The organism is Phycisphaerales bacterium (assembly GCA_016716475.1).
Classification (GTDB): Bacteria; Planctomycetota; Phycisphaerae; order UBA1845; family Fen-1342; genus JADJWG01.
The window spans coordinates 865071-922741 of sequence record JADJWG010000004.1 but is presented as its reverse complement, the minus strand read 5'-3'; the positions used below and the strand labels follow the sequence as shown (position 1 = coordinate 922741).

Sequence of the window (57671 nt, the reverse complement as noted above, 5' to 3'; positions counted from 1 at the left end):
AGCCAGAGACGCACGGCTCTTACCGGCGGCTCCGCGGGCAGTGGCGTGATCGCCGCCACATAGTTTCCGCCCGCTTCGAAGTCGTAGGCCAGCACCAGCGCTCCACCGCGCGTCCGCCCGCGCTCCGCGGACCATGTCAGCGCCCCGCGCGCCCCGGGCCACTCCCGTCCGTCGCTGAATTCCCACGACGAGCGCACCTTGTCCGATTCAAAGTACTGCACTTCGCCGAGCGCCGGTCGGCCGTCGGCCGCGGGGGCGGTTGCGGTTGCGGTCGGCATCTCAGAGATCTGCGACAATGCCGGGGCGAACCCCGCACACAAGGCGCCAATGATCATGCCGAAGTGGATGGGCGTGGTTCGCATCGACAGGTCCCTTTCGTCTTGCCGGAAGATAGGTGCTGCGATTGTACGGCCACACCGTGCGGGCGGGTATGCGCCGGACAGTGCCCAGCCGCCCGCCGCTTGCCCCGGCCCCGGCCGCGGGTACATTGGAAATCGTGGACGCCGCGCGGTCGCGCAAGTTGCGTGTCTCGCAAGCACCGTGCGGTGCCACGTTCGAGATCGTTATGCGCAACCGTCAACTCCTGGACGGCCTCTGGCAGTTTCTGCCCCTGGCCGAACCACTTCCGGCACCACCCGCTACACCTCCCCCGACACAGGGCTTCGCTGCCACACCGATCCGCGTGCCGGGTTACTGGAACACCTTTCCACCCGCAGTCGGCGGCGATTGGGACGCATACCACCACTACCACTACCCCACCGCGTGGCAGGCGGCTCCGGCCGCCTGGCTGGGCACAACCTTCCAACCCGCCGAGTGCCCAGAACCTGACAAGGCCCGCACGTGGCTGCGCTTTGATGCGGTCGCCGGCCACGCCTTCATCTGGGTCAATGGGCAGTGGCTCGGTGATAACCGCGACAGCTTCCTGCCATTCGAGTTCGACGTCAGCACCTTGTTACGGCCGGGTAACAACACGCTCGCGGTCTATGTCGCCCCACCGCCTCAGCGTGAAGGGTTGTGGCTCCAGCCGTGCGGATCATGGGTCGGCTGGTACATGCGCGGCATCTGGCAGTCGGTCGCACTGGTCCGGGTACCCAGGCCAGCGGTATGCGACGTCTTCGTGCAACCCTCCGTCCGCCAGGGGACGCTCATAGTCTCGGTCACCGCGAACTGTGACGCCCACCCCACCGCGGTACACGTGCGCATCCGCGACGGGGAGAAGTCTGTTCTCACACTGGGGCCGGCCAACCTCCCGGCGGGCACAGAGCCCGCAACGCTCACCCTGTCTACGCCGTGGCCGAATGCGCGTTACTGGTGCCCGGACGATCCCCATCTTTACCACGCCGACGCCGAGCTGCGCCGCGGCAACGAGGTCATCGATACGCATACTGTACGTTTCGGATTCCGCGAGTTCTGGATCGACGGCACCGAGTTCCGGCTGAATGGCGAACGGCTGCGGCTGTTTGGTGATTCATGGCATTACATGGGCGTCGCCCAGCAGAACCCGGCTTATGCCCGCACCTGGTTCCGGTTCTGCAAGGAGATCGGGGCGAACGCCATCCGGACACATGCCATGCCCTACCCGCCGTGCTACTACGACACAGCCGATGAGCTTGGGATGCTGATCATCGACGAGACCGCGGTGTACGGCTCGGCAGGGACGCTGGCTTTCGGCGAGGCGGACTTCTGGGAGCAGAGCCGTGCGCACCTGCGGCGGCTCGTGCTGCGTGATCGTAATCACCCCGCAGTCATCTTCTGGAGCGCTTGTAACGAAACCGTTTGGAAGGGTGGCGCGGCGATCTTCCCCGGCCTGCTCTCACTCGCCGAAACCGCCCGGGCCCTGGACCCGACACGGCTTGTCAGCTTCGACGAAAATGACTGTGACGTCGGTGGTGCCGCCGTGCTGCACGCCGGTCATTACGGCACACCCCAGCACTGGGAGCGCGTCTGGCGGCGCGACCGGCCGCTCGTGCTGCACGAGTTTTCCGCGCTTCTACCACGGCGGGCCCGAAGCCGCCTGTCCATACGGAAACGAGACCGTCTACGCCGACTACGACGCACGCCTGCGAGCCACCGGCGAAGACGCGGCCGAGATGTTTCTACAACTGCGCCGCCTGGGCGCGGCCAGCATCACGCCGTGGAACCTCAACTGGTATGGCCTGCGCCCCGGTCCCGCGGAACCGGTCGAGGAACTCGCCCCCGAGTTGCTGGCCGGCGGTCCGCAATTCGAGCGGATCGGTTCCTACGCCCTCACATTGAATTACGGCTACCGTCCAGGCGCCCCGGCCTGGGAACCCAACGCAGCGCTCGCGGCCCTTGCACGCTGCTATCGCCGTCAGCGCTGCTACGTGCAGCACCTGCCACGGCAGGCCTTCGCGGGCGCAGGGGTGCGACTTGAGGCCTGGGTCTGGAACGACACGCCCGGCACCCTGCGGGCGGATTTGCGCCTGCGCCCGGCTGATGCGGAGCATGCGACCCCGCTTGCCGTGGTGCCGGTCGAGCTCGCACCCCACGGTCATGCGGAGGTGACGCTGCGCTGGAACGCCGCCAGTGTGCCTGCCCCCACAACAGAGCGCGTGGTGCTGGAGTTGTACTCCACCAGCAGCGGCACAGTTCTCGATGCAGAGACCTGGGAATTCGCGGTCCATCCACGCCGGCCACCCACAGCGCTACGCAGCGTGCATGAGCTGATGCTGAAGGGACAACGGCCCACGCTAACGGACTGGGCGGAGTTCACGCACGACCCCGACGCGACGATCGTGCTGACGGAACTGCTGAATGGCACAACCCTGCTCGAACTGCTGGCGCAGCCCCCAATCGACACCTGGCTGCGCACCGGAGGTCGGTTGCTCGCACTGCCGATGGCCCTGGCGGACGACCCCGCCTCGATCCTGTCACCCGTCCGGCGCAGCTATAACAGGGCGTTCATCCGCGCTGCGGCCGGCGATCCATTACTGGCTGGTCTCACCGATATGCACTTCCGCGACTGGGGTCCGCACGGCGAGGTCGCCGCCCTTGTGTTTGAACGGCCGACGACGGGACCCGCGCTCACGCCGCTGGATGTGGGCGACGCAGCGGCCGGGCTCGCCTATACCCCTCTCGTCATCGTGCCGCATGGTTCCGGCCACGTGATCGTGACGGGGTTGCCTTTGAACGTCCGGCGCCACGATACCCCCGCAGCGGCACTGCTCTGGGAGCGGCTCTGCCATGGCCCGCTCCCCGCGCTGCCACGTCGAAAGGTGGTCGTCGGGCGCGCCGCGGCACACCGCTGCCGGTCGCATTTCAAGCACATCGGAGTGGAGGCGCGCGCGGCTGCCAGAGGGGTCGATGTGGCTCCCGAAGTACGGTTCTGCGACGGGACGACACCGATAGACCTGGAGGATCCGGCGATGGCCCCGGCGGCATTGGCGGAATTCTTCGAGCGGGGTGGAACGCTCTTCCTGACCACTCTGACGCCCGAGACTGCCGCCGACTGGGCCGACCGGCTCGCACTACCCCTGGTGCTTGAGGAGGAGGAGTGCTGCAACGTCGCACGCGCGGCACCGGACGATGCGCTGCTGGCGGGTTTGAATAACTTCGACTTCTGCTGGGTCGATCGCGACGAGCAGCAGGCGATTGTCCGCCACACCCTCCCCATGGACCTAGGAACCACGCTGATCCAGACCGTCGCCACCCGCTGGGAGGGCTACCAATCTGCGCATGAGCAGCACAAGGTCGCGTTGATGCTGCGGCGCATGACGCAATTCCGCGGACCGCGGGCGGTTGTCGTCCGTGTGCCACGCGGTCACGGCACGCTGATACTGAGCCAGTTGCTGCTGCACGAGGCCCGCGGGCGCTTTCTGCCACGCGCGCAGCGCATCCTCTCGCGCTGGCTCGACACCAGCGGCGCAGCGCGCTATCTGGCAGCCAGCCCGCTGGCCCCACGCCCGGCGACAGCGCTACGCGGGGACGGATACGTCGCGGCCTGGCTGGTGCTGGGACCCTTTGCGGATGCGGATGGACACCCCCTCGATCATGTCTTTGTGGATGAGACCGCGCTCGCGCCACGCGCGGGCACCAAGGTCGCACAGCGCGCCTGGCAGCGGATCGCCACCGCGTTGCCGTATGTCGATCTGGGCTCGGTTTTCGCGACACTGCCGCCGCGCGATCGTGTGGCGTACGCGGCGGTCTATGTGCATGCCGCACAGGATCGCACCGTGCTGTTGGACGCCCCTGACCTGCTCGGCCTACTGCTCGGTGCCGATGGCGGTATCAAGGTTTGGCTCAATGACGCGCTGGTCGGCCGCTTTGACTTCGTCCGTGAACTGGTCCTCGACAACGACCACATCGCGCACCTGCCGCTGCGTCAGGGTTGGAATACACTCGTCCTCAAGTTGCACAACCCGGCCGGCGCCTGGCGCTTTGCGGCCCGTTTTGTAACGGCTGCCGGCGAACCCGCCAGCGACCTGACCTGCCAGACCGAATCACCGGTGTAACCCCCGCGGAACGACCGATATGCACTGAAAGGAGTGTGGATGGCCACCGAACATCTTTCACTCGACGGCCGCTGGTCCCTCGCGGGCTTCGATGGTTACGGCATGTTTCTCGACCAGCATGAGTTGCCGGCCGTGCTGCCCAACCTTTGCTGGCTGTCGGCCACGGTACCGGGGTCCGTGTACACGGATCTGCTGCGGGCCGGCTGGCTCGCGGAGCTCTACACGGGCTGCAATACGCTGGCCGCACAATGGGTCGAGCAGCAGTACTGGTTCTACCGGCGTCGCTTCGAAGCACCACCTCCGCGCACCGGTCAACGCTGCGACCTCGTGCTCGACGGGCTCGACCTCGACGCGGTGGTCTATCTCAACGGTCGACCTGTCGCCACGCACCACAACGCGTTTCGACCCATCCGCGTGACACTCGATCCTTATCTTCAGCCCGGTGAGAACGAGCTCATCGTTCGGCTCAGCAGCGGGCTGCTGGAGCACCTGGACCAGCGCGGCGGCGATTATCACCTTGAACTCACCGCGGCCGCGACCCGGCGCGCCTTTCTGCGGAAACCCCATTTCGCCTGCCGCTGGGACTGGGCCCCACGCCTGATGAACGTCGGGATCGGCGGCGGTGTGTGGCTTGAGTTGTGCGATGAGCTGCGTCTGGGTGACGTGCGGCTCGGAACGTACGTGGCAGCGGATCACAGCGCAGCGACCCTATCCGTGCGGGCGGTCGTGGAGAATCTGGCGACCCATCCACGGGAGGTCATGCTGTCGGTCCGCCTGGCGGGCACGGATGTGCGGGGCGCCACCGTGGCCGAGCTGCCCCCCGGCACGCAAGACTTCGTGTGCGAACTGCCCATCGCCGCACCGCGGCTGTGGTGGCCGCGCGGGTACGGTGCGGCGGAGCTGTACGATGTGGAAGTCACGCTCATTGCAGACAGTCAGACACACGCAACGCGGCACCTCCGGACGGGGCTGCGCAGTGTCGAACTCGCGCAGCCGCCCGCGGAGGACGGGGGCCGGCTCCTGCACCTCCGGGTCAACGGCGAACCGATCTTCTGCAAGGGAGCGAACTGGGTGCCGGCCGACCTGCTACCGGCGCGCGTGACGGCACTGGACTACCGCGCGCTGGTGGGGCTCGCGGTCGAATGCCACTGCAACCTCTTGCGCATCTGGGGCGGCGGCGTCTATGCCGATCCTGAGCTGCTCGCCGCCTGTGACGAGGCCGGCATTCTCGTGTGGCATGATCTCATGTTCGCCTGTTCCACTTTTCCGGGCGACGACCCCGCTTTTGTGCAGGAGGTGGTCGCCGAGGTCCGGCACCAGGTGCGTCGTCTCTCGTCCCACCCTTCGCTCGCGGTGTGGTGTGGCAATAACGAGGTGGATGTCGGCGTCACCGACGGCTGGCTGCACGGTCACCGCGGGGGGCAGCCCTGTCACACGCTTTTTCACAAAACACTGGCACAGGTCGTGGCGGAAGAGGACCCGTCGCGGCCGTGGTGGCCCAGTTCGCCCTCGTCACCCGATGGTGCGCACCCGAACGCACCGCACATCGGCGACCAGCATCCATGGGACGTTGCGCTCGGCGCGCCGAAGGGGGACTATTGGCATTACCGCCACGATGCGAGTCGCTTCCCGAACGAGGGCGGCATGCTCGGCCCCAGCACACCACCGACGATCGAGTCCATCCTGCCGTCGGAGGAGCGTTTCCTGGGCAGTCGCACCTGGAACCACCACGACAACTCGCAGAATACCTGGAAGGGCGAGCCCCTGCTCGATCACCTTTTGCGCGTCAACCTGTGTCCGGCTCCACGGCGGCTTCCGTTCGAGGACTACTTGCGCTACGCCGCACTGCTCCACGGCGAAGCGCTCGAGACTGCGATCGACAACTGGCGCCGCCGGAAGTTCGACACGTCCGCAGCCATCTTCTGGATGTTCAATGATACCTGGCCGATGGTTACAAGTTGGACGCCAATCGACTACTACCGGCGCCGCAAGCCGGCCTTCTGGTACGTCAAGCGGGCGTTTGCCCCGTTGCGCGCCATCTGCACGTGCAGGGCTGAGCGCTGGTGCGTCATCGTGGTCAATGATACGCGCGTACCGCAGCGCCTTACCTTACGTACCGGCCTCTTTGCGCTGGCTGGCGGTCGGCGGCATGAGATCGAACAGACCGTCAACTGCCCTGCCAATGGCGCCGTGGTCGCATTCGAGCAGCCACTCCGGGAGTGGGATGTGCTTGGCATCACGACCCATGGCGCTTTCGCGACCTGGCGCACCGAAGATGGCACGATCGGCCAGCAGCGGCTCTTCCGTGCCCGGTTCGCGGAGTTGGCCTGGACTCCTGCCGAAGTGACCGTGTCGCGCCACGGCGCTGCGCTCACGCTCACCGCGGAGCGCTTCTCGTGGGCCGTCTGCCTCGACCCAACCGGTGAAACCCCGCTCGCCGACAATTACATGGACCTCCTGCCAGGAATTCCCTGCACGGTGCCGTGGCCCGCCGGGATGGCCATTCCACGCCCCACCGTCGCGAACCCTCCCGCGGCTGTGCTTACGCCCTGAACCGCAGTTTCGCCGTCGGGGCAAGCTGTCCCGCACAGTTGCCGTCCGGCGATCATCTCCATACGATCCACGGTGGGAGTGCCTCCGGAGAACCGCCTCATGAAGCTGCCCAGCGTAACCGGGCCTGAGCACTATGCCGGCCTGTACGCCTTTGATTTCGGTGACTGGACCTCGGTCGGATATACGGCCGAAGAGATTGCCCTACTGTACGAGCGCGAGCAGTACCAGCATGGCAAGGTGTTCAAGATCGTGCGGGCCGGGCCGGACGGCGCGCTGGAACTCCAAGGCGTAGCGCGGGAGCGATTCCTCCTGGAAAGCGGGTTGTTTTTTCACCGTCTTGCACAGACCGCGGCGCTGGCCGACTGCGCTGCGCTACGCCACCTCGCGGAAATCACCCCGCCGCCCTGCCGGGCGAAGCTCCAATGCGCCGATTATGGCGCGCCAGCGGAACGTGACCGGTACGTGGTGGCCCTGATCTACCCGGCCGAATACGAGGCCGCGGTCTCCCAGTGGCTGCTTGCCGGCCGGTATACGGGCGGAGACCTGGTCGAAGGCGGTCCGAGCCACGTGACGAACTATTACGAAACAGAAAAGACCCTCCTCGAGCGACACCAGCTATGGAGCGCCGGATCACACGAGACGCGCACCGCGGACGAGGTTTACGCCTCCGTTCGGCGGACCGTGCAACGCTAGGACCGGTGCGCGCCGGGCGCTGGCTGGGCTGGGTGTGGGCAGTATGCACCTGGGTGGCAGCGCGTCGACGCCTCCGCGCACGGCCGGAAGACTTCGCCCGCCTGGATTTCCCCACGCAGACCCGTCACCGGGGCTGGCGGATGACAGAGTGGACTCGCGATCGTCTGCGGCCGCTGTGGCTCCGTCTGCGGCGCGGAGCCGAATGATCCTGCGCGGAGCGTCCCCATGCTGCCCACCCTGCTGATTGCCGGTGCCTATCTGCTGGGCGCGATCCCTTTCGGTCTGCTCATCGGTATGACGCGCGGCGTCGATATCCGCACGCTCGGCAGCCGCAACATTGGCGCCACCAATGCGGGCCGCGTGCTGGGGCGAAAGTGGGGCTATGTTTGTCTCGTTCTCGACATTCTCAAGGGCTTCGCACCCACACTGCTCGCATCCCTCTGGCTGACGCACGCGGCAGGACCACAACGACAACTCTTGTTGTTGGGGGTCGCGGCCGCGGCCGTACTCGGTCACGTCTTTCCGGTCTATCTCCGCTTTCGCGGCGGCAAGGGTGTGGCGACCACGGTGGGTGTGGCCCTGGGATTATGGCCGGTGTACACCCTTGCGATGTTTGCGGCGCTGATCGGGTACGGGATAGCGCGCTTCCTGACGAGTACTGTGTCGGTGGGTTCGCTGACGCTCGCGGTCGTGTTTCCCGCCGCGTGTGTGGGTTACATTGTCCTCACAAGCGAAACGTTGGCGGCGAATTGGCCACTGGTGCTGGTGAGCGTGTTGCTGGGGGCGCTGATCATCGTGCGCCACCTGGAAAACATCCGACGCCTGCTGCACAGAGAAGAGCACACCTTGCAGAGGCGCTCCGAGGAAACTCCGTAGGCGGAGCGCAAAGCATCCCCGCGCCAGGCCTCACCCGTGCATCTGCACCCACGGTTAATTGCTCGTTGTCGAACGCGTCCGCAGCAGGCGCAATTCTTCGGCCCCTGCGCGCATCAACTGTGCCACCTCCTCGCCGGACCAGGGTGCATCGCCCTCCCGCTCCACGGTGCGATGTACTAGTGTCGCTCCATTTCCTGCGGGTGAAAGCGTGAACAGCAAGAGGTGTGTGGGATTCACCGGTGTGCGACCTACGAGCAGTTCGGGTTCCAGCGCGGTGAGAACTTCCGCCCCCGCCATCAGCGTGTGCAGCGTCAGCCAAACCTCGGACGCCCGCGCCGGGATGACCAACTCAAACTCGATCCGCACCGGGTCGGCCATGGGTCGCATGAGGACGCCGTCGTCATGGCGCCAGGTATCAAGTGGCGCAGACCCAGCACCCTCCAACGCCTGGGCGCAAACCGTCCGACATTTCTCCAGCACCACCGGCCACACCCGCGAGAAATACTCGTAGCAACGCTCCCACTCATCGCCCATGCCCCACCCGTGCTGCACCAGGCGGACGTGCGTCCATGCCGCCCCCACCGCTTCAAACGTAAGGAGCACATGCGTTCGCTCCTTCCGGACATTCGGCAAGGAGGGCGGCGCGTTCCACTCGAACGCCAGGAAACGCCCCGGCTCAAACGCGAGCACGTGGCAACCCTCCGACCCCCGGCTCCCTTCGTCTGCATCCGGAAGAAAATACAATTCATAGACCCCGCCCGGGCGCAGTTCAATGCGGGCTGCCGGTGCGAAGAAGCTAGTCACACCCTCTTGCGTGGCCCAGCGCTGCCAGACCTGCTCCGGCGAACCCGCGATCAGTGCCTCTGCCGTCACGCGCCGGTCGGCCGCGTGCTTGCGCAAGTCACACTCCCGGTGAAAGATGCTGCGAAAGGCGGACCTCCAGCCCTCCCCGGTCGCCGCGAAGACCTCCCACTCGTAGGTGTCTGGGTCCACGAAGCGCAGCGTCTGCCGCCACTTGCGTGCGGTTCCCGGACCGTAGTCGGTCCAGTGGAACTCAAGCGTATCCGCGTCCAGTTCCCCCACGGTACCGTCATAGAGCACACCGCCGGCCGAGACACTGCGAAAAACGATCTTTTCTTCCCCCGGGTGGTAGTACATCGATGTTTCGTACACCAGGCGCGCTACGCCGGCATCCACGGTGTACGAGTAGCCCTTCAGTAGTTTGCCTTGCAGAGCGCGCTCGTACTCCACGCGAAGACCCCCGCGCGTCGGGTCCTCCCACAGGCCCTGGGCCAGCCACGTCCCGACCAGGCGTTCCAGGATCGCCAGGGGCTCGGCCGGTTTCGTCGCAGTGGGCTCGACATTCTGTGCCGTTGCACCGCGAGCGGCACCGCAGACCAGCAGGATGACACCAATCCCCCCAATCCACGCCCGTTCACCTGGCCCGACTAGCGTACGATTTCCAGCGTTCATCGGCCGCTCCCTGTCAATGGTACACCCACAATCCCGGCGGCCGACGATACCGCTGTGCCGGGATGTGTCAAACAGAACTTCGTCGGGCGCCCTCCCGGCCAGCGGCGCACAATGGAACCGCGAGAGCCCCCGGTGCCGGTCCTCTTCAATCCCGCGCGGGGCCGTGTTTTCTCTTCGCGGAAACGAAGGCCATGATGTCCGCCGCCGGCCGGGTGTTCAGGACATCACCGCGCTCCAGCCCGGCGCGTCGGGCGGTGGTCACTCCGTAGCGCATCTGGTCGTACTGGCCGACTTCGTGGGCGTCCGTGTTGATCGCGATGGTGACACCCAACTCGTGCGCCCGCCGCGCGTGCTGGTCCTTGAGGTCAAGCCGCAGGTAGCTGGCGTTGATCTCCAGCGCCGTGCCCGTCGCAGCCGCCGCCCGGCAGATTGCTTCCACATCGAGTGGCATCGCCTCCCGTTCATGTATCAACCGACCCGTGAGGTGGCCGATACAATGGACGTATGGATTGTGGATGGCGCCGAGGACACGCCGGGTGTTCGCCGCGGCATCCTGACCCATGCCGGCATGCACCGAGGCCACGACGAAATCCAGCTCGGCCAGCAGTTCATCCGGGTAATCCAGCTTGCCGTCCGCGAGAATGTCGACCTCGCTCCCGATCCAGACCCGGATACCTTGCGCGGTCCGCGCCGCGGCCCGCACGTCGGCGATGTGCGCCCGCAGGCGTTCCTCCGACAGGCCGTTGGCGATCACGCTGCTGCGCGAGTGGTCCGTGATGCAGAGGTACTCGTAGCCGCGCGTCTGCGCCGCCGCAATCATCTCGGTGATGGTGTTGCGACCATCACTCGCCGTGGTGTGCAGGTGCAAGTCCCCGCGGATGTCCTCCACCCGCAACAAGTGCGCCGGCACTCCCTCCGCCGCCAGTTCGCCACGGTCCTCACGTAACTCGGGTGGAATCCAGGGCAGATCGAGCGCCGCATAGATCTCCTCCTCCGTTTCCGAGGCGATGACCCGCTCGCCCTCCGTCAAGCCGTACTCATTGAGACTCCACCCGCGCCGTACCGCGAGCTCGCGCAGGCGGACATTGTGTTCCTTGCTGCCGGTGAAGTACTGCCAGGCCGCACCAAACGAACGCGCCGAGACTACGCGCAGATCCACCTGCACCTGTCCGCCACGCAGCTCGAAGCGCGCTGAACCTTTGGTGTCACCGGCTGCCAGGGTTTCCACAGCGCCGGGCAGTTGGACGAACGCCGCAACGACTGCGGCGCCGTCTTCCGCGACACAGAGCAGATCGAGGTCGCCCACCGTTTCGCGCCCACGCCGCAACGAACCGGCCCATTCGACCCGATCCACTCCCGGCAGGTGCGCCACTTCCGCCCGCAGGCGCTCCGCGAGCCCCCAGGCATCGCCGAGGCGGACGCGACCGGCGCTGCTTTCGAGAAACTCGATCCCGTGTGCAATCTGTGCGATCGACTTGTCGCCGAAACCCTTGAGTCCCGCGAGCGCGCCGGCGGCGAGCGCCGCCTTCAATTCCGTCAGCTTCGTAATGCCGCGCTCTTTCCACAGCAGCGCCACCTTCTTGGGCCCCACCGTGGGGATCCGTAGCAACTCGAGCAGCGTGGGCGGCACTTCGGCGGCCAGTTCCTCGCGCAGCGAAAGTCGGCCCGTGTGGAGCAGTTCGGCGATCTTCTCCGCCGAGGATTTTCCGATCCCCGGGAGCTGCGCCAAGCCACCTTCCGCAGCGATTTCATGCAGATCACGAGTCAGTTCGCTGACCGTACGTGCGATGCGGCGATAGGAGTTGACGCGGAAACCGTCCGCCCCCTGGATCTCGAGCAGGTTCGCGACCTCCTCGAATACTCGGGCGACATCCGCCTGGGTAAGCGGCGGGGACTTGACCATGCCAACCTCCGCCGTGTTTATAGGCGCGGTTGTCGTGCGCTACAACCGCGGCGCCGCAGTCGGCTATAATCGCCGCGGTACCGCGCGCACGTCAGGTGCTGCGGGCTTCGAACCAGACCACCCCCGCGTATGACAAGGCAGAATTTCCATGGCGGAACCGATCCACGGCACTCGACCCATCGGCGTCGACGAAACTCCGGGCAAGAAGGCCTACTGTACCTGCGGCCATTCACAGAAGCTGCCCTACTGCGACGGTTCGCACAACCGGATGGATACCGGGTGCAAGCCCTTCGTGTGCGAACTCACCGAGCCAGGCAAAAAGTGGATCTGCCAGTGCCACCAGACCGGCACCCCGCCTTGGTGCGACGGCAGCCACAAGCAACTTGCGCCGACGCAATCTCCGGCATAGGGTTTACGGTGCCTGCACCAGCCGCGCCCAGTACCCCCCGTCACGCCACAGCGCACGCGCCGGACCCCACGTCGGCAGCGTGACCTGTTCCGCCACCACGTGCCACGCCGGGTGCGCCGCTACAAATGCGGCCACCACCTCCTCGTTCTCCGCCGGCTCGATGCTGCACGTGCTGTAGACCAGTCGCCCACCCGGCCGTATGCAGCGCGCGGCACGGGTCAGCAACTCCGCCTGCACGGCTACCAGCGCGGCGAGCTTCGACGACCGGAATCCGAGGCGCGCCTCCGGGCGCCGTGCCAATACCCCCGTATTTGAGCACGGTACATCCACCAGGGCCGCGTCGAATTGACCGGCTTCAGCCAGGAGCTCGCGTCCGTCCGCACTCACAACCCCGACCTCGATCGAAGTAAGCTTCAACCGCTCCACGTTCTCGCGAATCCGTCGCAACCGGTCAGGCGCGATGTCGGTGGCGAGAATCCGTGCACCGTCTTGCGCGGCGCACGCGAGCGCAATGGTTTTGCCTCCGGGGGCCGCGCACAGATCGAGAATGCGCTCCCCCGGTTGCGGTTCCAGCGCGAGCGCGGCCGCATGGGCGGTGGTGTCCTGCACGTATCCAAGGCCATCCTCGAAAGCCGGCACGGTCGCAATCGGCACCGTGGGGGCGAAGTACGCCGCGTCGTCCGCAAACTCCACCAGCTCGCCGTAGTTCGCACCGCAGGTGGCACGAAATTGGTCCTCTGACGCGCGCAGCTTATGCCGCTGGAGCACGATGGGCGGCACGGCCTGCGATGCCCAGGCAGCCGCCTCGGCCGGGGCTGCGCCGTACCGCGTGACCCAACCCGCGTAGTGACTTGCCCTGAGCCCGGTCGCGGCCGCCGTGTGTGCCAGGAAGCCATCCCGCGCGTCCGCGGTTGGCAGGACCGCCAGGACCAGGCGCCGTGCCAGGTTCCAGCCCATGCGAATCAAGGTGGGATCGTGTCGTACCCATGGGACCAGGTCGGTTTCGGGGCAAGTGGCAGCCAGCCGACGTAACACCGCATTCACCATGCCCGGCGCCCGCCCGCGCACCACGCGCCGCGCGAGATTCACCGCTTCATTCACAGCCGCGTAGTGCGGGGTGCCCGAGCGCCAGAGCAGCTCGAACGCGGCAGTGCTGAGAATCGCCCGCACCGCCGGCGGAGTGCGGGTCGGGTCAAAGCGCGCTACCTGGGCGAGAATCCGCTCAATCGTCAAGAGGTGGCGCACCGTGCCGTAGGCAATGTCCATCGCCCGCCCCAGCGCCGGACCGTGCAGTTGCCCAGCGGTGCTGAGCGCGGCAAGTGTTTCCCCCGCAAACCGCACCCCGGCGAGGACCTCCGTCACGGCGTGCGCGGCCGCGCGGCGCCCATCAAGACCTTCGACGATTGTCATATGTCCGCTTCGGGTGCATCGAGCCGGTCTGGCGGTGCAATCGCCCGACCGTTCGCGAACGCCGCGAAGGGCATCAGGGACTTGCCGGCCGGCTTCACCTCGAGCAATCGTACCCGGCCGATGCCTGCCTGTATCGTACGATCGGGGTGAAACGCGCCGGGTCGCCACTGCTGGGACACAGGTGTGACGCCGTCCGCAACTTCCGCGCGCGCCAGCAGGAGTCGTTCGCGCCGCTGGTCACGGCCCACATAGGCACATGCCACCGCCGGCCACGACCACAGGCCGTGGATCCGGCGGACGACCTCGGCGGCCGTCGCAGACCAGTCCACGTATCCGTCGGACTTGCGCAGCTTAGGTGCGCGGGTGGCTTGCTGCGCATCCTGAGTTTGCGGCTCGAGCCGGCCCGCGGCGATTGCCGGCAGCACGTCCACAATTGCCGCCGCGCCCAGTAACGCGAGGCGGTCATGCAACTCGTCCGCCGTCTCGCGCGGGTCGATCGGGGTCTCGCGACTTGCCCAAACCGACCCGGCGTCCCAGCGCTCGTTGAGTTGGAAGATCGTAACCCCCGTCACTGTTTCACCGGAGAGGATGGCCCATTGATACGGCGCTGCCCCGCGATACTTGGGCAACAGGGATCCGTGAATGTTCACAAAACCGCGCGGCACCGCCCCGAGCAGTGCCGGCCCCAGTTTTTGTCCGAATGCGGCCACCACGCCGATATCCGCCCCGCTGAGCAGATCGGCGGGCGGCAGCCCATTGATGTCCGCGGTTGGCACGTGGCGCAGGCCAAGCTCGAGCGCCGCTGCACGCACCGGCGTCGGTTGCACGGCGCGGCCCCGGCCCGCCGCACGATCGGGCTGGCTGATCACCACGACAAGCGTGTGTCCGGCGGCGTGCAGGCGCCGTAAGGCCGGCACGGCGAAGTCACCCGTTCCGAGAAAAGCAATCCGCATGCTCGCGCCATCTGCGGCCGGCTGCGCCGGGGCAGCGGCCGCGGGGTTCAGCGCCGGCCTACCGGCAAGCGCCCGTAACGCTCCCGCCACGCATCCTCGAGCGCGCGGACCACTTTGCGATTCGCGATCTCGTCCGTCGGCCCCTGCTTGTCAAGAATGAGCACGCCTTCGAGATGGTCCGTTTCATGCTGGCAGATGCGCGCGACGAGATCTTCGGCGATGAATTCGAACGGCCGACCTTGAACGTCCTGCGCCGTCACACGCAGCCGCTGCGCGCGCCGCACCTGCACCGCGACGGCGGGGATGGACAGGCAACCCTCCTCGGCTTCGACCAGCCCCTCCGGATCGTGCAATTCCGGATTCACGAGCGTCAGCCCGTCCTGCGGCTCACCCGTCGGGTTCAGGACGAACAGCCGCACGTTCACCCCGACCTGCGGCGCGGCCAGCCCCACACCCCGCCCGGTGCGCATCAACTCGTGCATCCGGGCGGCAAACGCCGCAAGGTCCGGGGCGAATTCCGTGATCGCAGCACTCCGCTTGCGCAGGCGCGGGTCGGGGTAATGAATGATGTACAGCTTGGCGAGATCGAGCGACACGCGGGCTCCCTGCACGCGCCGGCAACAGCAACATACACCGTAGTGACAGTATAGCGTGTCCCTCCAGCACCGCGCGCGGTGGACCCTGCGACAAACACCCGCAGGACGCTGGTTACCCGCCCCACCAGCGGCTGCGCTTCTTCCGCTCCGCCGGGGCCGGATCCGCTGCACCGTCACTCTCCAGGCGGGCCAGCAGGTCACGATCACTCACACGGCCGCCGGTGATGCGCCGCAGGACGCGGAGCTTCTGCTGCTGCTGGGGGGAAAGTTGAGATTCATCGACCTGCTCTTCTGCTGCTTCGGTGGGGGGCGTTTCTGCGTCACCCGCGACCTCGGCCGGTGCAAGATTGGCAAGCCCATCGTGTGCCAGTCCGATTCCGCTCTCCTCGGCTTCAAGCTGTGCACGGAAGTCGTCGAGCCGTGCACGACGCAGTTTCAGTTCTTCCTCCTCCAGCGCCAGCGTTTCACGCTGCAGCGACAATTCGCCGCTGCGGTGCTGCAATTCCTCGGCGCCTCCGTCCGGGGACGCCCCACCACCGACGGTTGCACGCTGCTCAAGCCGTTCCTCCCAGGCGTGCAGTTCGGCCTCCCGCCGAGCGAGCGCCGCCTGCCGCTCCGCTACGCCGTCATCGTCCTCAGGGGCGGCTGCATCGCCCGCCCCCGCCTGCAACGCGGCGACGACCGATTCCAGTTCCTGCACGCGGGCGACCAACTCGGCCTCGCGCTGCTGCTGGTGCGCGTCCCGCGGCTCGCCCACCTCCCGGTTCGCACCACCCTTCTGTGCCAGCAATGCCCGTCGCCCCTGGTAGTCCTTGGCCCGCGCCGCAAGTGCGGCCTCGCGCTGGAGCAGTCGCTCTTCTTCACTGACCACTTCAGCACGACGCTGTTCGAGCATCTCGGTGCGGGCGGCCAGCGCGGCCTCGCGCTTACGAACCTGTTCTTCCTCGTGTCCGAGCGTCTCCTGTGATTCCTCGATGTAGCTGCGCCGCTCGGCTAGCTCGGCCTCACGCTCCCCGCAGCCGTTTTCCTGTGCGGTTAACTCGCGCGCCCGGACTGCACAGGCCTCCTCGCGCGCCTGCAACTCCGCTTCGCGCTCCTTCAGGGCGGATTCGATTTCCTCGAACGCCTGCGACCGTTCCTGGATCTCCCCCTGCCGCAACTCGAACGCAACCCGCTGTTCCTCGAACGCGGTGCGTTGCTGGTCGAACTCCCGCTTCCGAGTCTGCAATTCCTCCATCCGCCGCCGCAGCTCGGACTCGATCCGGTCGAGCTTCTCGGTCTTGGTACGCAGCTCCCGGCCGCGCTCCTCGGTGCGTGCGACCAACTCGGACAGCTCGACCTGTTGCCGCTCCAGTGCTTCCGTCTCGCTACGCAAGACGGTCTGCAACTGGTCAAACTCGTTGCACAGTTCCCCGACCCGGCCCGAGAGGCCCGTCAGCCGCTCTGCAAACTCCTGGCTCAACTCACCGTCAGCCGTAGCGGGATTCGTCGGGCGTGGACTCGGCACGGGCACCTCGCGCAGCGCTGCAGCAACAACACGCTCCTATCACCGGTTATCGGCAATCCCCCACGCCCAACCCAAGCCACAAGCGCGAGAGCCGCGCCCCACGCCCAACCCGGTAGACGCCGCCTTGACCCGGGCCAATAATACCTGATTCCGGCGAATTTTTCTGATCAACCCCACTGGCGGGGTGCCCCATGAGAGGCCCCATGAGCAGTACGCCCCAGACCCCGCAGCCGCCCACCGCGCAGTCGGCCAACCCTGCGCTTCGCCCCCCCCAGGCCCCCCACCCTGGCGACGTGGACCCCGCCGCCTTCCGTGCGGCCATGCACCAAGCCGCCGATTGGGTTGCCGACTACCTCGAAGGAGTCGAACGCTACCCGGTCCTGCCGTCCATGGTTCCGGGCGATCTCCGCCGCGCGCTCCCGCCCACACCGCCGCAAGAGCGCGAGCCACTCGACGAAATCCTCGCGGATTTCGAGCGGCAGATTCCCCCCCGCACAACCCATTGGAATCACCCCGGATTTATGGCCTATTTCCCGGTGACCGGCTCCGGCCCCGGTATCCTCGCGGAAACACTCGCGGCGGCGCTGAATGTCAATGCCATGCTCTGGCGCACCGGACCTGCGCAGACCGAACTCGAGGAACACGCCTGCGACTGGTACCGCCAGATGCTCGGCCTACCCGGTGACTTCTGTGGTCACATCAACGACACGGCCTCCCTCAGTTCGCTGCTGGCCCTCGCCGCGGCACGCGAACGAGCCCCGTTCGAGCTGCGGCGCCGCGGTCTCGCCGGCCGCACCGACGTTCCACCCCTCACGGTCTATTGCAGCGACCAGGCACACTCATCCATCGACAAGGCGATGATTACGCTCGGGCTCGGCCTGGAGAATCTCCGCCGCATCGAAAGTGACGGCGCCTTCCGGCTGCGCGTGGACCGGCTCGCAGCCGCGCTGGCGGCCGACCAGGCCGCCGGTCGCTACCCACTTGCCATCGTGGCGACCGTCGGCACCACTTCGACGACCTCGGTCGACCCTCTGCCGGAGATCGCGGCCATCGCCCGGCGCGAGAACCTGTGGCTCCACGTGGACGGGGCGTACGCACTGGCAGCGAGCATCTGTCCGGAGTACCGCCCGCTCTTCGCTGGTATCGAGCTGGCGGACTCGATCGTTACCAATCCGCACAAGTGGCTGTTCGTGCCGGTGGACTGCTCCCTGCTCTTCGTTCGCGAACCCGCCCTGCTGCGACGGGCCTTCTCTGTCATTCCTGATTACCTGATGACGAATGAAGTCGGCGTCACGAACCTGATGGATTACGGCGTGCAGCTCGGCCGGCGTTTCCGATCCCTGAAACTCTGGATGGTACTGAAAGCATTTGGCGTCAGTGGCCTGCAGGCACGCATCCGCTTTCAGTGCGGGCTCGCCCGCGACTTCGCCGCCTGGATCGAGCGCCAGTCGCATTTCGAGCTCTCCGCGCCCGTCCCGTTCGGCACCGTGTGCTTCCGCGCTGTCCCACCGCTGCCACCCGAGGAGCAAGACGCCTTCAATGAACGCCTGCTGGCGCTCGTCAACGCCGACGGGCGCGTCTTCATCTCGCATACGCGCCTACGCGGCCGGTACGTTCTGCATCTTTCCGTCGGCAACTTGCGTACGACCGCGGCGCAGCTTCACACCACCCAGGAGTTACTGCTCGCCGCCCACACACTTCTGCGCAGCGAGGCCGGCCGGTGAAGCGTATCCTGATCGTTTTCGGCACGCGGCCAGAGGTCATCAAGCTCGCCCCGGTGGTGCATGCGCTGCGGGCGCGGCCGGAAGGGGCCCAGCTCACCCTTTGCTCGACCGGGCAGCACCGTGAAATGCTCGCCCAGACCCTCGCCTCGTTCGACCTCCAGCCCGATCTCGATCTGCAGGTCATGCAACCGGGGCAGCACCCCACCGAGTTGCTCGGCCGATTGCTGCTCGCCCTGCACCCCGTGCTGGCCGACACACAGCCCGACGCCGTGGTCGTTCAGGGCGACACCACGACCGTCATGGCGGCGGCGCTGGCGGGCTTTCTCGCGGGCAGGCGGGTTGCCCACGTTGAAGCCGGCCTGCGGACCCATGACCGCCGCGCACCGTTCCCGGAGGAGGCACAGCGGCGCGTCACCGGTGTGGTCGCCGACGACCACTTTGTCCCGACGCGTGGTGCGGCCGACAACCTGCGCACCGAGGGTATCCGGCCGGAGCGCATCTACCTGACGGGCAATACGGTCGTCGATGCCCTGCGCTGGATGGCCAGGCGCGTCGCGACGCGCCCGCTGCCGCCGGAACTTGATCCTGGCGCGGCCCGGCTCATCCTCGTCACCGCGCACCGCCGCGAGAGCTTTGGCGCGCCATTCCGTGCAATCTGCGCCGCCTTGCGCCGCATTGCGGAGCAACACACGGATGTCTGCCTGCTCTACCCGGTTCATCTTAACCCGCAGGTGCGTGAAGTCGCCCACGCGACGCTGGGCAACTGTCCCCGCGTACGGCTGGTCGCGCCCCAGGATTACGCCACTTTCGTCGCACTGTTGCAACGCGCCGAGCTCGTGCTCACCGACTCTGGCGGCATCCAGGAGGAGGCCCCCGCCCTCGGTAAACCCGTCCTTGTCCTGCGCGAAAAAACCGAACGGCCGGAGGCCATCGCCGCCGGTGCGGTACGACTCGTCGGTACCGACACGGACACGATCGTCGCCACGGCCATGGAACTGCTGCGCCCCGACAGCGCCAGTTATGCCGCGATGGCCACCCCCCGGAACGTCTATGGAGACGGCCGCGCGAGCGAACGCATCGCCGAAGTTCTCCTGACCGGGCAGCTCACCCAAGCGGCCTTCGATCCACCTGGTGAACGCGTGCTGGAGTCCAAGTGACATGCGCGCGCTCTGGCTCGTGCGACGCAACCTCACCCAGCACCCCGGCGGGGACACCACCCAGATTCTGAAGACGGCCGCCGCGGTTCGCACTCGCGGCGTCGAGGTCGAATTCGCCGACACCTGCCCCCAAGACCTGGGTGGTTTCGATGTCGCCCATCTCTTCCACCTCGATCGGCTCTGGGAGAACACCGAGCATTCCGCCCGGCTTGCCGCGGCCGGTCTGCCCGCCGTGCTCAGCACAATCTACTGGCCCTGTGACGAGTTCGACCGTCAAGCCCGGGTGGGCGTTCAGGGTTGGCTCGCAAGGCGGGTCGGCAGCTCCCGTTACCAGGACCTGCGCCTGTTCCAGCGCTACCTGCTGCACTGCTGCGAGCAGCGGCGCATGCCCACCTGGACCCCCGGGCGATTCAGCTTCCGGCAGCGGGCCGTAGCGCTCTTGCAATCGATGGCCGTGCTGTTGCCCAACAGCCGCACCGAGGCGGATGTGATCGCGGACCGCTTCGGGACGGTGCGTCCCGTCGTACCCGTGCCCAATGCCGCCGATGCGGACCTCTTCGGCCTGCCGCGCAACCCCGGCGTGCGGAGTGGGGTGGTCTGCATTGGTCGTATTGAGCCGCGTAAGAACCAGCTCGCTCTGCTGCACGCGCTGGCGGACACGCAGATACCACTCACTTTCGTAGGCCAGCCCGGCCGCTACAGCCAAGGATACTACGACGCGTGCCGCCGCGTGGCCCCCGCGCACGTGCGCTTTGTGCCTGCCCAGCCGGCAGAGGCCTTGCGCGGATTCTACGAGCGCGCCACCGTGCATGCGTGCGTAAGCTGGTACGAAACCCCGGGGCTCGCGAGTCTGGAAGCCGGCCTGTGCGGCTGCGCGCTGGTGGTCACTCCCGGCGGCAGTACGCGGGAATACTTCGCTGGGCAGGCGCATTATGCCGAACCGGGCGATGTGCAGAGCATCGCTGCGGCGGTGCGCGCCGCGCTCGCCACGGGCCCGGAGCCGCGCCTCGCATCGCGTATCGCAGAAGAGTTCACCTGGGAGGCCGCGGCGACGCGCACGATCGAAGGGTACGAGCTCGCGATCCGTAACACACGCCAGTGCTGATACTCACCTCTTACCCCCCCGCGGGAAGCCCTGCCCGGACGAGTGCGACCTAGGCACTGCCCTTTCCGATCGTTCGCACGAACGCTACATACTCCCGAGCCCGCACGCTCCAGTCGTTGGCTCGCGCGAACGCGCGCCGTTCACTCGCCCGGGCAGCCCCTTCCAAAAGCACGGTCCGCAGCGCCGCCACCGCTTCCTCCGGCGTCCGCACGACCACCGCCAGATCTCCGAACAGTTCGGTATCGGCCACCGGCGTCGTCACCACGGGACAACCCACCGCGAAGTACTCGTAGATCTTCACCGGGTTCGCGGCCGCACCGATTTCATCCTGTAGGAACGGCACCCAACCGGCCGTGAAGGCCGCCATGTACGCCGGTACCTGCGCGTAGGGTCGCGGTCCGAGCAGGTGTACGTTCGGGAGGCTCGCCAGTACGTGGGGGGAGCCGCGCCCGTCCTCCGGCCCGATCAGCACAAACGCGACGTCCGGCAGCGCGTGCGCCACCACCCGGATCATCTCCCAGTCGATCCACTCGTACAGCGCTCCCACAAACCCAACCACGCTACGATCCGCGGGCACGTCCACCGGCCGCGGCAGCGCTGCCGCACGCTCCGCAAACAGCGCCGCATCCACACCGTTACGGATCGTGGCCAGCGGAAGTTCCGGACGCTGGGCCCGAAGCCGCGTGCCCAGGCGCTCCGCGACGACAACCCCGCCGCTCGACCGCGCCACGAGGGCCCGCTCCCACGCTGCGAATTGTGGCGCCAACTCCTTCCGTGGCACGTGTACGGCGAGGTCATCAATGCAGTCGTACACCACCCGTCCGAACGGCAACATATCGAGCCAGGGTTCCCATCCCGGCGTGACCACCAAGGCGACCGCGGCGCGCAAGTCCAGTTTGCGCTCGAGCTGACGCCGCAACTCGCGGCCCGCCGCCCGCGCCGCGGCCCCGACACCGCGCGCACCGATGCGCTGCCACCACCGCGCCGGAAAAGTCGGCCACGGCCGTACGACGTGCGGAAGAGCGGCACCACGCAGCCGGTCCCGCAGGCGTTCCCACCCGGTCCGCAGCGATGGCACCTGCACAAAGCACGTCGGCTCGCCAGCCGCCAGCCACGCCTCGGTGAGCATGCGCGTGCGCCCGACCAGCCGAAAATCCCACGTCACCGCCGCCAGTGAGACGAGGACCGGCGAATCGGCAGGGGTAGCAGTGGTCATGGTGATCCCGTGGAACTCGGGCGCGAATGGTACCCGCCCGCAAGCGCCACGTCATGCCACGCGCTTACCCATCGAGCTGCGCATGCAGGAACGACTGGAGGTCGGCCTCGTCCACGTGCGGTTCGCCGGGGCTGACATTGCTGAGCCGACTGTCCAGCAACCAGCGCTCCAGCTCGTCAACCTGGGAGAAGAGATGGTCAAACGAATCGACAATGAACAGCAACGGCTGGTAATGGTTGATCTCGAAGTACTGGTTCACCACCCACTCGAGCTGGAAAGGGTAACGCTGCACGACCGGCGACTCGATGCAGTGCTCCAATTCACCGAACGAACTCAGCAGCCCGCTGCCGTAAGCCCGCAAGCCGCCACGGTCGCGCATCAGACCGAACTCCACGGTGAACCAGAAAAAACGCGCCATCGCCTTGATCTTGCTCTCGACGACCCGTGTGCGTTCGTGCTCATCGCGGATTTCGCGCGCCAGCTCTGCCGCCCGCCGCGCCACCTCGCCAAACCGGACCAGCACATCGGCGAAGACCGCGTCCGTGTGCATGGGCACATGGCCGGCGACGTCGTGGAAGATGTCCGGCTCGGGCAGATAATCGAGGGTCGCGCCGTCGCGGATCGTAATCGTGGTCGGAAACGCCCGGCACCGCAGGCAATCGAAGAACTGGTAAGCGGGCACGTAGCCGCTCACGGCCTTTGCGGTGAAGCCGCTCAGCGGACTCAGGAAACGGTTGATGTCCTCGAGCCGCGGGACGCGTTCGGGGTCCAGCGCCAGATTCTCGATCCCCTGGAGAAAGCGCGCGTTGGCATAGCGTTCCCAACGCGGTCGCAAACGCGCGTACAGCCGTTGCCAGGTGGCATGGTTATCTTCGCTGTACAGCTCGTACGGTTGCGTGATAAAGAGCTGATCGGAGGCCCGGGCCTGCTCGATGAACGGTGCCCGGGTCGTGGTCAGGCCCAGCGAAGTGGTCGGCATGGGTGCCTCCTTTCGAGCCGCCCGGATTCTAGCCGGACAGCCCGGAAGGCGGCTACCACCACCGGTCGAGGAGCCCTGTACCCCAGCGCTTAGGATACCGCGACCAGCTCCTCGCGGGCCGGTACGGTGTCGGCCACCGGCCGCCCCAGCAGCTCCACGAACCGGTCGAGTGCCCGCTGGAAGCAGCGTTCCGCCCACGCGGCATTCAGCGTTGCGACCCGCTCGTGCGACTTCTCCAGCACCGGCTCGCTCCCCAGCACAAACCATTGCGCGTTCAATTCGAACTCGCCCACGGCCGCCGATCGGAAGATGATCAGCAGGTACGTGTCCTCGGCCAGTTCAAATTTGTACGACCGCCGCCCGTCGCTCCGCAACGGCATGCTCGCGACGAGGCCGTTCTCGCGCAGGAATGCATGCAGATCCTCGAAAACGGGCTGCACGGACTCATCCAAGGCGGAGTCAAATTGCGTAGCCCAGTGGGACTGCACACGCCCGAGGCGTTCCACGAAGTTCCGTTTCCAGTCGTTCATCGACGTGACTCCCTTCCGCGGGTTTCCGGACTCAAGCAGCGCCCCGGGCAGCGCCCGGCCGACGCGGAGAGCGCGACGCCTTCCGTGCCTGCCGGCGCGTCTCCATCCTCCGTGGTCAAGTGTAGGAAATGTTCACACTCTCCGGTTGGGTAGCCGAAAAAGTGGCACCCCACGGCCGATATTCCAGCCGCTCGCCGCCACTCGTTCGCCGGCCGTCCGCAGGATCCGAATCTGTGTACCGCGGCCCCCACACAACGGGCTAAGTAGGTCGAGCCCCACCTGCCGCCAGCCGATGATGACAGTGGCGCAATCGTCCCGCGGCACGCGGGTACGGCGCGCTTGGCGAATCCTGCGCGGGCAATGAATGAATCGTATCGACGCACTCTACGACTGGCTGGCGATCGAACCAAGCAGCGCTGCCGACCGCGTGCTTGGGGCGGCCCTGGAGTTCGCCGAGCCCCATTATCAGCAACGCCTCTGCGACCTCCTCCTGCAGCGTGGCAGGTCGACCTCGTGGGCCGCGCTGATCGCCAACTACGGCCAGCTCCCCGCGACCCTCCAGAAGCAGGTCCGTGATGCCGGACCGGTTCTGGCTGAAGCCGCCGGACTCGCCCTGCGCGGCAACACCCGCGCACAGCAGAATGCGCTCGAACTGCTGCGAGAACACCCGTTGCCACAGGTGGCATATCTCGTCGCCGACACGTTGCGCTCGCCTGCTGAACCGGTGCATGCCGCTGCCGCAAGTGTACTGCGCCTGGCCGCCGAGGATGAGATCGCGGCCGGCATTACTTTCGGCCGGAAACCACTGCCGGATATGCCCAGTCAGGAGCGGCGCGCTCACATCGTGGACGCCTTGCGCGAAGCCCTGCGAACCTTTGCCCTGCATCATCGGGTCGATGTGCTCGAGCCCTGTCTCTGGTTTGCCCCGGAGCTAGGTGAAGCCCTCTGGGCGACGCTCGAGGCGGGCCGTTCACCAGCGGCCTATGTCGTCACAAAACGCCTGCCGACCTGGGATGATCCACGACTGGCCCCTTTTCTGCTGCTTGCATTGCGCCGACCGACTTGGCGACAGGCCGCCCTCGATGTCCTCCAGACCTGGAGCACCCGCACGCATCTGCTTGCCATGCTCGCCTGCACCTATCTGCTTGACGAGTCCGGCATCTGCAAGACACTCAGTCTCCTCAAACACCCGCGCTGGCTGTTCGCCGGCGGACCGGCGCTCGCAGACCTGCCGCGCGAAGCCCGCGCCCTCGTGCCCCGCTGGGTCACGGTGCTCGGTTTCACTGACGATGAGCGCGTCGTCGTGCTGAGCCGCTGGTTGGGGATCGATGACCCCGAAATTCGCCGCGCCGCGGCCTACGCCCTCGCGCAACTCGAGACCGATGGCGCCGTCCAGACCCTCGGACAACTCGCCGTAATGCCCGGTCCGCTCCGCACCTTTGCACGCTGGTATGTCACCGGTCGCCAGGTACGCGCCTTGGGCACGCGGCGCCGCACCGCGGGAGTCTCATCATGACGCTGCCCGCATGGACCGTGTCACTGCTCGCAACTTTGCCGGTGGACGGTGAACGCATCAGCCGCCTGCAGGCGATTCGCCAGGGACTAACCAACGAACGCCCACCCCAGGTCGACCTGTTCTGGCTGTTCGTCGCCGGGCTGGCACTTGCCGGCACGCTCTGGTTCATGGGTCTGATCGCAAAGCGCGCGGAGCGCCGCCGTCGCCCCATTGACCGACCACGCGACTTCCTCGCCGAGGCCCTCGACAAACTGCAACTCACGCGCGCGGAGGCCGACGATGTTCGCGTGCTGGTGAGCCACTGCCGCCTGAACGAGCCAGCCAGCTTGCTCCTGACTCCGGCCAACTTCGAGCACGCGCTGCGCACCGCGAACCGCAACGGACTCGACGCCGCACGGCGCGAACGCCTCTGCGCGCTTGCCGAGCTGTTGTTCGGCGAGCGCATTCCGGCCGAAAAAGTCCTGTAATCGCTCCCGAAACCCTGCCCCGACACGCACACCCGGATCGGATATCATGCCTGGGCACCGCCGTCAGCGTGGCAGCGGTGGGCCCGGCGCAATTTTCCCATCCCTGCGCTGCCAGGTGCCGGGAACTTTGCGGGCCGGGTGGCGTCCAAACGGGTGCAGTCAGCAGACAAATCGCTGTGAATCGATCCGCGCATGAAAACGAACCCAGCGACGCCGAGCTGGTGCGACGGGCACAACGCGGACTGTCTGCCGCGTTCGGTACGCTGGTCGAGCGTTACCAGGAGCGCATCTATAACACGTGTTATCGGATGTGTCACAACCACGCCGATGCACAGGACCTGACCCAATCGGCCTTTGTGCGAGCACTGGAGGCCCTGGACCAGTTTGCAGGACGATCGAACTTTTATACCTGGCTGTTTCGGATCGCCATGAACCTCACGCTTTCTCACCGCCGGCAGACGCTGCGACGCACCGCGACCTTGCTGGGCGCGGGCGGGGCAGCACGCGCGGACGAGGAGCAGACCGCTGTCTCCCGTGGCCTGGAGCAGGCGGAAACCGAAGCCCGGGTGGCCGGGGCCCTGGCGCTGCTCGATGCGGAGTTTCGCGCCGCGGTGATCCTGAAGGACCTCGAAGATATGGACTACGCAACCATCGCCGAAGTACTGGAAGTTCCGGTGGGCACGGTGAAGAGCCGGATCCACCGCGGACGACTCCAGCTCCGCGAGTTGCTCAGCCCGGAAAGGGATACCGTTGACCGCGCGCGAGCATGAACAACTCGCGGCCGACCTGTCCGCCTACCTCGACGAAGAACTCGAGGCCAGTCGCTCGGCGGAAGTCGAACACTGGCTGGCCGAGTCCGAAGAGGCCCGTGGCTTGCTGGCCGGTTTGCGCGCAATGCGCGCCGCAGTGCATGCCCTGCCACGACACCCCGCACCGGCCGATCTATCAGAGCGCATCCACGCAGCGGCGGCGCGGCGCGTCCTGCTGCCGGACGCAATTCCACACCGCTACCGCACGTTGCGGATCGCCCTGCAATATTCGTCGGCCGCGGCGATCCTCATCGCCTGCGTCTATGTCGGCTACCTCGCCCTGCAACCTGACCCACAGTCTTCCGCACTCACGGGGAGCGTTTCGCCGCCCGGTGTGACGGCTCACGAACCCCTTTCCACGGACCGGATTGTGACCCTCAGCCGGGCTTCCGAAGGTGAACGTTATGCCCCACCGGAGTCCCCCGTGGCGGCCACACCCGCGGTACGCAGCGGCATTCACCCTGAACTCCCGCCGGCAACCCTGCCGCCCCCCGCGGGACGCCTCCCCGATCGTGGCGATGAATCTTTCGCGCGGGAGCAGGTTGTCGCGGATGTGCTGACCGAAAGCTACGGTTCACACGCGGGACCAGTCAGTGGCGATGCCACGGTGGAGTCGGACTCTGCGGGCATCCTGGTCGCGAACGAAACCGGCCGTCCCGTGATTCACATCGTGATCCAGCCGGAAACCCATGCACAGTACGAGGCAACCGCAGCACTGTTGTCCAAGTGGGAAAATGGGCGGATGGACCAAGGTGTCCTAAGGGGCTTTCTGGATCTGGACGGGGGTTCTGGGCTTACTGAGGCAAACACTTTACCGCCCACTCCGCCAGGGGGAGCGGTGACCCTCACTGCGCAGTACGGAGTGGCCTCCGGTGATGTGGCGCCCCGCCTGACCGCCCTGCTGGCGGCCAATTCGCGCGAGCGCGTCCGTTTCGAGACGCGACTCGGCGCTGCAGACGCCGACGTGATGCTGCAGGTTGCCGCAGCCGTCAACCGTGCCGCCGCAACCGAGCGCCTCGCGCAGCTCGACCCGGACCAGCTCCGATCTGGCCTGGTGCTTGAACTGGAGCGCCTGCGAGCTCGGATGCAACCGCAGGAGGTGGAAGATCCCACCCCCAAAGCCACGGAGAGGACGGGGCGGCCGGCAACCACGCCCCCCCCCACCGCGTCACGACCGCACCCGCCAACGGGTACTTCTCGTGATCGTGCCGCCACGGGGCCCGCCGCCGGGGGGGGCATGCGGGGCAACGCGGTTGCCGCCCCGGCGCCCAGGCGGGAGCAGACTGAGCCGCGGGAAGAATCCGTACTGCCGGAAGCGAGGCCCGCTGGCCGTGGCCGCCCCGATCGGCGTCTGCGTGAGCTCTACGATGAAGAGGCGGAACTCGAGCGTGTGCTACTCGACATGCTACTACGCATTGCCGAACAGCAAGCCCGCGAGCGTGCCGCTGGCACCGCCACTACGCAACCCGCCACCGATGAAGTGCCCAGCGCCGCAGAACCGCAGCCAGCAACCGTTGCAGAGCGCGCTCCGGTACCCGCCGTTACTCCTGCGGATGACGTTTCCTCCGACACACGTCAACTCGCGGAACTGGAGCTGCGTCAGCGTCTGCTGGATCTGCTTTTCCTGACCTCCGCCAGCGACGCGCGCGCGCCCGGTGCGAGATCCGCCGAAGCGCCCAAAGACGTGCCACCCGGTCCGGTGCTCTTTTCCGTCGTGGTATTGCCGCCGACGGCCGAACTACGGCCGTGGGAAGGGCTGTCGCCACCCCTGCCACCCGCAGCGCCGGTGACGCAGCCCACAACCGCGCCGGCCGCAGCGCCGGCGTCGGCACCAGCACGCTGAGGCCAGCGGGCTGCGGGGAGCCGCGCGGTCCCGGCCCGCGCGCTACCGTGGCACACAGGGGCCCCGGCGATATCATGCCATCCAGCGCTGCCGTGCGCTGCGCCCCCGGTTCCCAGCATTCTGAAGGCCGGGCACGCACGGGCGCCGTGTACCCAGCGCCGGAGAACCCGATGCAGACGACCCTCGAACGGACCCTCGCGAGCGAACTGCAAGCCCTGCGCGCGAGCGGGCAGTACAAGCAGGCCAACGAGCTCCAGAAACCGCAAGCACCACGCACGCGCATGGACGGGCGCGACATCGTCATGCTCTCGTCCAACAATTACCTCGGCCTCGCGGATCATCCGCGCGTGGTCGCCGCAGCCCACGAAGCTCTCGACAAGTTCGGCCTGGGCACGGCCTCGGTCCGCTTCATCTGCGGGACGATGACCTGCCATCTCGAACTCGAACGCAAGATCTGCGACTTCATCGGCTGCGAAGCCGCGACTACGTTCATCAGTTGCTGGGATGCCAACGTGGGCCTCATGCCCACCCTGGCATCCTCGGCGGAAGATGCGATTTTTACCGATGCCCTGAATCACGCCTCGATCATCGACGCCATTCGCCTGAGCAAGGCGCAGCGATTCATCTACAAGCACGGCGATCTCGCCGAACTCGAGACCATGCTCAAGGGGGCCCAAGCCCGCAACCGTGTCATCATCACCGACGGTGTGTTCAGCATGGAGGGCGACGTCGCCGACCTGCCACGCCTCAAGGAGCTCGCGAACGCCCATGACGCGGTGCTCGTGGTGGATGAATCGCACGCCACCGGCGTTCTCGGCGCCACCGGACGCGGCACGGCCGAGCACTTCGGCGTCATTGATCACAACACCGTGCAGACGAGCACGCTGGGCAAGGCGCTGGGCGGATCGTGCGGCGGTTATGTGGCCGGCTCCAAGGTCATCTGCGATTACCTCGTGCAGAAATCCCGCCCGCAACTCTTCAGCAATGCACTGCCGCCGGCCGTGTGCTACGGCGCCATGGCTGCCATCGAAGTGCTGCGCGCCGAGCCCCAGCGACTGGATCGGCTGCGCGCCAACACCCAGCGCTTCCGTGCGGGCATCGCCGAACTGGGACTCCACTCGATTCCCGGGATCACCCCGATCGTGCCGATCATCGTCGGCGAAACCCCGACCGCTATTCAGATGCAGCAGGCGCTCCTCAACGAGGGCGTTTTCGTGAGCGGCTTTGGCTTTCCCGTGGTGCCGCGCGGCGAAGCCCGGCTGCGCTGTCAGATCAGTGCCGGCCACGATTTCGCCGACATCGACTTTGCGCTCACGGCGATCCGGCGCGTGGCGGAGAAGTTCCCCGCGGCCCGGCACGCGTAGCGCCAGCCCGAACGCAGCGCGGGTGGCTGCACCCCAACAGCGCAGCCACCCGCGGCAAATGGGCACCCAGGCACCCGCTTCCGGCCTTAGCGCCCGCCTTCGGGCACGGGACGCGCCCGCAGCAGTTCCGCGGCAGCGGCATCCTGCATCCGTGTCAGGTCGGTCCAGAACGTACCCTCACCCGCAAAGATGAGCCGCACGCTCTCGGGCGCGAAGTTCTGCGCGAACTGGTAGAGGTTGTACGCGCGACCGTCGCCGAAGGCCTGAATCATCAGCCGTTTGCCGTCGGCGTCGGCCTGGTTCTTCAGCCGCTCGACGTCCGTGTCGGCCCGGCCGAGCACGAGCGCCATCTCGGCCTCGATCTCGGCGATCTGGCGCTCAATCTGGGCGACCTCGAAATCGCGCTGCGCATCGATTTCCTCCGACTTCTTGCGCGCTTCGGCCATCAGCTCCGCAACCTTCTTGCGCGTCTCCGCGCTGATCTGCTCGCGGGCGACCTCGACGTCGGCCTTGGCGGTTTCCAGCTCGGCTCGCACGGACGCCGTCTCGCGCTGGGCCTGCTTGGTGAGATTCTCCTCGGCGGCAATGAAGCCGCGCTGGATCGTCTTCTTGAGGTCGAGTCCTTCTGCGCCCGGCACCGAACCGCCGCGCACCTCGATGTTCTGGATCAGCGCAATGAGGATCTCAATGTTGCGCTCCCGCAGGACCTGCTGCAGTGTTTCGGTCACAGTCTGCTGGTACTGCTCGCGCTTGATACCCTGGATGAAGTCGGTGCTCTTGTAGCGCGATCCCACGCTGCGGCAGATGCTGCGCATCTGGCCGAGAATGATCTCGCGGATCCGCTCGACGTCACCAAGCCGGCTGATCATGCCGGGCGTGTACTTCGGCTGGCGACCCCAGACGACGGTCACCTCGACTCCGATCGTGAAACCGTCCTCTGAAGGGAAGTCGATGTTGGTGGTCGTGTCCTCGGTGCGCAACTGTGTGATCTGGTTGTATCCGATCTGCACGATGTCGACTTTGTAGACCCGCGGGTTGAGGTAATAGATGCCGGGCTGCAAGACGTACTCGAGAACACCACGCTGTCCCTCCTGCGCGAGCCGCTGCACAAACCGCCGTTCCTTGCGCAACTGTTCGCCGTCCGGACCGATCACAACCTCCTCGATCTCCTCGCTGCCGGGCATCTCGCCGAGTTGCGACGTCACCACTCCCACGCAGCCCAGGGGGACCACCACGGCCGGGACCGTCTCCACCTCGTACACGTACGGGTTGAGACGGTACGTGCCCGGTGTCAACACCCGGCGCTGAATCCCGCGGTAGCCGGGGGCCACGACTTCCGATGGTTCATCCCACTGTTTGCCGACCAGCGTGGTCACGATCCCGACCTGCGGCCACTCCCCCGTCATCTGCGGCACGCCGTGATCGGGCGTCCCGCGGTGCCAGACCTCACGCCAGGTCGCCGGGGTGCCGGCCGGAATGTGAATCACCGGCACGTGCTCCCACTCCCAGTTCCACGGCAGGAAGAAGTGCCTTCCCGGCCCACGCACCTCGCGTTGAATCCCGCGTTCCCCCCGTTCAGCGATCAACTGCCCCGGGGGTAGCGGAGCACCGCTCTTGCGGGTCAATACGAGGGCCTGGTCCGGTCCCACGTAGACGTGGCACTGTGACCACAGGAAGGCGAGCAGCAGCGCAGACACCACGATCACCGCCCCGAGCACACTGCTGAGGATGCGCATCATTCAGCACCTCCCGTCATCACTGCGGCCGCGGGCTCGAGCCGCGGGACCGGCGTCGCCCCGGGAGAAACATCCCCCAAGGCCCGGAACACATCGGCAAACGGACCGTCCGTACTGGCCAGGACCGACTTGAGAGCTGGCGCCAACTTCTCGTAGAAGAAATACTGCGCGTACGTATGGCCACCCCCGAAAGCCGCGACCGCCGAGCGCAGCGGTTCCGCCTCGGCCTGGTATTGCAGCAGCACAATTTCCGCCGCAGCGCGGCCGCGTGCGAGCGTCGCGGTGGCCTGTTCCTCCGCCGCCGCGAGCCGCAGGCGCGCCACCTCGAGCCGCTTGTTGGCCTCGGTCAGGGCAACGGCTTTGCGCTGCTGCGCATCGACGATCATCGTAACGACATCGCGATTGGCCGCACCGAGCGCCTGGTTCTGCTTCTGGAGCTCCGTCTGCTCGACCAACCGGGCCTGCGATTCGGCCGCCTCGATCTCCTTGCCGTACTGGGCGATCTGTTGTTCGGCGATCTGCCGGTCACTGATGGGGTTGGCGATTTCCGCCGGGGGCTCGATGCGCCGGATCAGCGTGGCACGAATCTCAATCCCCTGCTTGTTGCACTGGTCGCGCAAACCCTCGAAGAAAGCGTCCTGGAAGACCAGCCGCGACTCACCCGAGATGAACTGCTTGGCCAGCAGCTTGGAGCCCTCGATGCGCGAGAGCGAGCGGGCATGCGGTAGGATCAGCTTCTCCTCGATGTCCTCGTGTGTACCGATCGCGACAGTCACGTAGGCCGCGCGGTCCTGGCTGATGGCATATTCGACGGTCGTCTCGATGATGATGTCGAAGCTGTCCGACGATGGAAAACGGATCGCGTCGTTACCGCGCAGGTCCAGCGTGTGACTGCGCACATCGACCAGATCGATCCGGCGGACGTAAGGATTGTTGTAATACAGACCGGGCGGGAGCACATCCGGTTGGACGCCGCGCTCTCCGGTGTTCACCACGAACTGGTTCGGCGACACCGGGTCGGCGCCGTGGTAGAGCGTCTGCACGCCCACGTAACCGAGTGGTACCGTGATCGGGGCTACGCGCACGATTTGGTACGCGTATGGGTTCAGATTGTAGCGGCCCGGCATGAGAACCTCGGCCAGTGGCCCACGCTCATCCGGCTCGGTCGCCACAACCTTGCCCACCGGCAGCGGACGCCCGTAGCGCCGCACTTTCACGCCGACTTCACCCTGTTCGATGATGACGGCCGGTCGAATCTCGCGCCGCCAAAGAAACGGATCGCGGAAGTGGCGCCCTTCCTCCAGCACCTCGTATTGCACACCCTTGAACCGCGCCGAACCCGGCGCCTCGCCAAGCGCCGCGAGCAGCCCCGGGTACAGCACGAGCTGGGTGGTCGGTCCGCCAACGAACGAGGCAGCGCCCTGCGGGCCCTCGCCCTCGGCGGACTCGATTCTCGTCTCGATGTTCTCGCCGATGTTGCGGGTAAGCACCAGGACATGATTCGGCGGCACTTCGATGCGCATGCCAAACCACCAGTAGCTTACACCCAGCACCGCGAGAATCGGCAGCACCAGGACCCCCAGCCAGAGGGGACTGATCCGGAACGGCGGCGGCTGATGCACCTGCGGACGCCGTGGCGGGCGGTCGTCGTAGGAAGGAGGGGACGCCATATTCAATCTCCTTTTCGTGAGTCAGTCGAGGAATCATCCACCACAAGGCCATGCCCACAGTGGCCGCAAAACCGCGCCGCTTCCACGTTCACATGCCTGCATGCCGGACAGACGCGCTCCGCGGGCCGCGGCGCTACCGGCAACATCGGCCGGCGAACGCACCGACCACGTCCCAACATCAGGCCCACCACGATCAGCAGCAGACCGAGCGTGAACAGGACGACGAAGATGGTTGGAAACGCGAAGAGCCGCAACATGGACACGCCCTCTCCGCCCTAAGGATAGCCGAAGCCCGGCCTGTTGCACTTCCAATTCGGGAGAAAGAGTGGAACGGCCGCGCCCCTCCCTGTGCTGGCGGCCCTGGCACGCAGCGCCCTCAACTTCGAGTGCAGCGATCCGAACGTGGCGCCAAGCGGACAACCGGCCGAGAAGCGCTGCGCACTCCGCTACGGTGAGGCGGCATCGTCTTTCGCCGTCGTCGGCTGGCTGCGGTGGCCCGACGCGACGAACCCGAGCAATCGCCCGAACACCAGCTCGTCGCCCGGGTTGAGTTTGCGCCGGGGCTCCTCCCGCGCCAACTCCTCGAATTGCAGCCCGAGCTTCTCGGCATCCGGCATGCGCTTCTGCACCGTCAACGCCCAAAGCGGTGCGCCGCCCCGTTCGGCAATGAGGCGCCGAATGGCTTCGGGCTCATCCGCGTAGACGATCCGTGGATGCGCAAGGTACGGATAGACCGCGTGCTGCCCCAACCCCGTCACGAGCAGCACTGCGTCGGCCGGCAAATCACCCGTCACGCGCTGCGCAAACTCCACCGTGGGGCGGCGGTGATCACGTGCCGGCATCACCACGCCACTGACGAGTCCGAACGCGAGCAGGGCGACCGAGAACACGCTGGCGTAGAACACCTGCGCGGCGCGCCCCTTGATCTCGACGTGCCAATCGAGCACGCGCCCAATCAGGAGGGTCAGCACCGGCAACACCGGCACCACGTAGTGCTTGGCCTTGTGAAACGAGAGCATCAGGAACAGCATGCCGGCGAAGAAGGCGGCCCAGACAAAGCGGTCCACGTACCCATCCGGCGCGCGGGCGGCGCGCCGCAGACGCGGCGCGGCGATCACCAGTGCGGCTCCGCACGGCAGCACCATCCAAGGAACGGTGTACAAATACAGGAAGAAGGTCTTCGGCTGCAGGTGATGAAGCCCGAAAAATCGCAGCACCGAGTTGTACCGCCACTGGTCGAGCGCTTCCTGGCCCACCGCCAGGTAGGCCGCCAGGTGCCAGCCGCCCGCAATCAGCACGAACAGCAGCACCGCCGGTGTCACCACGACAACGCGCAGCGGCTGCCACGTCTGGGCAAGCCAGCACAGTGCGAGAATGGTGAGCCCCACCAGGACGACCGCGAGAAAGCCCTTCGTCAGAACGGCTAACGCGAGCACAACGTGAAACAGCACCGCGGCCTTCCACGGCAGGTGCCACGTGCCCTTCCCCCAGTGCCACAGCAGTACGAAATGCGCCGCCGTGACCAGCAGCGCGAAAGTGGTATCGACTTCGCCGAGCCGCCCCTGCATGTACAGGTACACCATCGAGGCCTGCGCCAGCCCCGCCAGCAGCGCCGCCCGCCGCGTTTCGAACCGTGCAGCCACCACCGTCACCAGCAGGCACAGCAAGATGGCACTCAGCGCCGCCGGCAACCGCGCGGCAAACTCACTGAAACCGCCGGCCACAGCAAAACAAACTGCCGCGAGCCAGTTGACCAGTGGCTGCTTGTCCAGCCAGTGACCGGCCGCGTACGGCGGCACGATCCACACCCCGTCCGACAGAATCCTCAGCGCCGGGTGCGCGACCATCCCCTCGTGCGAAGTCAGCATCCGGCCGGTGCCGAGAAAGGGCAGATAGATTGCGGCGGCATACGCAGCCACGAGCAAGAGGATGATGGGCAGGGCCGGCGATGGGCGCGACACCGTGTCTGGCGCGGTCGTGTTTTCGGCGGAAGGGGGCACGTGGGATCGCCTGCTTGCGGTCAGCGGGAACTTCAGCGGAACTCCATCGGAAGGAAGTACCCGACGACGCCGGGACCGTCAACCGGGAGCGCTGCACCGGGCCCGCCAGGCACGCTCCGCGCGGCGAAGAAATTGCGCGTGTGACTTTCGCTGCGGTGAACCGGCACAGCGCACCGGACCGGCCTACAATTCCCCGGCCGAAGCCGGAAGCGTGTGCAGTCTGCGCGGCACGACGCGCCCTGCAACCATACCTATCCCATTGGAGCGTGAGATGAAGCCCAGTCCTACGACACTGTTGATTGCTCTTTGTGGTGCGCTGCTGGCCACGTCCATCGTTCACGCCGCCACGCCCCTTACCACGGTGCGCGTGGCAACCGGCCTCAACCGACCGATCTATGTGACGGCCCCGCCGGGCGATGACAATCGCCTCTTCATCGTCGAGAAGGCCGGCGTCATCAAGATCCTGGATCTTGGCAGCGGCGTGCTCCTCGGCACGCCCTTCCTCAACATCGATCCTCTCGTCGGCGGGGGTACAACGAACAACAGCGAGCAGGGCCTGCTCGGCCTCGCTTTTCACCCGAACTATGCCGGCAACGGCTGGTTCTACGTCAACTACACCAACAACGCCGGCAGCACCGTCGTCGCCCGCTACACCGTCTCTGCGAATCCCAACATCGCCGACCCCGGCAGCGCCACCCTGCTTCTGACCATTGCCCAGCCGCAGGCCAACCACAACGGCGGTTGGCTCGACTTCGGCCCCCACGACGGCTACCTCTACATCGCAACCGGCGACGGCGGTGGCAGCGGTGACACGGACGCCGGCCATACACCGGGAGTCGGCAACTCGCAGGACATCACCAACAACCTGCTCGGCAAGATGTTGCGCATCGACGTCGACGGCGACGATTTTCCTGCCGATCCAAACCGCAACTACGCCATCCCTGCGACCAATCCCTTCGTGGGCCTGACCGGCGATCACGAAATCTGGTCGTTCGGCCTGCGCAACCCCTGGCGACCCAGTTTTGACCGCCTCACCGGTGATCTCTACATCGCCGACGTCGGCCAGGCGTCCTGGGAGGAAGTGAACTTTCAGCCGGCCGAGAGCCCGGGGGGCGAGAATTATGGCTGGCGCTGCCGTGAAGGCGCGCACAACTTCAACACTTCCGGGGACTGCTCACAGACGCCCTTCACCGAGCCGATCCACGAGTACGCCCGCGGCGGCAATCCTTTCCGCTGCGCCATCACGGGTGGCTACGTCTACCGCGGTTGCGCCATTCCGGACCTCCGCGGTACGTACTTCTTCGGCGACTTTTGCAGCCGGCAGGTCTGGTCGTTCCGCTACGCCGGGGCGTTCATCCCCGTCGCACAGGACCGCACGGCCGAACTCGCACCCGGCGGTGGTCTGAGCATCGACTCGATCGTGTCATTCGGTGAGGATGCGCGCGGGGAGCTGTACATCGTCAAACAGGGCAATCTCGCGAACACGGGTGAAGTCTACCGCATCACCCCGGGGGGCCCCACGGAGCCACCCACGCCGTATGACTACGACAACAATGGGTTCGTCGAGTTCCTCGATGCACGGGCCTTCCTCGTCTGCATGCTGGGTCCCGGGGTGGCCTACGCGGATTGCCTGTGCGACGTGTTCGACAACGGGGAAGGCGCGGTCGACCTGGTGGCCCTGCGCGGCCTGCAGTTGGCATACGGCGGATAGTCGAGCGGCCGTGCCGGCTGTGACGCCGGGCGCGCCGCAGGCGTACCCAGTGGCAGTCGGCACCCCGCGGAAACCCCAAGCCGAGATGCAGGACCGGATGCCCAACGCAAGCATGCTTGCTGGAGCACGGAACCATGACGACCGTGAACACCAAAACGGCCGTAAGGCGCCGACTGCGGTTTGAGACTCTGGACGAACTGCTCGCTGAGATCGAGCGGCTCAACACGGCCGAGCGGGCGGGTCGTCTGCGGCGGTCGGGCAACTGGACATTCGGGCAGACACTTGGACATCTAGCGACCTGGATCGACTACTCCTATGAGGGCTATCCGCTGCGCGTACCGTGGTTCGTGCGGTTCGTCATGCGTTTCAAGGTCAAGCGCTACCTGCGTGACGGGATGGAAAGCGGCCTTCGGATTCCGCGGACGCCGGGTGGAACATACGGCATCGAGGCGCTCGAGACAGAGGAAGGGATGCAGCGACTGCGCGCAGCGGTCGCTCGGCTTCAAAGCGAACCGGTGTAATTTCACAGCCCGGTGTTCGGTCGGTTGGGCCGTGCGGAGCGCATCGCATTGAACCTCCGGCACGCGGAACTGCACCTGGGGTTTCTGCACGCCGAATAGCGGCCGACGGACACCCGGACCGCGACCTTCCACTCGTATCCTCCGTACAGTGACCACGCGGCGTGGTTGTACCACTACGCCCGCGGCTGCGGCGCATGAGAAGGTTCACCGGCAATGTTCCGTGCGATGCCTTGTGACACCTGCCGCAAGTCCACACCCAGCACCGACTCGATCGTCGCCAGCGACTCCGACAGCACCCGGGCTCGGCTCAGGGCCGCACCGGCCACACCCTGCCCATTGCCGCCGTCAATCACCGTCACGTTACCGAGGTCGATGTTCTGCACGGACTTCGCCATTTCCTGGACGATGGCCGGCATCATCTCGACCAGCATGACCTTCAACGCGTCGGGGTGTTTCTGGATGGCAAGGCCGATCTGCTCAATCGCGGCTGCGCGGGCCTTGCCCTCTTCGGCCGTCTTGGCGGCGTCACCCTGGGCCTTGGCCTGGGCCACGTCGCGGGCCGCCAGTGCCCGGGCTACCTCCGTCGCGTCAAGGCGGGCGCGCTCGGCCTCGGCTTCGGCCTTCTGCTGCTCCGCTTCCTTGTGGGCCGCGTCACGCGAGAGCTCGGCCTTGCGCATACGCAGGTCGTTCTCCGCTTCGGCCACGGCTTTCTCCGCGGCGAGACGGGCCTGCTCGGCCCGCTGCCGCGACTGGGCTTCGACCAGCCGGGCCTCGGCATCGCGATCCGCCTTCGCCTTGCGGGCGGCGGCATTGGCTTCCGCTTCGGTCTGGACCGCCTCGGCAGCGCGCAGCGCTTCGGCCATGCGGGCATCGGCAAGGACCTGCGCGCGGGCCTTGCGTGAAATGGAGACGAGGTACTCCTCCTCATCATGCACGTTCTGGATGTTGACGCTATCAATCTGGAGACCCAGCTTGCGATAGTCGTCATGCACCTCGGCCATGACGGTGGCGACGAACTTGTCGCGATCTTCGACGATCTCCTCCGGCGTCATCTTACCGATCACGGCCCGCAGACCGCCCTCAAGGGTCTCACGGGCGACACGCTGGAGCTGCTCGGTGTGCTGGCCGAGGAAACGCTCGATGGCCGCGGCGCGCTCGGCCGGGGACGACGAGATCTTCACATTGGCTACTCCGGTCACGATCACCGGCACCATGCGTCCACCGCCGCTCTGCGCCTTGACCTCGATGGCGACCTGCATGTTGCGCAGACTCAGGCGGCTGACGCGGTTGATGACCGGGATGACCAGCGTGCGACCGCCGATGAGCGTGCGATAACCGAGGTCCTCACGCCCGCGGCTGCCGCTGATGACCAGCAACTCATCGGGATTGCCGACGACGATGAGCTTGGCAATGATGACCAGCGCAATCACCGCCACGGCGAGCGTGATGAACCCAATCGCAATCAGCGGTTCCATGGGGCTCCTCCCTGCCGGTCACCCGGCTTGGACGCGGTCTCGGTACTCAGTCCTGGACACGACGTAGGCAATGCCGGCACGGTAGCCGACGACGACAACCTCATCTCCGGCAGCAAAGCCATTACCGGCATCGCTGAGGGCGGGGACGTAGCGTTCTCCACCGCGAACCTGGAGCGCCACCTCGCCCTTACCGTGGGGCGCGATGGCGATGGTCACGCGCGCCAGCTTGTGGACATAGTCCTGCGGCTGGGTAGCGCTGTCGCCCGAAGTTCGGCGGACCAGCCGCATGAGTTGGTGAGCCCCCTGGCCAAGAAGCAGCCCCCCACCAAGAGCCACACCGAATGCCAGCCAAGGACTGAGCGTGCTCAAGTAGGACAAAACGAGCCCGAACGCTCCGAACAGCGCCGCGGAGAACACCACGAAGTTGAGTGAGAACCAGGTGCTCAGTGCCGCGACCGTGTGAGAAAGGCCGTGGGTATGTGAAATGTCGAAATCACCGACCGCGACATCGCTATCGACGCCCAGGTCGTGGTCACCGCCGCTGAAGACGGAGAGCAGTAACAGCCCGCCACCGACAATCAGGCCGAACCAATACAGACCCAGTAGAATCCCGGCAGCGCCGGCACTATCGGCCAGCAGGGTCTCGGAGAGCGTCGCAAACATGGGACACCTCCACCGCCGGCGGTAGCGCTCCGTCCCTACGTACGGCTGCGCCCCGCCTGCGATAAGAGTACCCCATGGTGGCCCGCCGTCCATTCAAATCGGGAGCGAATTTCAGAACCGCACCCACGACACCGCCACCGCGCTACCCGCCGGCGCCGGCCTTGATCAGCGCGATGAACGGGCTGATGTCGGCGAAGTTCACGGTCCCGTCGCGGTTCGCGTCCGCGTTGAGCCAGGGGCACGGCTCGGTCCAGGCCTCGAGACTCCCGGCCTTGATGGCCGCAATGAAGGGCGAAATGTCCGCAAAATTGACCACGCCGTCGCAGTTGATGTCGCCCGGCCGCACCACCGCCACCCGCAGCGTCGTCCCGTCGCGGTACATCGTGATGGTCACGCCGCTCGGGAAGCCCTCGGCGATGTAGTCGGTGAAGTGGCCGGAGATGCCGGAAGACGTCGCGATCGTGAACATGTCGCCGATCGCGGGGGTGTACTCGCCCTGGGCGATGACCTTCAACGTGCCGCCGAGCGACAGGGTGCCGGTTGCGGCGAGCCGATCGGCCTCGCCAGTGTCGAGGCCTTGCACTTCGACTTCGAACAACCCGGAGCCGGACTGCGTGTAGTTGCCGGTGATGGCGAGAGTTCCCAGCGAGAGTCCGGGTGTCACGGTGCCGCCCGAGTTGCTCAGTGTACCGACAGTCCCCGTCCCGCGGAGGATGCCACCCTCCAGACTGATCCCCTGCGTCGCCGTGAACGAACCGAGGACGGTGGTCTGGCCCGCCGTCTGAGTAAAGACACCCGTTCGAGCGAGCGAACTGCCGGCGGCGACATGGACGGTGCCGGACGTCGTGCAGGGTCCGGAGCCGTCGACGATGATCCCGCCGCTGCCGCTCGCCTCGAGGTGGCCGGTGGATACGAAACCCTCGGTCGGATGTGCGTTGATGCGGAGGGCGGTGGACTGATCGGCGATTACCGCTCCGTGGTTCAGAAGCGGCGTGGGAGCACCGCTCCAGCCGAGATTGCCCGCGCCGCGGATCGTGTTGTCCACGTTAACGAGACTCCCGTTGTCATCACCGCGGTAAATCCAGTTGGTGGCCGAGTTCGAGAGTCGCACTTCACCCCCGCCAGTCAGCGTCAACGGGCCGCCCGTGGGCCAGAGGTAGGTACTGCCGCCGGACGAGTTCAGCGTGATCACACCGGTGTTGTGCAGTTCGCCCCGCGCGCGAAGAATCTGGCTGTTGGGGATGCGCACTTCACCCAGGATGTGAATCGGATGCGCCGTACCGTCCAGCGTGCTGCCAGACCCGGCCTCGACAGCGCCGGACCCGGCGCTGTCCAGCGTACCGGCGCTGACCGTCACGCTGGTCAGCAGGACGCGCGAGTCGTCCAGCGCCTCGATCAGGCCGTCTTCGTTGTCGATGTTACCGCTGAGTTGCAGGGTGGCGCCGTTCTCGGCACGCAGCGTTCCCAGGTTGCGGAAGGTGGCGGTTCCGGACGCGACGGTCAGCGCGGCGCTCTGGTCGGCCACGACCAGGGCCTGGTTCTCGATGGGCATCGGACCTCCGCTCCAGCCGAGGTTACCTGAACCGCGGATCGTATTGTCCACGTTGACAAGACTGCCATCGGCATCACCGCGGTAAATCCAGTTGGAGGGCAAGTTCGAGAAGCGCACTTCACCACCACCAGTCAGTGTCAGCGGGCCTCCTGTGGGCAAGAGGTAAGTGTTGCCGCCAGCCGAGTTCAGCGTGATCACACCGGTGTTGTGTAGTTCGCCCCGCGCGCTAAGAATCTGGCCGTTGGGGATGCGCACTTCACCCTGGATGTGAATCGGATGGGCACTACCGTCCAGCGTACCGCCAAACCCGGCCTCGACAGCGCCGGACCCGGCGCTGTCAAGCGTACCGGCGTTGACCGTCACATTCGTCAGCAGGACACGCGAGCCATCCAGGGCCTCGATCAGGCCGTCTTCGTTGTCGATGTTACCGGTGAGTTGCAGGGTGGCGCCGTTCTCAGCTCGCAGCGTCCCCAGGTTGCGGAAAATGGCAGTTCCGGACGCGACGGTCAGCGCGGTGCTCTGGTCCGCCACGACCAGGGCCTGGTTCTCGATGGGCATCGGAGCACCGCTCCAGCCGAAGTTGCCGGAGCCGCGGATCGTGTTGTCCACGTTGACGAGACTTCCGGCGAAGTCGCCGCGGTAGATCCAGTTTGCGTTCGTGTTCGAAAGCTGCACGTCGCCGCCGCCGGTCAGCTCAACCGGACCGGTGCTCAGGAGCAGGTACGTGTTACCGCCCGCCGACCCGATTCGCAATGTACCGGCATTCTCGATCGGGCCACCGGCGATGGTCAGGATTCGGGCATTATCGATGATGACCTCATCCCCCGCGTCGATCACGAGCCCCCCGATGGTCACGTTGGTGTTCAGCGTGACGACCGATGCCACCGGGTTCGTGGAGTCGATGATTGCACGGAAGACGTTTCCGCCGGCGTTGTTGGGAACGACGATACCGGACCAGTTCGCCGCCGTGTTCCACGATCCGCTGCCACCGTTCCATACGGCGTCGATCGGGTTCGCCCAGGCGGTGGAAACGCCCGCCATCATCACAAGCAGTAATGCGCTACCACCCGCACCATTACGCGCTCGTCTTGCCATGAGTGCCTCCATCATTGGCAGTCGCACTATGGATACCGCCCGTCAGCGATACGCCGCCACGATTTTCTGTATTATCGGTCTGCCACGGCATCCTTAGACACGATGTGAGAATAGTGCATGGTGCCCACCCGGCGCCCAATCACCCATCCTCCAGTTCCACTATAGCTACCTGGTTGTTGCAGGGTCAAGACAATTGATGATGGTGCGCGGTGCAGGCCCATCGAGTCGATCTTCTTCGGTACAATGCATACCTCGATGATCCCGGTCAGGCCACGCGGACGTCCATCGGAACTGTTGCTGGCGAGGCCATACGAGGAGGTATGCAATGAAGGCGGGACGACTCGGATTGGTAATCGCACTAGCGTGCGCGTGGGTGGGGACAGCGGGGGGCGAAGGACTGCTGGTGATCCCCAACTCGGCCCTGCGCGCGGTGTGGGCGTTCGATCCCTTCGATGGGGCACTCGTCGACGACGCGTTCATCGTGGACACCGAGAACCTGCGAACGCCGCACACGCCGATCGACAGCGGGCGTGGCACGATCCTTATCAGTGACCAGACTGCGAATGCGGTTTTCGAGTATGCCTATGATGGCACGTACCTGGGCCGCATCGTCGACCAGCCGAACCATGGAATTCAGAACCTCCGCGGCATCGCGCTGCACGACGGGCAGCTCTACGTGACCGTGGCGGCCGGCCCCCACAGCGGAACTGTGCAGCGCTTCGAGCTCGACGGCACGGGGCAGAGCACGTTCGCAAGCGGAATCATCGCGAGCCCCTACTATGTTCTCTTTCGCGAGCATGATGTGCTCGTGCCGGATTCAAATGACCATAACCTGGAACGTTTCACACTCGCCGGAGCCCCGCTCCCGCCGTTTCACAACGCAGCCACCAGCGCCCTACGCTTTCCGCAGCAGGTCTACGCCCGGGGCAACGGAAATCTCTACGTCGCGGGCTTCAGTGCGGTGCGCGGAATCTACGAGTTCGATGCCACCGGGACCCAGCTCAACTTCTACGATGTCGGCAACCTCGGTGTGCGGGGGGTCTGGGAACTTGGCAACGGCCGCATCCTGTACTGCGCGGCCGGTACGACCGCCGGCGCCAGCGGCGGCACGGTCGGAGTGCTCGATCCGACGACCGGTGTCTATGAGGTCGTGGTGGCGAGCGCGAGCTGGACGTTTCGCCACGTAGCGTGGATTCCAGTCCCAACACCACCGGCCGCTTGTCCCGGCGATGCAAACGGCGATACGGTTGTGGATTTCGCCGATATCTCGCCGTTCATTGCGGCGCTCAAGGCCGGGAGTGATGCCAACTGGACTTGTGACCTGGACGCGGGTTACGGACCCTACCTGAACAGCGATGCGAATGGCGACGGCGTGGTGAGCTTCGCGGACATCTCGCCGTTCATTGCGCTGCTCAAGAATCCGCCGGCTGCGTGCGTCAGCCAGTGCCCATAGTGCCGAAGGCGCCCAGCGCCGTCGGCTCGACGGCATATCCGGGCCGGCCGCCCGCTGTGCTGCTGCAAAATCGTGCAGATCCACAGCACCGTCGCGCGGTGTGCGATCAAAGGCGCAGAACGCATCGCCGACGTGCGTCGCATCGAACACGAACCAAATCTCGGTTACGTTCTCGGCCCGCACACCGACCTCGGGCGCATACACGCGTGTCCGACAGGCACTGTACAGGCCGGGATTCTTTGCCCTTGGCGGCCGACACGAACACCAAGAATCAGTGGGGTCAAGTCCATCGCGGCCGCCATACGGACAGACACGTCGTAGTATTGAAAGACGCGTCCGTCGCGCGCCGGATTGGTGACGAAGACCGCAAGCTCGCGCAGGTCGGTAGGCCGGTTGAAGTCATAGCGACGTGCAGCCGCGGCGCGCGCGAAGTCACGCAGTACACCACCATCAGCAGCACTTCCATTGGTGAGAGCCGGCAGGTGCTTCGCGGGCCCCGAGGCGGCATAGCCGTGCTAGAAGCCGAGCACGGGGCGGACCGGCCGCAGTGTGAGGCACGTGTCGGCGTCGAATTCGAATGCCGCCACACCGTGGGCGGGGTCCACATCGCCAGACTCGAAAGCAGCCGGGCGGCCGGCCAGCAGATCGGACTGTGCGGGGTGCTGCATGCGGACCTCCAGCGGTCTACGCGGCACCCCGCTCGAACACTGCCTTCCATGAATCATCCGAGTTCGGGCGGGCCGATACAACGGCAGAGCACGTTACGGCAAAGGTTGTTCGCTGTTCGCGCGGGCGGCGATGGAGTCCGCGGCGTGCCCCAATGGCAATTCGAGCACACTCGGGTACCGGGAGTCGTGGTAAACCCGCACGCGGGCTGTCCGGGCATCGGCGGCGGTCTCGTCGGCCACCACCCCGCCGGAGTTGTAGTTCTTTTGGGCGAAGATCGAGTTCGGCGCGTGCAGGACCAGTCGCAAGCGGCTGCCACGCTGCACCCGCCGGGCGAAGAAATTGAACTGGTCGAAGGTGTAGCGTTCGACGCGCCCGGGTTGGACGAGTTCCTCGGCCGTGGGCGAGTCCCGATAGCGGGCCCGCAGCGAGTCGCTACTGAGCATGACGCTCGTGCCATCGGGCAGTAACTCGGAGAGAGTAGCGACGAAGTCCGTGTCGGGGACATCGAGTTCGATCCAGACGGTCAGCCGCGGGACGCCGGCCAATTCCAGCGGCGCGTCAAGGGGTGGCGTGTGAAAGATGACGCCGCGACCGCCGAGTGTGTAGACCACCGACTGATCCGTGATCGTGTTGGGTCGTGGCGTCTGCTCAAACTCAGCGGGCGTAATGTCGAGAGGGTCATAGGTGTACTCGGATGGCGCAGCGTCGCCCGGGGGTGGCGCGGGACTCAGTGTGCCGGACCGGAAGAGCTCGTGTCGCGGCGCGGGCGCGGCCTGCAGAAACCACGGCTGCATCCCCGCGGTGACGTGGGCCAGCGAGTCCGCGTGGCGCCAGCACTCCGCACCGGAACCCGGGACATAGTAGGCGACGCGGTGACTCAGCAGCTCCGGGCGCGGACCGTCACGCAGCGTCCAGTCGTACCACGCCAATTGCAGGGCGCGCATGTCGATCACCGCGGCCGCCCCAAAGGCGAGCCCCTTGAACTCCGCCCGCGGGTTGACACAGCCACCATGGTCCCAAGGCCCGATGATGAGGTAGTGGCGGGCGGTCGCCGCGGGCGGGCCGTGCGCCATGTGGCGGCGGTAGAACTCGAGCGCCCCCCATTGATCGGCGTCGTAGTGACCGGTGATGGTGAGGATCGGCAGATCGATCGCAGCGAAGTGATCGGCAGCGGGGACGGTGGCGTCCCAGTAGGGCCCCGTAGTCGGATGCGCGACCCAGCGCTGGAAATTCACGGACGGGTTGCCGATGAAGCTGTCCAGTTCGCGGAACGGGCGGTGTGCGCGGTAGAAGGCGGTGAGGCGGGAGATCCAGTAGTGCTCCGCATCGCCGCTGATGTCGTTGTTCATCGTCACGCCACTCGTCATCGTGAGCCAGCGGATGTTGTAAGGTGACGAGATGTTCTTGAAGATGGGAAAATCGATGCCGGGATAAGCTGCGGCCACGGGCAGGATCGTGGCAAGGTGGCGTGGCGCCGCCCGCAGCGTGGCCCACTGGTTGAAGCCCATGTAGGACGAGCCCCAGAGTGCGACGCGGCCATCGCACCAGGGCTGTTCTGCGAGCCACTCGACCACGTCGTGGCCATCGGCCGGATCGTGGACGAACGGTTCAAACGTACCGCCGGAGTTGCCGCGGCCACGCAGGTCGACGGCGGCGAAGGCATAACCGTTCTTCGCAAAGTGCAAGGCCCAGGGGTGATAGTTGTCGGCGATGTAGGGCGTGAGCGTGCAAATCACCGGCCGCGGCGGTGCAGCCGGGTCAGCGGGACCGTAGAGTGTGGCCGACAGCGTAATGCCATCGCGCATGGGAATGCGCTCGTTGAAGCGCAGGCGAATCTCGGTGGCCGCGGGTTGCGACTCGGGACCGGCCTGTGCCGTTGCGCGACCGGCACAGCCACCAAGCAGAACCAGCAGTACGACGCGCGCCACGCCGGGAGGAACAACGAGAGGTGCAGGCGACATGGTGGGCTCCAGCCGAGATGCGTTTCCAACCGCAGGATAAACGGTGGACCCGGCGAGAGCGAACACAACGCCACGCCCGTTCGGTTCGGGCTTACTCGCCGTGGGGGCCTGTGAGGTGCGCGAACAGCAGCGCGACATCCGCGTGATCAGTGCTACCGTCGCGATTCAGATCGGCCGCATTCCGCAGCAGCGGCGGACCGTCATACGCAAAGACATCGACCTCCTTGAGAATGGGCGCGACATAGGCGCGGGGCTGGCCGTCGACATCCTCGGGTTCACTGGCGTCCCACGGATCCCAGAAGACCCCCGGGGGATCGACGGTCGAAACACCGTAGAAGACCAGTCGCAGGGCTGCAACCCGGGTCGCGAGCGGCCCGAGACCGTCAGGCACGACCTCGGTGAGCCCGGCGCTGAACTGACCGCTGTTCACCTGCCCAAAGCCGCCGGTCGCGACACCCATCACGAGCGGTAGCCAGCCCGGCGTGCCCGCCGTTGCGACCCAGACGTCGTAGTACTGGAAAACGCGGCCATCGGCGTTGGCGCTGAATACGCGGAGTGCCCCCAGGTCCACGGCGGGCTCAAAGTCGTAGCGTACCTGCAGCGCCGGCCGGGAGTAGTCGGCGAGCACCGCCTGCGCGCCGCTGCCGGCGATGCCGTCCGTCAAACTTGTCAAACCGCCCTGCTCGCCGCCCGGCGTAGCCGCGTGAAAACCTCCGGCCTCGCGCGTGCCGAGCCGCCCATGCAGAAGATCGCTCGCAGAGATCGCCTGCGGCAGTGCCGCGAGAGTCGGAGCGAGCGTATGCGTAGCGACCGGGGCCGGCGGTGGGGCATCCTCACAGGCGCAGCCGTCGGGAATCGTGGGCTCCGCGCCGTTGTAGCACAGTGCGAAGCTCGCCACATCGTGCAGATCGGCCGCACCGTTGCCATCCAGGTCGGCAATGCTGCCTACTCGCACATAGGCCGGGCGGGTGAGCGTATCTGCGCCGCCGGGGCCGGTGACGGTCAAGGTGACGTCGTAGTTGCCCGGTACGTTGTAGGTGTACGTGGGATGAGCGTCGGTGCTTGTGGCTCCATCGCCGAAGTCCCACAGGTGGCTATCGATCAGCCCCACAGCTTCATGCCGAAACACGACCGGCAGCGGCGCTGCCCCGACCAGGGGCGTGGCGGTGAAATCCGCCACGGGAGCGTTCACCTGGCCACACTGGGCCGCGAAGGCATAGTACGCCAGTTTCGGGTTCCCGAGACTGTACGTGAGACCCCACCCGCCATCACCGTCGTTCCACTGGTACCAATAGGCCGCCACCACGTCCGGCTGCGCCCGCAGCCAGTCGTAGGTGGTCGTCAGGTTCTCGGCCTGCAAAGCCGCACTGACGGCCTGCGTGTTCCAGCCGAACTCGGTAACCATGATGGGCGTCGTGTCGCCGTACCAGCTCTTCCAGAAGCGCACGTTCTGGAAGTACGCCGCGAGGCGGGACGTCAGCAGCGCTTCGCCTTGTTGAATGTAGAAGTGGTAACCGAAGTAATCCCACGGGTAGCGCCGCCCGGAGTGCAACTCGAACGCATTCCAGATGTCCGACTGCCCATAGACGGCGTTCATGTAGTCCGGCATGGCCGAATTCACACCGCCGCCGATGTCGTGGGCGAAGAGCCCGCCCGTGACCAGCGCGATCCCCTGCTGCTCGAAGAAGTCCGCGCCGCCACCCGCGAGGCAGCGCTTGTAGGTTTCGGCGAGGATGTTCGCATAGATCCGCGGCCAGATGTAATAGCAACCCGCGTTGAGCGGGTTCGAGCCCGGCGGAACCGACCAGCAGTTGGGCTCGTTCCAGATTTCGAAGAGCTTGACGTCGTCCTTGTAGCGGTTGATGAGGAGCCAGGCGGTCTCAGCGAAGGCGTAGACATAGGGGTTCAGGCCCGTCGTGTTGTAGTTCTCGTTCCATTGGGCCTGCGTGCCGGGCAGCGATTCATACGCAATGATGCCGAGCACCTGGAGGTTGCGCGCCCGGGCGGCGGCGATGATCGCGTCGTACTTGGCGAGGTGCTGCGGGGTCCACGTCGCGTGACCATCGATGCGGAAGTTGACGCGCACGGCACGACAACCGGCCCCGGCGATATCGGCAGCGAGCGCATCGTCGAGCAGGATGGAGCCGTTCCAGATCGGCGCCCCGGCATTCACGCCGGCAAAGGGGAGGTCGGCGCTGGCACAGGCAGCGAGCAGCGGGAGAACCACGCAGAGCCGGAAGTTACGCAGAGCACCACTTCGCGAGGTACGGCACAGTTGGGCATCCGGCATCGGTGGGTCTCTCCCGGTCGGGCAGAGCACCTACCCGCCGCGGGCACGACGCGCAGGGGCTCAAGCAGGCCTATCGCCTTATCTTACACTTTCGGCGGTGGGTATGCCCGTACTGCAATCGAGCGCCGGCCGCCGGCGTGGTACCGCCCTACGGATCACACTTGCGTTCAGTATGGCGCCCACATGGCACCCCCGCCGAGGCCGCGGCATAATGCGCGACGGCTGTTCGGTATTCCCCTGCGTGAGGTCTCGCCGTGATGGTTCAAGAGCACTTGTTGCCCGGCGCCGCGGATGTGCGCTTCTTCCACGAAAATGGCTTCTGGCTCGCCCCGCGCGTGCTCAACGACGGCGCGCTCGAGCGGCTACGCGCCGCGATGGACGATGTCTATGCCGGCCGCTTCGAAACCGGCAGACCGCCGTGGGCCGGCGGCTGGCAGGACACCGGCGACCCGACCAGCATCCGCAAGACCGATAATGCGCACTGGGCGAACCTCACCCTGCGAGACCTCGCTCTCAACGCGACCATTGGAGCGATGGCAGCGCGACTCATGGGCACGCCCGAGGTTCGCCTGTGGCACGACCAGTTGCTCTACAAGCCGGGTCAGGGCCCCGCGGCGGCCGCAAGCCAGGCCGGCAATGTCGGCTGGCATCAGGATCATGGTTACTGGCGCTGCACGCAGCCGGACCTGATCACCGCGTGGGTGGCGTTCGATGATGTGACCACGCAGAACGGGTGCATGCTGGTCGTGCCGGGCAGCCACCGCTGGGGGCTGCTGCCGGAAAGCGACTTCTTCAACACCGATATCGAAGCGGTCCGCGCACGACTCGCCGCTCGAACGGGGCACGCGTTCAAGCCGGTGCCGTGCGAGCTGCCGGCCGGTGCGGTGTCATTCCACCACTGCCTGACCGTGCATGCCAGCGGGCCCAACCTGACCCCGCGACCGCGAAGGTCGCTGGTGCTGCACCTGCTGCCGGAACACGCGACATACGTGGCCGGATCGCCGGACGATAACCATATGAACGCGATCCTGATGCGCAAACAGGGGCAGCAGCACGGCGCTGCATTCGCGGGCGAGTTGTGGCCGGCGCTGTACCGGGCCTAGGCGGGGTGCGGCCGGAGATTGCACGAACGCAGGAGACGTGGGCCACGACGTTCACCAACCCGGCTGCCGTCTGCACGGTCGCCGTGGTCAGGCCGCGCCGGTGATGAAGCGGGTGTCGCAGGCGATGCGGACCGCGTTGCCGCCGGTGTCCTCGATTCGTACGCCACCGGGAACGGCTGAGATGTCGCGCACGCGACCGAAGCCGAAAGGCACAGGAGCAACGCCGAACAGATAGCGCACCACGAGCGGCTCGTCCGGCGAGAGCGTCACGTGCGTCGCAATCCCGCGTTGCGCCAGCGGGTTGAGGTCGCACGAGGCGCGGTAGCCGAGGTTGAAGTTGGCCGTCACCTGCTCGATGCCGAGCACGTTGCGGTGCCGCCCGTTCCATGGGGCATAGCGCCGCCCGCCTTGGCTCATCCACAGGACGGTGCTGGCGAGCGTGCGCGGATCGGAGAGGTCGAACCAGACCCAGCCCTCTTCCGGCGCCACCGCGGCCGACCACTTGAGCGCGGCGGCCGGATCGGCCGCAAAAAGTACGAGATCTTCATGGGCGGGGAGCGCAGGATATTCTCGCAAGTCGGCAATGGCGCCGTCGGCGAGCCGCACCGTGGCGAGATCGGAAATCTCCTGCGGGTACTTCAGCAGCGACACACCGCGGCCGGGATCAGCTTCGAGCGGTTTCGGCGCAGTGCCGCCCCAGATGCGCGGCGACAGCGAGACGCGTAGCGGCTCCGGCGCCCTCAGCATGGCATGGTGGCCGATCGGCAGCGGTCCGCGTCCGCCGACAAAGGTGTGCTCCTGGTAGATCACCGTGTGACCCGGCAACAGGTGGATCCGTTTGGTGAGCTCCGCGCCGGCGATCGGGCGCGTGAGCACGGCCGTAAGCTGTGTTTCGCTGTGCGCCAGCGCCTGCCACGCGGCATTCGCGGAGGCCCCGTGGATCCAGGTGGAGCCGGGTTCGAGGTCATCAGAATCACCGAACGGTGCGCAGAAGAAATCCCCGCGCAACAGCCGGAGCACCGTCGGCGTATCGGGGGTCAGATCGGCCTCGTCCGTCCACGGGGCCGTGTGCAGCGGCCGGACAGCGCGCATGGGCGTATGAAATATCACATCGTCGAAATGCCCGCCCTCGGCGGTCACAGCGAGTTCTACGGCGTCATTGCGCAGCTTCCAGCATTGCATCGGTGTGTCTCCAGTCACGAAATTGGCGGACGGATGAGCGTTACAGATCACATGCGCCGAGTCTACTACGGACCGGATGAAATGTGGTCCCGAATGCCAAGTGGAAGCAAGGCGCCGCACTCGGGGCAGCGTGGGCTGTGAAGTCCCCTCATGGGGTAGCCGCAGCGCAGGCACAAGCGTCTCTGAAAGCGGTACTGCCGACGGGCCCTCCGCCAGGCATCGCGACCCCACGAAAGGCCGAGGAACATGATACCCGTGCCGACCAGTACCAGCATGGTATCGTCCCATGTCTCGGCCGAAACGGCGCCGAACAAGAACAGAGCAAGTCCCACGAGCCCGACCACGACCGCAGATCCGATTTCCAGCGTTGGCTCATACAGTGGGTGCCTGCGAAAGCCCATACGGCACGTCCCTTTGGTCTCTGAAGCTCAGGATCCAGGGCTGTTGCCGACTCGGTTAGCCTAGCGCGTGAACGCACTCGTCCAGGAACGCGGGTCGCTCATCGCTTACGCACCACGGTCGCGTGGTCCGAGCCACAGGCCAGCGGCTTCAGCGCGGCGCCAGTTCTGGCCTTCGATCCACGAATCGAGCCATGGCAGGTCCGACCGTTGGGCCATGGCCCACGTTTCCTGCCATGACCGAATACCCGACACCGCATCTAACGCTGCGAGATTCTGGCAACCCACGCACGCGGCGACACGCAGGCACTCTGACACCGGATGCCCGCGCAACAAGGCCGTGAGAAAGCCCGCAATCGAGGCGTCCCCGGCGCCGGTGGCACTGGCGATCCGCTCGGGCCGGATCGCGGTCTGCCAGCACTCGCGTTCGGCCCAGCCCGCGGCCGCATTCGGACGCGCCGCGCCGAAGCGTGAGAGCGTGGCCGCCGTGCTGCTGCGCAGGTAGAGCCCGTGGTGGCCGGTCTTGAGTACGACGATGCCAGCGCCGAGTTCGAGGAAGCGCCCGGCGAGGGTGGCGCACTCCGCGGCGGCGACCTGGTCGAGCAGTTCGCTGCCGTACGCCTGCTTGCGCGCAAGAAACGTGTCGCGTTCCAGGGCAAACCAGGCCTCTTCCAGACTCGGGAGGAAGAGGTCCACATAGGGTAGCACGCCCGCGAGGATGCGCTCCCAGGGCGCGCGGCCGGCGGGACTGTGCGGGTCAGGGACGGCGAGATCGAGCGAGGTGGTGGCACCGACGGCCTTTGCCTGCCGGAAGATTTCCACCAGCTCGCGGCCCTCATCAGAGTAGAGTCGCTGCATCAGTGGTGGGTAACCAAAGTGGAACAGGCGCGCTTGTGCGACGAGGTCGTAGTCAACATCCATTTGGCCGAAAGTGTCGTTTGCACCGGGGCAGTGCAGGAACATGCGGTCGATGCCCGGCGGCGCGAGCACAACCGTGTAGGAGCTGCAAGCGTCGGGTGTGCTGCGGATACCGACGGCACTGCCGGCCTCGCCGAGCAGGGCACGGATGATACCGGCGTAGGCATCATCGCCGACCTTCGCGTTGAACGCGACACGACAGCCCAACCGTACGGCTGCGAGGCCGGTGTTGGAGACGGCACCGCCGGTGCTGAGCGTGCAGGGGCCAACGCTGAGGAGCGCGCCCGGGCGAAAGAGCTCTTCGACACGGCGCGCGCCACTGTCCGGCAGCAACGGAATGATGTCGAGGCAGAGATGCCCTGCAACGACCAGATCAAAGGGGCGGTCGGCTGAAGTTGCCTGCGACACGAGCCATCCTCCCGGCACGACGCAAGGTGCGCCCCCCCCGCACGCGGGGGGTTCAGGACGAGCGCAAACTACCGGTCGGTCTGCGTAGGGGCAAGCGGCAACCCATCCATAACCACGAGGATGCCGTAGCCGGAGGGATCGATCCAGTTGCGCTCCCCGCCGTTCCACGCGAGGCGGCGGCGGATGTGGCTCGTTACGATAGCGGAATGCTGCTGCTGGCCGAGATCGGCGACAGAATGCCGACCATCGCATGCACCCCGGTCGTCGCGTGCGTGATCGGGCTCATCTCGCTCGGCCTCGGCTTGGCTGGTGCTATTGCGATGCCCGTCATCGTCTTCTACGACTGGGCCTCTGGTGCGAGTTGCGCGAGCGGGGCTTCGGGCGACTCGCCCTCGACGAACTCGGCTGGGGCTGAGTTGTTTGACCTGTGTGCCTCTGGTATCAGCCTGTCAGGGGTACAAACAAGCGAGGTAACCCGAGCTCGGCGGCGATGAAAAGGCCGATGGTGCCGAGCGCGTGTGCGACATACGCACGGAAGAGACCGCGCGAGCTCGCCTTTCTGGCTGCAATTGCGCCGTAGATGCACAGCGGAAGCTGCACGATTAGCACCCCCAACGCCAAGTATGCCGCTTCCATCACACTGCTGTACGACGCCACCATCCAACGGGACACGATGAGTGGGACAGCCAGTGCATCGGTAACAAGAAGGACCGCAAGCGGCCAGTAGCGCGGTCGCGTCATTTGATCTTCACTCCGGCCGCCTTCGCCTGGCTTCTCATCCAGAAAAACGCGTTATTGTTGAACTTGTTGGCACCGATATCGCCGTGGGTCGTCCCGGAACCGTCCTTGCGCCAGAACAGCGTTTGTGGGAATACCGGAGCCGTCGGGAACTTCGTCCACTCCCAGGTGCTGGTTGACGTCTTCACAGCATGTGATATCACGAGCGCGTTTGGCGGGTTTGACATCGCCCAATTTGGAATGCCTGGACTCTGGTCAACGGCGTCAAAGAGCCCCAGCCAATCAACGATTGGGTAAACTTGGTTACCACAGACTTTGCAGCCCTCGCGGTTTAGCTTGTGCGCTACCCATATTGCGACGCTGGCACCACGACTCCATCCGACGAGGTTGATCGTGATGGTCGCGCACTTCTTCGCCGCATTCTGCAAATCCCTGCAAATCTGGTCATGCACGCCGCGCGCGATCCCGACTGAGTCCATTCCCGTCAAACCGTAGCTCGGTCCGTTCCAGTAGTACTTGGTTTCTCTGGTCAAACGGTATATCCACTCCGTATTGGTTCCCTGCCCCCACGAGGCCCACGTCCCATCGATGGCGTATAGATTGAGCCCAAACGGGTCAATCGCATCAGTCGGCCGGTTAAGAACGTAGGCGTAGAGATGCACTTCCGTCTGAAGATCGGCGAACTCGCTCAGTGGATTTAGGAACGCTCGCCCGTCGCGCTCACGCATCACGATCGAGCCAAGCTCGCAATACGGATCGCGCCAGAGAAATCTCCCTAAGCCCGCCGTGTAGTACGCTTGCGCCGCGTCCACGAGCAGAATCGGAGCGACCAGGCCCAGCAGCAACGTCAAGTTGTTTCGGCATCGCATGGCAAATCCTCTCAAAGAGCCGCCGTCTTCTTCGGGACGGCCAGCTCATGGATCTCATGGTCCCTTCGGCACGCCTTGCTGGGGCGGCTTCGGAATCACCGGCTCGGAGCGCCCGCCTTACATCGGCAGGAAAGGCGTCGTGTCGTCGTCGGCCAGCGAACGCTTCTTGAAGCGCCCGAAGGCCTGTCGCTGCATGTTCAGTACGTCGAACGTATAGGCCAGTAACTGGTCCTTCTCGCGGTTCGGCATCGGCGTGGCTTCAATGGCGGTCATGGCCGCCAGGCGCGGCATGACCACCTTCGGCTTCAGCCGGTGCGCAGCCGCGTACGTCTCGCTCGCCTCAGGGAAGCGGCCGTGTTCGTGCAGGCAGACACCGCGAAGTTCGAGGAACAGCGATAGCTCTTCCTGCGGCGTCAGCGAGTTGAGGAACTCGCCGGAAGCGAGCATCCTGTCCGTGAGTGGGTGCGGCCAGGTGCGGTAGAAGTCGTCGGTCGGGTAATCGACGCCGCCGTTGCCGGCGCCATCGATGTTGAAGCGTTCCTTGCCATCGTCCCAGCGCATGAACACGTGCTCGCGGGCCAACGCGCGCTTGATCGGGTAGCCCAGTCGCCGAGCGATCGCGGTGTACATGACCGGCATCGACGCACACGTGCCGCCGTTGTCGCTGCCGATCATGCCATGCAGAAAGATGTCTTTCGAATTGCGGTAGTCGGGATCACGGACGCGCGCCAAGTTGTAATGTACGCCGCAATCTTCCTGAAGCACCTGGACGATGAACTCGGCCCGCAGGCGGGCCTCGGAATGCTGGTAATGGTCGGCGTACTTCGGATCGTTGACGCGGTAGAGGTGCCGCTCGGTCTCAAACGCAACCTTCGCGGCCCACTCGTCGAGCTGCCTGAGCATCGCTGGGATGTGCATTCCCTCGGTGCCGGGCAGGTCCTTCGCGCAGAGCAGGTTCATCAGCGCGAAGTCGGTCTGCGCCAGCTCGTCCGGCGTCATCTTCAGCAGGTCGTAATGCGAAGTCGGGATTGCACCGGCGCGCCACGGCCGCTCGTAGTCGAACTTCGGGGTAACTATGCTGCCGTATGCGGGTTTGGTGGGCTTTGGCTTCAGGCGATCAGGCAGAACGAACCCAGCGGCGGCGAGGGCGGCACCACAGGCGAACACCGCGCCGTAGCGAACGACGCCCCGCCAGCGGCCGTTGCCGGGCGGCGAGACCGGCGGCGACTGGGCGGGCGGCTTGGGCAACCCGCCGTGATCGTTCCGGTTCCTGCGCCGTGGACGGGACATGCTCCTTATTGTCCCCCGCGGCCCGGCCGCGTCAAAAGGATATCGGCTCGCCGGAAGTCCTGTTTCCGGCACATGTTAGGACCGGCGATCAGGGCATCTCCCGCACCTCGCCCCGTCCCCAGGTGAACGGAATCTCTTTCTGACGGGTAAATCCCGCGTCCTCCGGGTTCCACGCCAAGCCTTCACCGTGCCGGATGGGGAAGTCAATGAACTCCGTTGATCGGACGCGCGCAGCGCTCGAAGACTTCGAACTTGACCTCGTTGCGTGCTGCTCCGACGCGTGGTGCGATGTCGCCGACTGCGGGGTCCGGTTGGAATACGCCGCCGATGCCCCTCCGCGCGCCCTGCGCCCGCGGTACATTGTGGGGGTCGGCTGCAAGCTGCCCCCCGGAACGCCGCCGGAAAACGTACGGGCACTGGTGGCTGTCGCCCGCGAGTAACCGCCTGCATGAGGGAGTACCTTGCATGTCCACCCTGACGCCCCGCGAACTGGTGCAGCGCACACTGCGCTTCGAGTCCACCCCCCGCGTACCGCGACAGGTGTGGGCCGGACCATTGGCGGCAAAGGCCTACCCGGACGAGTTGGCGGCCCTGCGGCGTGACTTCCCCGACGACATCCACGGACCCGAGATTCACCTGCCACCCGTCGACTGCGTGCGCGGCGATCCGGAGGAGGTCGGCACTTACGTCGACGAGTGGGGCTGCGCTTTCGTCACGTTGCAGCAGCACGTGATGGGCGAGGTCCGCGACCCGCTCGTCAAGAGCTACACGGGCGACCTCGACAAGGTCCGGCCGCCGTGGGCATGGGTGGAGATCAACCCCGACCCGGTGAACCGGTCGTGCGCGGCGTCGGATGGGTTCATGGCGGCACTCGCGCCGATCCGCCCATTCGAGCGGATGCAGTTCCTGCGAGGTACGGAGAACCTGCTGAAGGACATCGCCCGCCGGCCGGCCGGTTTCTTCACGCTGCGGGAGCGCGTCCACGAGTGGGCCTGTGCGCTGCTGACGCATTGGGTGCAGACGGATATCGACGGGATCGTATGGTATGACGACTGGGGCACCCAGCAGAACCTGCTGATCCGCCCGCAGGTTTGGCGTGAGCTGTTCAAGCCGCTCTATGCGGACTACGTGCAGATCATCCACGACGCCGGCAAGTTCGCGTTCATGCACAGCGATGGCCACATCTTCGACATCTACGAAGACCTGATCGAGATCGGCATCGACGCCATCAACAGCCAGCTCTTCTGCATGGACATCGAGGAGATCGGGCGGCGTTTCCGGGGGCGCATCACTTTCTGGGGTGAGATCGACCGGCAGCGCCTGCTCGCGTTCGGCACGGCGGATGAAACGCGTGCGGCTGTGCAGCGCGTCGCGCAGGCGCTCTACCGTGGGCACGGCGGCGTCATCGCGCAGTGCGAATTCGGTCCCGGTTGCCGGCCGGACACCGTGCGGGCCGTATTCGAAAAGTGGGACCGTATCGGTACCGGATCCTCTGACGTACGGGGCTGAGGGCGAGCGGCAAGCCGGCGCTTACTCGTCCGGGCGCAGCCATAGCCACGCGAAATGTTCCGGCTGTTTGCCCATCCCGATACCGGGTGTGAGTTCCTGCCACCCGGCGCGGCCGGCGCCGTCGTTGTCGTTCACGAGGAACGAGAAGCCGAGCACCGTGTCCGGTTCCAGCTTCAGCACGGAGACGAGCAGGTCGGCGGGAACATGGACTTCGTAGGTCAGGATGCCGCCCGCTTCGTCCACCTTCACAGCACATTGCAGCCGGTCGGAGAGGTCCTCGGCCGGCCAGCCGGGCGGGCACGCGCCGAGGTAACACCAGGTCGGACCACCCCCGTTGGCCCCGACCTCAATCTCGAGATCGTTGCCGTCGTAGGGCGTGGCGGGCTGCGCGTCGCTGCCCAAGTCGAGCCCGATCTGCACCGAATCCCAGTCCCAGACATGACGCGATTGGGGCAGGACAAGGACGTCGTCGCGCACCTCGGCCGCGAACCACAGGCCACGCTCGTCCCACGCAAGCCATGCCGTTACGCTCAGGTCGTCCGGCCCCGGCGGATCGTCGGCGTTGACGTACTCCCAACGCATCATCTCCGGCCGAATCTGCGGCGGGCGGGCGCGCCACTCGGAGAGATCGCCGTCGACCCGCACCGCCCCCGGCGCTGGCGGACACGCGATCAGGCGCTTCTCGGCCGCGACAGTGTACCGCTCCTCCTCGATCTCGAGTTGCAGCGTCACCGATGCAGGCAACCCGGCCTCGAACGCGGTCAAGTCGAGCGGCACACCGGTTCGCACCGCCGCGCCGGGTGTAAGTTCGATCTCGTGCTGCGTGGCAACCGCCCGCCCATCAAGCTCGACCCACAGCCGGCCGGTGGCCGGCTTAGCGCCGGCATACTCGACGAAGGCCGGAA

General features: G+C 66.1%; 45 protein-coding genes (2 of these 45 cut by a window edge). 19 read left to right on the top strand and 26 right to left on the bottom strand.

Features of this window, described 5'->3' with window-relative positions; all coding sequences use genetic code 11:
- On the bottom strand, positions 1–362 hold the start of the coding sequence (locus tag IPM18_17790) for a beta-galactosidase (protein MBK9121435.1). Its footprint begins 2479 nt before the window's first position; only the first 362 of its 2841 coding nucleotides appear in the window; it begins with the start codon at positions 360–362; the stop codon falls past the left edge of the window.
- Positions 363–565: 203 nt separating this feature from the next.
- On the opposite strand from IPM18_17790, the gene IPM18_17785 reads away from it, so the two are divergent.
- The 4 genes from IPM18_17785 (at position 566) to plsY (ending at position 8594) form a co-directional block, all read left to right on the top strand.
- Positions 566–2395, top strand: coding sequence for a hypothetical protein (locus tag IPM18_17785; protein ID MBK9121434.1), 1830 nt, complete (start codon positions 566–568; stop codon positions 2393–2395).
- Positions 2396–4511: 2116 nt separating this feature from the next.
- Positions 4512–7025 carry a hypothetical protein gene (locus IPM18_17780; protein ID MBK9121433.1) on the top strand — a complete coding sequence of 838 codons (2514 nt, stop codon included), beginning with the start codon at positions 4512–4514 and terminating at the stop codon, positions 7023–7025.
- 99 nt (positions 7026–7124) lie between these two features.
- Positions 7125–7718, top strand: a complete 594-nt coding sequence (locus IPM18_17775; GenBank protein ID MBK9121432.1) for a hypothetical protein — start codon at positions 7125–7127, stop codon at positions 7716–7718.
- 225 nt (positions 7719–7943) lie between these two features.
- Positions 7944–8594, top strand: coding sequence for a glycerol-3-phosphate 1-O-acyltransferase PlsY (gene plsY / locus IPM18_17770; protein MBK9121431.1), 651 nt, complete (start codon positions 7944–7946; stop codon positions 8592–8594).
- 54 nt (positions 8595–8648) lie between these two features.
- Here the strand turns inward: plsY and IPM18_17765 are convergent, their stop codons facing one another.
- Positions 8649–10067, bottom strand: a complete 1419-nt coding sequence (locus IPM18_17765; protein ID MBK9121430.1) for an SRPBCC domain-containing protein — start codon at positions 10065–10067, stop codon at positions 8649–8651.
- 145 nt (positions 10068–10212) lie between these two features.
- Positions 10213–11970, bottom strand: coding sequence for a DNA polymerase/3'-5' exonuclease PolX (gene polX, locus IPM18_17760; protein MBK9121429.1), 1758 nt, complete (start codon positions 11968–11970; stop codon positions 10213–10215).
- A 148-nt stretch (positions 11971–12118) separates the two neighbouring features.
- On the opposite strand from polX, the gene IPM18_17755 reads away from it, so the two are divergent.
- Entirely contained in the window at positions 12119–12379 is a 261-nt protein-coding gene (locus tag IPM18_17755) for a CDGSH iron-sulfur domain-containing protein (protein ID MBK9121428.1), read from the top strand.
- A 3-nt stretch (positions 12380–12382) separates the two neighbouring features.
- Here IPM18_17755 and IPM18_17750 read toward each other — a convergent pair whose 3' ends face one another.
- The 4 genes from IPM18_17750 to IPM18_17735 all read right to left on the bottom strand — a co-directional run bounded on the left by IPM18_17750 (position 12383) and on the right by IPM18_17735 (position 16845).
- A complete protein-coding gene (locus tag IPM18_17750; protein MBK9121427.1) occupies positions 12383–13789 on the bottom strand; it encodes a methyltransferase domain-containing protein in 1407 nt (468 codons plus the stop codon).
- Entirely contained in the window at positions 13786–14742 is a 957-nt protein-coding gene (gene fmt / locus IPM18_17745) for a methionyl-tRNA formyltransferase (protein ID MBK9121426.1), read from the bottom strand. Before fmt ends, IPM18_17750 begins: the two co-directional genes overlap by 4 nt.
- A 47-nt stretch (positions 14743–14789) precedes the next feature.
- Positions 14790–15338 (bottom strand): peptide deformylase, encoded by a 549-nt coding sequence (def, locus tag IPM18_17740; protein ID MBK9121425.1) that lies wholly within the window; start codon positions 15336–15338, stop codon positions 14790–14792.
- Between the two features lie 112 nt (positions 15339–15450).
- The gene (locus IPM18_17735) at positions 15451–16845 is read right to left on the bottom strand and encodes a hypothetical protein (GenBank protein MBK9121424.1); all 1395 of its coding nucleotides are present in this window, start codon (positions 16843–16845) and stop codon (positions 15451–15453) included.
- A 203-nt stretch (positions 16846–17048) separates the two neighbouring features.
- Here IPM18_17735 and IPM18_17730 point away from each other — a divergent pair, with 203 nt between their 5' ends.
- From IPM18_17730 to IPM18_17720, 3 genes are read left to right on the top strand one after another with little or no spacing between them, the layout of a single operon-like run.
- A complete protein-coding gene (locus tag IPM18_17730) occupies positions 17049–18569 on the top strand; it encodes an amino acid decarboxylase (GenBank protein MBK9121423.1) in 1521 nt (506 codons plus the stop codon).
- Positions 18566–19726, top strand: coding sequence for a UDP-N-acetylglucosamine 2-epimerase (non-hydrolyzing) (gene wecB / locus IPM18_17725; protein MBK9121422.1), 1161 nt, complete (start codon positions 18566–18568; stop codon positions 19724–19726). Before IPM18_17730 ends, wecB begins: the two co-directional genes overlap by 4 nt.
- Before the next feature lies 1 nt (position 19727).
- Entirely contained in the window at positions 19728–20831 is a 1104-nt protein-coding gene (locus IPM18_17720) for a glycosyltransferase family 4 protein (GenBank protein MBK9121421.1), read from the top strand.
- A 49-nt stretch (positions 20832–20880) separates the two neighbouring features.
- Here the strand turns inward: IPM18_17720 and IPM18_17715 are convergent, their stop codons facing one another.
- The 3 genes from IPM18_17715 to IPM18_17705 all read right to left on the bottom strand — a co-directional run bounded on the left by IPM18_17715 (position 20881) and on the right by IPM18_17705 (position 23556).
- Positions 20881–22047 (bottom strand): glycosyltransferase, encoded by a 1167-nt coding sequence (locus tag IPM18_17715; GenBank protein ID MBK9121420.1) that lies wholly within the window; start codon positions 22045–22047, stop codon positions 20881–20883.
- A gap of 64 nt (positions 22048–22111) precedes the next feature.
- Positions 22112–23026: a phenylalanine 4-monooxygenase gene (locus IPM18_17710; GenBank protein MBK9121419.1), complete on the bottom strand. Its 915-nt coding sequence runs from the start codon at positions 23024–23026 to the stop codon at positions 22112–22114.
- A gap of 89 nt (positions 23027–23115) precedes the next feature.
- Positions 23116–23556, bottom strand: coding sequence for a hypothetical protein (locus IPM18_17705; GenBank protein ID MBK9121418.1), 441 nt, complete (start codon positions 23554–23556; stop codon positions 23116–23118).
- Between the two features lie 364 nt (positions 23557–23920).
- Here IPM18_17705 and IPM18_17700 point away from each other — a divergent pair, with 364 nt between their 5' ends.
- The 5 genes from IPM18_17700 (at position 23921) to IPM18_17680 (ending at position 29555) form a co-directional block, all read left to right on the top strand.
- The gene (locus IPM18_17700) at positions 23921–25072 is read left to right on the top strand and encodes a hypothetical protein (protein MBK9121417.1); all 1152 of its coding nucleotides are present in this window, start codon (positions 23921–23923) and stop codon (positions 25070–25072) included.
- Positions 25069–25539, top strand: coding sequence for a hypothetical protein (locus tag IPM18_17695; protein MBK9121416.1), 471 nt, complete (start codon positions 25069–25071; stop codon positions 25537–25539). Before IPM18_17700 ends, IPM18_17695 begins: the two co-directional genes overlap by 4 nt.
- 176 nt (positions 25540–25715) lie before the next feature.
- The gene (locus IPM18_17690) at positions 25716–26309 is read left to right on the top strand and encodes a sigma-70 family RNA polymerase sigma factor (GenBank protein ID MBK9121415.1); all 594 of its coding nucleotides are present in this window, start codon (positions 25716–25718) and stop codon (positions 26307–26309) included.
- Positions 26290–28191 carry a hypothetical protein gene (locus tag IPM18_17685; protein MBK9121414.1) on the top strand — a complete coding sequence of 634 codons (1902 nt, stop codon included), beginning with the start codon at positions 26290–26292 and terminating at the stop codon, positions 28189–28191. Before IPM18_17690 ends, IPM18_17685 begins: the two co-directional genes overlap by 20 nt.
- Positions 28192–28361: 170 nt before the next feature.
- Positions 28362–29555, top strand: coding sequence for a glycine C-acetyltransferase (locus tag IPM18_17680; protein ID MBK9121413.1), 1194 nt, complete (start codon positions 28362–28364; stop codon positions 29553–29555).
- A gap of 86 nt (positions 29556–29641) precedes the next feature.
- Here the strand turns inward: IPM18_17680 and IPM18_17675 are convergent, their stop codons facing one another.
- The 4 genes from IPM18_17675 to IPM18_17660 form a co-directional block, all read right to left on the bottom strand.
- Positions 29642–31294 carry a hypothetical protein gene (locus IPM18_17675; GenBank protein ID MBK9121412.1) on the bottom strand — a complete coding sequence of 551 codons (1653 nt, stop codon included), beginning with the start codon at positions 31292–31294 and terminating at the stop codon, positions 29642–29644.
- Entirely contained in the window at positions 31291–32961 is a 1671-nt protein-coding gene (locus IPM18_17670) for a hypothetical protein (GenBank protein MBK9121411.1), read from the bottom strand. Before IPM18_17670 ends, IPM18_17675 begins: the two co-directional genes overlap by 4 nt.
- 2 nt (positions 32962–32963) lie before the next feature.
- Positions 32964–33218, bottom strand: a complete 255-nt coding sequence (locus IPM18_17665; protein MBK9121410.1) for a hypothetical protein — start codon at positions 33216–33218, stop codon at positions 32964–32966.
- Between the two features lie 189 nt (positions 33219–33407).
- Positions 33408–34961: a glycosyltransferase family 39 protein gene (locus tag IPM18_17660; protein ID MBK9121409.1), complete on the bottom strand. Its 1554-nt coding sequence runs from the start codon at positions 34959–34961 to the stop codon at positions 33408–33410.
- A gap of 271 nt (positions 34962–35232) precedes the next feature.
- Here IPM18_17660 and IPM18_17655 point away from each other — a divergent pair, with 271 nt between their 5' ends.
- Both IPM18_17655 and IPM18_17650 read left to right on the top strand, forming a co-directional pair.
- Positions 35233–36672, top strand: a complete 1440-nt coding sequence (locus IPM18_17655) for a PQQ-dependent sugar dehydrogenase (protein MBK9121408.1) — start codon at positions 35233–35235, stop codon at positions 36670–36672.
- Between the two features lie 134 nt (positions 36673–36806).
- Positions 36807–37193: a DUF1569 domain-containing protein gene (locus IPM18_17650; GenBank protein ID MBK9121407.1), complete on the top strand. Its 387-nt coding sequence runs from the start codon at positions 36807–36809 to the stop codon at positions 37191–37193.
- Between the two features lie 173 nt (positions 37194–37366).
- Here IPM18_17650 and IPM18_17645 read toward each other — a convergent pair whose 3' ends face one another.
- From IPM18_17645 to IPM18_17635, 3 genes are all read right to left on the bottom strand, one after another.
- Positions 37367–38668 carry a hypothetical protein gene (locus tag IPM18_17645; protein ID MBK9121406.1) on the bottom strand — a complete coding sequence of 434 codons (1302 nt, stop codon included), beginning with the start codon at positions 38666–38668 and terminating at the stop codon, positions 37367–37369.
- Between the two features lie 18 nt (positions 38669–38686).
- Positions 38687–39331: a hypothetical protein gene (locus IPM18_17640; protein MBK9121405.1), complete on the bottom strand. Its 645-nt coding sequence runs from the start codon at positions 39329–39331 to the stop codon at positions 38687–38689.
- Between the two features lie 142 nt (positions 39332–39473).
- Complete coding sequence (locus IPM18_17635) at positions 39474–41978, bottom strand: hypothetical protein (GenBank protein ID MBK9121404.1); 2505 nt, start codon at positions 41976–41978, stop codon at positions 39474–39476.
- A 325-nt stretch (positions 41979–42303) separates the two neighbouring features.
- Here IPM18_17635 and IPM18_17630 point away from each other — a divergent pair, with 325 nt between their 5' ends.
- The gene (locus tag IPM18_17630; GenBank protein MBK9121403.1) at positions 42304–43431 is read left to right on the top strand and encodes a hypothetical protein; all 1128 of its coding nucleotides are present in this window, start codon (positions 42304–42306) and stop codon (positions 43429–43431) included.
- Between the two features lie 515 nt (positions 43432–43946).
- Here the strand turns inward: IPM18_17630 and IPM18_17625 are convergent.
- From IPM18_17625 to IPM18_17615, 3 genes are all read right to left on the bottom strand, one after another.
- Positions 43947–44099, bottom strand: coding sequence for a hypothetical protein (locus IPM18_17625; GenBank protein MBK9121402.1), 153 nt, complete (start codon positions 44097–44099; stop codon positions 43947–43949).
- Positions 44100–44192: 93 nt separating this feature from the next.
- Entirely contained in the window at positions 44193–46061 is a 1869-nt protein-coding gene (locus IPM18_17620) for a CocE/NonD family hydrolase (protein MBK9121401.1), read from the bottom strand.
- A 91-nt stretch (positions 46062–46152) separates the two neighbouring features.
- Positions 46153–47670 carry a PKD domain-containing protein gene (locus IPM18_17615; GenBank protein ID MBK9121400.1) on the bottom strand — a complete coding sequence of 506 codons (1518 nt, stop codon included), beginning with the start codon at positions 47668–47670 and terminating at the stop codon, positions 46153–46155.
- A 935-nt stretch (positions 47671–48605) separates the two neighbouring features.
- On the opposite strand from IPM18_17615, the gene IPM18_17610 reads away from it, so the two are divergent.
- Positions 48606–49454 carry a phytanoyl-CoA dioxygenase family protein gene (locus tag IPM18_17610; GenBank protein ID MBK9121399.1) on the top strand — a complete coding sequence of 283 codons (849 nt, stop codon included), beginning with the start codon at positions 48606–48608 and terminating at the stop codon, positions 49452–49454.
- 87 nt (positions 49455–49541) lie between these two features.
- Here IPM18_17610 and IPM18_17605 read toward each other — a convergent pair whose 3' ends face one another.
- The 5 genes from IPM18_17605 to IPM18_17585 all read right to left on the bottom strand — a co-directional run bounded on the left by IPM18_17605 (position 49542) and on the right by IPM18_17585 (position 55215).
- Complete coding sequence (locus IPM18_17605) at positions 49542–50636, bottom strand: hypothetical protein (GenBank protein MBK9121398.1); 1095 nt, start codon at positions 50634–50636, stop codon at positions 49542–49544.
- Positions 50637–51142: 506 nt separating this feature from the next.
- Positions 51143–52360: a carbohydrate kinase family protein gene (locus IPM18_17600; protein MBK9121397.1), complete on the bottom strand. Its 1218-nt coding sequence runs from the start codon at positions 52358–52360 to the stop codon at positions 51143–51145.
- Between the two features lie 441 nt (positions 52361–52801).
- On the bottom strand, positions 52802–53101 hold the full coding sequence (locus tag IPM18_17595) for a hypothetical protein (GenBank protein MBK9121396.1): 300 nt from the start codon (positions 53099–53101) through the stop codon (positions 52802–52804).
- Positions 53098–53949: a hypothetical protein gene (locus tag IPM18_17590; protein MBK9121395.1), complete on the bottom strand. Its 852-nt coding sequence runs from the start codon at positions 53947–53949 to the stop codon at positions 53098–53100. The genes IPM18_17595 and IPM18_17590 overlap by 4 nt, the downstream gene beginning before the upstream one ends.
- 135 nt (positions 53950–54084) lie before the next feature.
- Positions 54085–55215 (bottom strand): hypothetical protein, encoded by a 1131-nt coding sequence (locus IPM18_17585; protein MBK9121394.1) that lies wholly within the window; start codon positions 55213–55215, stop codon positions 54085–54087.
- Positions 55216–55463: 248 nt separating this feature from the next.
- Here IPM18_17585 and IPM18_17580 point away from each other — a divergent pair, with 248 nt between their 5' ends.
- Entirely contained in the window at positions 55464–55697 is a 234-nt protein-coding gene (locus tag IPM18_17580; protein MBK9121393.1) for a hypothetical protein, read from the top strand.
- A gap of 25 nt (positions 55698–55722) precedes the next feature.
- On the top strand, positions 55723–56766 hold the full coding sequence (locus tag IPM18_17575) for a methyltransferase (protein ID MBK9121392.1): 1044 nt from the start codon (positions 55723–55725) through the stop codon (positions 56764–56766).
- Positions 56767–56787: 21 nt separating this feature from the next.
- On the opposite strand, the gene IPM18_17570 is transcribed toward IPM18_17575, so the two are convergent.
- On the bottom strand, positions 56788–57671 hold the final stretch of the coding sequence (locus tag IPM18_17570) for a beta-galactosidase (protein ID MBK9121391.1). 1729 nt of this gene lie beyond the right edge of the window; the window shows 884 of its 2613 coding nt (coding positions 1730–2613); its start codon lies off the right edge, out of view — the gene reads right to left on this strand; the stop codon is at positions 56788–56790.

Excerpts from the sequence above, each read along its gene's own strand:
- IPM18_17615 (MBK9121400.1), bottom strand. The coding sequence starts at position 47,670 with ATGCCGGACTACATGAACGCCGTCTATGGGCAGTCGGACATCTGGAAT.
- IPM18_17635 (MBK9121404.1), bottom strand. The coding sequence starts at position 41,978 with ATGGCAAGACGAGCGCGTAATGGTGCGGGTGGTAGCGCATTACTGCTT.
- IPM18_17680 (MBK9121413.1), top strand. The coding sequence starts at position 28,362 with ATGCAGACGACCCTCGAACGGACCCTCGCGAGCGAACTGCAAGCCCTG.
- IPM18_17755 (MBK9121428.1), top strand. The coding sequence starts at position 12,119 with ATGGCGGAACCGATCCACGGCACTCGACCCATCGGCGTCGACGAAACT.
- IPM18_17695 (MBK9121416.1), top strand. The coding sequence starts at position 25,069 with ATGACGCTGCCCGCATGGACCGTGTCACTGCTCGCAACTTTGCCGGTG.
- IPM18_17625 (MBK9121402.1), bottom strand. The coding sequence starts at position 44,099 with ATGCAGCACCCCGCACAGTCCGATCTGCTGGCCGGCCGCCCGGCTGCT.
- IPM18_17780 (MBK9121433.1), top strand. The coding sequence starts at position 4,512 with ATGGCCACCGAACATCTTTCACTCGACGGCCGCTGGTCCCTCGCGGGC.
- IPM18_17750 (MBK9121427.1), bottom strand. The coding sequence starts at position 13,789 with ATGACAATCGTCGAAGGTCTTGATGGGCGCCGCGCGGCCGCGCACGCC.
- IPM18_17655 (MBK9121408.1), top strand. The coding sequence starts at position 35,233 with ATGAAGCCCAGTCCTACGACACTGTTGATTGCTCTTTGTGGTGCGCTG.
- IPM18_17710 (MBK9121419.1), bottom strand. The coding sequence starts at position 23,026 with ATGCCGACCACTTCGCTGGGCCTGACCACGACCCGGGCACCGTTCATC.
- IPM18_17605 (MBK9121398.1), bottom strand. The coding sequence starts at position 50,636 with ATGCAATGCTGGAAGCTGCGCAATGACGCCGTAGAACTCGCTGTGACC.
- IPM18_17775 (MBK9121432.1), top strand. The coding sequence starts at position 7,125 with ATGAAGCTGCCCAGCGTAACCGGGCCTGAGCACTATGCCGGCCTGTAC.
- IPM18_17675 (MBK9121412.1), bottom strand. The coding sequence starts at position 31,294 with ATGATGCGCATCCTCAGCAGTGTGCTCGGGGCGGTGATCGTGGTGTCT.
- IPM18_17700 (MBK9121417.1), top strand. The coding sequence starts at position 23,921 with ATGAATCGTATCGACGCACTCTACGACTGGCTGGCGATCGAACCAAGC.
- IPM18_17720 (MBK9121421.1), top strand. The coding sequence starts at position 19,728 with ATGCGCGCGCTCTGGCTCGTGCGACGCAACCTCACCCAGCACCCCGGC.
- IPM18_17580 (MBK9121393.1), top strand. The coding sequence starts at position 55,464 with ATGAACTCCGTTGATCGGACGCGCGCAGCGCTCGAAGACTTCGAACTT.
- polX (MBK9121429.1), bottom strand. The coding sequence starts at position 11,970 with ATGGTCAAGTCCCCGCCGCTTACCCAGGCGGATGTCGCCCGAGTATTC.
- IPM18_17640 (MBK9121405.1), bottom strand. The coding sequence starts at position 39,331 with ATGTTTGCGACGCTCTCCGAGACCCTGCTGGCCGATAGTGCCGGCGCT.
- IPM18_17620 (MBK9121401.1), bottom strand. The coding sequence starts at position 46,061 with ATGTCGCCTGCACCTCTCGTTGTTCCTCCCGGCGTGGCGCGCGTCGTA.
- IPM18_17650 (MBK9121407.1), top strand. The coding sequence starts at position 36,807 with ATGACGACCGTGAACACCAAAACGGCCGTAAGGCGCCGACTGCGGTTT.
- IPM18_17595 (MBK9121396.1), bottom strand. The coding sequence starts at position 53,101 with ATGACGCGACCGCGCTACTGGCCGCTTGCGGTCCTTCTTGTTACCGAT.
- IPM18_17575 (MBK9121392.1), top strand. The coding sequence starts at position 55,723 with ATGTCCACCCTGACGCCCCGCGAACTGGTGCAGCGCACACTGCGCTTC.
- IPM18_17765 (MBK9121430.1), bottom strand. The coding sequence starts at position 10,067 with ATGAACGCTGGAAATCGTACGCTAGTCGGGCCAGGTGAACGGGCGTGG.
- IPM18_17705 (MBK9121418.1), bottom strand. The coding sequence starts at position 23,556 with ATGAACGACTGGAAACGGAACTTCGTGGAACGCCTCGGGCGTGTGCAG.
- IPM18_17670 (MBK9121411.1), bottom strand. The coding sequence starts at position 32,961 with ATGGCGTCCCCTCCTTCCTACGACGACCGCCCGCCACGGCGTCCGCAG.
- IPM18_17630 (MBK9121403.1), top strand. The coding sequence starts at position 42,304 with ATGAAGGCGGGACGACTCGGATTGGTAATCGCACTAGCGTGCGCGTGG.
- plsY (MBK9121431.1), top strand. The coding sequence starts at position 7,944 with ATGCTGCCCACCCTGCTGATTGCCGGTGCCTATCTGCTGGGCGCGATC.
- fmt (MBK9121426.1), bottom strand. The coding sequence starts at position 14,742 with ATGCGGATTGCTTTTCTCGGAACGGGTGACTTCGCCGTGCCGGCCTTA.
- IPM18_17730 (MBK9121423.1), top strand. The coding sequence starts at position 17,049 with ATGAGCAGTACGCCCCAGACCCCGCAGCCGCCCACCGCGCAGTCGGCC.
- IPM18_17665 (MBK9121410.1), bottom strand. The coding sequence starts at position 33,218 with ATGTTGCGGCTCTTCGCGTTTCCAACCATCTTCGTCGTCCTGTTCACG.
- IPM18_17645 (MBK9121406.1), bottom strand. The coding sequence starts at position 38,668 with ATGGAACCGCTGATTGCGATTGGGTTCATCACGCTCGCCGTGGCGGTG.
- IPM18_17715 (MBK9121420.1), bottom strand. The coding sequence starts at position 22,047 with ATGACCACTGCTACCCCTGCCGATTCGCCGGTCCTCGTCTCACTGGCG.
- IPM18_17785 (MBK9121434.1), top strand. The coding sequence starts at position 566 with ATGCGCAACCGTCAACTCCTGGACGGCCTCTGGCAGTTTCTGCCCCTG.